Annotated in this window: 44 protein-coding genes and 2 pseudogenes (1 of these 46 only partly in view); 17 read left to right on the top strand and 29 right to left on the bottom strand. The window is 73.9% G+C overall.

Annotation, left to right across the window (positions count from 1 at the left end):
* Positions 1 to 693: the 3' portion of a flavin reductase family protein gene (locus ACZ6BG_RS23545; RefSeq protein WP_469005240.1), read on the top strand. It extends 48 nt beyond the left edge of the window; 693 of the gene's 741 nt are visible here — the last part of the coding sequence; its start codon lies beyond the left edge, outside the window; it ends in the stop codon at positions 691 to 693.
* 388 nt (positions 694 to 1,081) lie between these two features.
* On the opposite strand, the gene ACZ6BG_RS23540 is transcribed toward ACZ6BG_RS23545, so the two are convergent.
* On the bottom strand, positions 1,082 to 2,503 hold the full coding sequence (locus ACZ6BG_RS23540) for an MFS transporter (protein WP_469004547.1): 1,422 nt from the start codon (positions 2,501 to 2,503) through the stop codon (positions 1,082 to 1,084).
* Between the two features lie 60 nt (positions 2,504 to 2,563).
* On the opposite strand from ACZ6BG_RS23540, the gene ACZ6BG_RS23535 reads away from it, so the two are divergent.
* Both ACZ6BG_RS23535 and ACZ6BG_RS23530 read left to right on the top strand, forming a co-directional pair.
* The gene (locus ACZ6BG_RS23535; protein ID WP_469004545.1) at positions 2,564 to 3,622 is read left to right on the top strand and encodes a GlxA family transcriptional regulator; all 1,059 of its coding nucleotides are present in this window, start codon (positions 2,564 to 2,566) and stop codon (positions 3,620 to 3,622) included.
* 104 nt (positions 3,623 to 3,726) lie between these two features.
* The gene (locus ACZ6BG_RS23530) at positions 3,727 to 4,299 is read left to right on the top strand and encodes a GNAT family N-acetyltransferase (RefSeq protein WP_469004543.1); all 573 of its coding nucleotides are present in this window, start codon (positions 3,727 to 3,729) and stop codon (positions 4,297 to 4,299) included.
* Positions 4,300 to 4,693: 394 nt separating this feature from the next.
* Here ACZ6BG_RS23530 and ACZ6BG_RS23525 read toward each other — a convergent pair whose 3' ends face one another.
* The 4 genes and pseudogenes from ACZ6BG_RS23525 to ACZ6BG_RS23510 form a co-directional block, all read right to left on the bottom strand.
* Positions 4,694 to 6,007: an MFS transporter gene (locus tag ACZ6BG_RS23525; protein WP_469004541.1), complete on the bottom strand. Its 1,314-nt coding sequence runs from the start codon at positions 6,005 to 6,007 to the stop codon at positions 4,694 to 4,696.
* 152 nt (positions 6,008 to 6,159) lie between these two features.
* On the bottom strand, positions 6,160 to 7,209 hold the full coding sequence (locus ACZ6BG_RS23520; protein ID WP_469004538.1) for a Zn-dependent alcohol dehydrogenase: 1,050 nt from the start codon (positions 7,207 to 7,209) through the stop codon (positions 6,160 to 6,162).
* On the bottom strand, positions 7,206 to 8,441 hold the full coding sequence (locus tag ACZ6BG_RS23515) for an acyl-CoA dehydrogenase family protein (RefSeq protein WP_469004536.1): 1,236 nt from the start codon (positions 8,439 to 8,441) through the stop codon (positions 7,206 to 7,208). Before ACZ6BG_RS23515 ends, ACZ6BG_RS23520 begins: the two co-directional genes overlap by 4 nt.
* A gap of 140 nt (positions 8,442 to 8,581) precedes the next feature.
* Positions 8,582 to 9,490: pseudogene (locus tag ACZ6BG_RS23510) on the bottom strand (SDR family NAD(P)-dependent oxidoreductase); the annotation flags it as partial.
* Positions 9,491 to 9,627: 137 nt separating this feature from the next.
* Between ACZ6BG_RS23510 and ACZ6BG_RS23505 the strand changes: the two are divergent.
* A complete protein-coding gene (locus ACZ6BG_RS23505; protein WP_469005238.1) occupies positions 9,628 to 10,548 on the top strand; it encodes a cyclase family protein in 921 nt (306 codons plus the stop codon).
* A gap of 576 nt (positions 10,549 to 11,124) precedes the next feature.
* Here the strand turns inward: ACZ6BG_RS23505 and ACZ6BG_RS23500 are convergent.
* The 3 genes from ACZ6BG_RS23500 to ACZ6BG_RS23490 form a co-directional block, all read right to left on the bottom strand.
* Entirely contained in the window at positions 11,125 to 11,595 is a 471-nt protein-coding gene (locus ACZ6BG_RS23500; RefSeq protein WP_190116156.1) for an ATP-binding protein, read from the bottom strand.
* A gap of 478 nt (positions 11,596 to 12,073) precedes the next feature.
* A complete protein-coding gene (locus tag ACZ6BG_RS23495) occupies positions 12,074 to 12,943 on the bottom strand; it encodes an acyl-CoA dehydrogenase family protein (protein WP_469004533.1) in 870 nt (289 codons plus the stop codon).
* A gap of 7 nt (positions 12,944 to 12,950) precedes the next feature.
* The gene (locus ACZ6BG_RS23490; RefSeq protein WP_469004529.1) at positions 12,951 to 14,093 is read right to left on the bottom strand and encodes an acyl-CoA dehydrogenase family protein; all 1,143 of its coding nucleotides are present in this window, start codon (positions 14,091 to 14,093) and stop codon (positions 12,951 to 12,953) included.
* A 160-nt stretch (positions 14,094 to 14,253) separates the two neighbouring features.
* On the opposite strand from ACZ6BG_RS23490, the gene ACZ6BG_RS23485 reads away from it, so the two are divergent.
* Positions 14,254 to 15,807: a class I adenylate-forming enzyme family protein gene (locus ACZ6BG_RS23485; RefSeq protein WP_469004527.1), complete on the top strand. Its 1,554-nt coding sequence runs from the start codon at positions 14,254 to 14,256 to the stop codon at positions 15,805 to 15,807.
* Positions 15,808 to 15,858: 51 nt separating this feature from the next.
* Here ACZ6BG_RS23485 and ACZ6BG_RS23480 read toward each other — a convergent pair whose 3' ends face one another.
* Positions 15,859 to 16,356 (bottom strand): EF-hand domain-containing protein, encoded by a 498-nt coding sequence (locus ACZ6BG_RS23480; protein ID WP_468457222.1) that lies wholly within the window; start codon positions 16,354 to 16,356, stop codon positions 15,859 to 15,861.
* A 303-nt stretch (positions 16,357 to 16,659) separates the two neighbouring features.
* Positions 16,660 to 17,034 carry an STAS domain-containing protein gene (locus ACZ6BG_RS23475; protein WP_030361542.1) on the bottom strand — a complete coding sequence of 125 codons (375 nt, stop codon included), beginning with the start codon at positions 17,032 to 17,034 and terminating at the stop codon, positions 16,660 to 16,662.
* 356 nt (positions 17,035 to 17,390) lie between these two features.
* On the opposite strand from ACZ6BG_RS23475, the gene ACZ6BG_RS23470 reads away from it, so the two are divergent.
* Positions 17,391 to 17,984, top strand: a complete 594-nt coding sequence (locus ACZ6BG_RS23470; protein WP_469004523.1) for a sigma-70 family RNA polymerase sigma factor — start codon at positions 17,391 to 17,393, stop codon at positions 17,982 to 17,984.
* On the top strand, positions 17,981 to 19,555 hold the full coding sequence (locus ACZ6BG_RS23465; protein WP_469004521.1) for an MDMPI N domain containing protein: 1,575 nt from the start codon (positions 17,981 to 17,983) through the stop codon (positions 19,553 to 19,555). The genes ACZ6BG_RS23470 and ACZ6BG_RS23465 overlap by 4 nt, the downstream gene beginning before the upstream one ends.
* A 435-nt stretch (positions 19,556 to 19,990) precedes the next feature.
* Here the strand turns inward: ACZ6BG_RS23465 and purU are convergent, their stop codons facing one another.
* Positions 19,991 to 20,884 (bottom strand): formyltetrahydrofolate deformylase, encoded by an 894-nt coding sequence (gene purU / locus ACZ6BG_RS23460; RefSeq protein ID WP_468457227.1) that lies wholly within the window; start codon positions 20,882 to 20,884, stop codon positions 19,991 to 19,993.
* Between the two features lie 142 nt (positions 20,885 to 21,026).
* A complete protein-coding gene (locus tag ACZ6BG_RS23455) occupies positions 21,027 to 21,527 on the bottom strand; it encodes an SCO4402 family protein (RefSeq protein ID WP_468457229.1) in 501 nt (166 codons plus the stop codon).
* A gap of 118 nt (positions 21,528 to 21,645) precedes the next feature.
* On the opposite strand from ACZ6BG_RS23455, the gene ACZ6BG_RS23450 reads away from it, so the two are divergent.
* Positions 21,646 to 23,070, top strand: a complete 1,425-nt coding sequence (locus ACZ6BG_RS23450; RefSeq protein ID WP_469004519.1) for an ABC transporter substrate-binding protein — start codon at positions 21,646 to 21,648, stop codon at positions 23,068 to 23,070.
* A gap of 82 nt (positions 23,071 to 23,152) precedes the next feature.
* On the opposite strand, the gene ACZ6BG_RS23445 is transcribed toward ACZ6BG_RS23450, so the two are convergent.
* Both ACZ6BG_RS23445 and ACZ6BG_RS23440 read right to left on the bottom strand, forming a co-directional pair.
* Entirely contained in the window at positions 23,153 to 25,192 is a 2,040-nt protein-coding gene (locus ACZ6BG_RS23445) for a hypothetical protein (RefSeq protein WP_469004516.1), read from the bottom strand.
* A 245-nt stretch (positions 25,193 to 25,437) separates the two neighbouring features.
* Positions 25,438 to 26,826, bottom strand: a complete 1,389-nt coding sequence (locus ACZ6BG_RS23440) for a transcriptional regulator (protein ID WP_380846090.1) — start codon at positions 26,824 to 26,826, stop codon at positions 25,438 to 25,440.
* A gap of 400 nt (positions 26,827 to 27,226) precedes the next feature.
* Between ACZ6BG_RS23440 and ACZ6BG_RS23435 the strand changes: the two genes are divergently transcribed.
* The 4 genes from ACZ6BG_RS23435 to ACZ6BG_RS23420 all read left to right on the top strand — a co-directional run bounded on the left by ACZ6BG_RS23435 (position 27,227) and on the right by ACZ6BG_RS23420 (position 32,363).
* Positions 27,227 to 27,913 carry a bifunctional DNA primase/polymerase gene (locus ACZ6BG_RS23435; protein ID WP_468457235.1) on the top strand — a complete coding sequence of 229 codons (687 nt, stop codon included), beginning with the start codon at positions 27,227 to 27,229 and terminating at the stop codon, positions 27,911 to 27,913.
* Positions 27,914 to 28,112: 199 nt separating this feature from the next.
* Positions 28,113 to 28,904, top strand: coding sequence for an ABC transporter ATP-binding protein (locus ACZ6BG_RS23430; protein ID WP_469004513.1), 792 nt, complete (start codon positions 28,113 to 28,115; stop codon positions 28,902 to 28,904).
* Positions 28,901 to 30,517, top strand: coding sequence for a transporter (locus ACZ6BG_RS23425; RefSeq protein WP_469004510.1), 1,617 nt, complete (start codon positions 28,901 to 28,903; stop codon positions 30,515 to 30,517). The genes ACZ6BG_RS23430 and ACZ6BG_RS23425 overlap by 4 nt, the downstream gene beginning before the upstream one ends.
* 481 nt (positions 30,518 to 30,998) lie before the next feature.
* Positions 30,999 to 32,363 (top strand): PAS domain-containing protein, encoded by a 1,365-nt coding sequence (locus ACZ6BG_RS23420; protein ID WP_469004508.1) that lies wholly within the window; start codon positions 30,999 to 31,001, stop codon positions 32,361 to 32,363.
* 458 nt (positions 32,364 to 32,821) lie between these two features.
* Here the strand turns inward: ACZ6BG_RS23420 and ACZ6BG_RS23415 are convergent, their stop codons facing one another.
* Genes ACZ6BG_RS23415 through ACZ6BG_RS23400 form a run of 4 tightly spaced genes read right to left on the bottom strand, consistent with a single transcriptional unit; the run spans position 32,822 to position 36,412 of the window.
* Positions 32,822 to 34,036: an ABC transporter permease gene (locus tag ACZ6BG_RS23415; protein WP_469004505.1), complete on the bottom strand. Its 1,215-nt coding sequence runs from the start codon at positions 34,034 to 34,036 to the stop codon at positions 32,822 to 32,824.
* Positions 34,033 to 34,830 (bottom strand): ABC transporter ATP-binding protein, encoded by a 798-nt coding sequence (locus ACZ6BG_RS23410; RefSeq protein ID WP_469004503.1) that lies wholly within the window; start codon positions 34,828 to 34,830, stop codon positions 34,033 to 34,035. The genes ACZ6BG_RS23415 and ACZ6BG_RS23410 overlap by 4 nt, the downstream gene beginning before the upstream one ends.
* Entirely contained in the window at positions 34,827 to 35,894 is a 1,068-nt protein-coding gene (locus ACZ6BG_RS23405) for an efflux RND transporter periplasmic adaptor subunit (protein ID WP_469004500.1), read from the bottom strand. The genes ACZ6BG_RS23410 and ACZ6BG_RS23405 overlap by 4 nt, the downstream gene beginning before the upstream one ends.
* Positions 35,891 to 36,412, bottom strand: a complete 522-nt coding sequence (locus tag ACZ6BG_RS23400; RefSeq protein WP_469004497.1) for a hypothetical protein — start codon at positions 36,410 to 36,412, stop codon at positions 35,891 to 35,893. Before ACZ6BG_RS23400 ends, ACZ6BG_RS23405 begins: the two co-directional genes overlap by 4 nt.
* 126 nt (positions 36,413 to 36,538) lie before the next feature.
* On the opposite strand from ACZ6BG_RS23400, the pseudogene ACZ6BG_RS23395 reads away from it, so the two are divergent.
* Both ACZ6BG_RS23395 and ACZ6BG_RS23390 read left to right on the top strand, forming a co-directional pair.
* A pseudogene (locus ACZ6BG_RS23395) lies at positions 36,539 to 37,205 on the top strand (response regulator transcription factor).
* 128 nt (positions 37,206 to 37,333) lie between these two features.
* The gene (locus ACZ6BG_RS23390; RefSeq protein ID WP_469005235.1) at positions 37,334 to 38,650 is read left to right on the top strand and encodes an ATP-binding protein; all 1,317 of its coding nucleotides are present in this window, start codon (positions 37,334 to 37,336) and stop codon (positions 38,648 to 38,650) included.
* Here the strand turns inward: ACZ6BG_RS23390 and ACZ6BG_RS23385 are convergent.
* The gene (locus tag ACZ6BG_RS23385; RefSeq protein ID WP_469005233.1) at positions 38,638 to 39,435 is read right to left on the bottom strand and encodes an SIS domain-containing protein; all 798 of its coding nucleotides are present in this window, start codon (positions 39,433 to 39,435) and stop codon (positions 38,638 to 38,640) included. The two genes, ACZ6BG_RS23390 and ACZ6BG_RS23385, sit on opposite strands and share 13 nt — an antisense overlap.
* 191 nt (positions 39,436 to 39,626) lie before the next feature.
* On the opposite strand from ACZ6BG_RS23385, the gene ACZ6BG_RS23380 reads away from it, so the two are divergent.
* Both ACZ6BG_RS23380 and ACZ6BG_RS23375 read left to right on the top strand, forming a co-directional pair.
* Positions 39,627 to 40,319, top strand: a complete 693-nt coding sequence (locus tag ACZ6BG_RS23380; RefSeq protein ID WP_030361523.1) for a metal-dependent transcriptional regulator — start codon at positions 39,627 to 39,629, stop codon at positions 40,317 to 40,319.
* Between the two features lie 550 nt (positions 40,320 to 40,869).
* Positions 40,870 to 41,736 (top strand): alpha/beta fold hydrolase, encoded by an 867-nt coding sequence (locus tag ACZ6BG_RS23375; protein WP_468457536.1) that lies wholly within the window; start codon positions 40,870 to 40,872, stop codon positions 41,734 to 41,736.
* A gap of 75 nt (positions 41,737 to 41,811) precedes the next feature.
* On the opposite strand, the gene pdxH is transcribed toward ACZ6BG_RS23375, so the two are convergent.
* On the bottom strand, positions 41,812 to 42,459 hold the full coding sequence (gene pdxH, locus ACZ6BG_RS23370; protein ID WP_469005230.1) for a pyridoxamine 5'-phosphate oxidase: 648 nt from the start codon (positions 42,457 to 42,459) through the stop codon (positions 41,812 to 41,814).
* A gap of 364 nt (positions 42,460 to 42,823) precedes the next feature.
* Between pdxH and ACZ6BG_RS23365 the strand changes: the two genes are divergently transcribed.
* Positions 42,824 to 43,924, top strand: a complete 1,101-nt coding sequence (locus ACZ6BG_RS23365; protein ID WP_469004494.1) for a citrate synthase 2 — start codon at positions 42,824 to 42,826, stop codon at positions 43,922 to 43,924.
* A 152-nt stretch (positions 43,925 to 44,076) separates the two neighbouring features.
* Here ACZ6BG_RS23365 and ACZ6BG_RS23360 read toward each other — a convergent pair whose 3' ends face one another.
* The 9 genes from ACZ6BG_RS23360 to ACZ6BG_RS23320 all read right to left on the bottom strand — a co-directional run bounded on the left by ACZ6BG_RS23360 (position 44,077) and on the right by ACZ6BG_RS23320 (position 57,119).
* The gene (locus ACZ6BG_RS23360; RefSeq protein WP_469004492.1) at positions 44,077 to 44,685 is read right to left on the bottom strand and encodes a TetR/AcrR family transcriptional regulator; all 609 of its coding nucleotides are present in this window, start codon (positions 44,683 to 44,685) and stop codon (positions 44,077 to 44,079) included.
* Entirely contained in the window at positions 44,673 to 45,434 is a 762-nt protein-coding gene (locus ACZ6BG_RS23355) for an enoyl-CoA hydratase family protein (RefSeq protein WP_469004490.1), read from the bottom strand. Before ACZ6BG_RS23355 ends, ACZ6BG_RS23360 begins: the two co-directional genes overlap by 13 nt.
* 9 nt (positions 45,435 to 45,443) lie before the next feature.
* Positions 45,444 to 46,607 carry an acyl-CoA dehydrogenase family protein gene (locus ACZ6BG_RS23350; RefSeq protein ID WP_469004486.1) on the bottom strand — a complete coding sequence of 388 codons (1,164 nt, stop codon included), beginning with the start codon at positions 46,605 to 46,607 and terminating at the stop codon, positions 45,444 to 45,446.
* 91 nt (positions 46,608 to 46,698) lie between these two features.
* A complete protein-coding gene (locus tag ACZ6BG_RS23345; RefSeq protein WP_469004482.1) occupies positions 46,699 to 48,573 on the bottom strand; it encodes an acetyl/propionyl/methylcrotonyl-CoA carboxylase subunit alpha in 1,875 nt (624 codons plus the stop codon).
* Between the two features lie 21 nt (positions 48,574 to 48,594).
* Positions 48,595 to 50,196 (bottom strand): acyl-CoA carboxylase subunit beta, encoded by a 1,602-nt coding sequence (locus tag ACZ6BG_RS23340; RefSeq protein ID WP_469004479.1) that lies wholly within the window; start codon positions 50,194 to 50,196, stop codon positions 48,595 to 48,597.
* On the bottom strand, positions 50,193 to 51,920 hold the full coding sequence (locus ACZ6BG_RS23335) for an acyclic terpene utilization AtuA family protein (protein ID WP_469004475.1): 1,728 nt from the start codon (positions 51,918 to 51,920) through the stop codon (positions 50,193 to 50,195). Before ACZ6BG_RS23335 ends, ACZ6BG_RS23340 begins: the two co-directional genes overlap by 4 nt.
* Positions 51,917 to 52,723, bottom strand: a complete 807-nt coding sequence (locus ACZ6BG_RS23330) for a TIGR03084 family metal-binding protein (protein ID WP_469004472.1) — start codon at positions 52,721 to 52,723, stop codon at positions 51,917 to 51,919. The genes ACZ6BG_RS23335 and ACZ6BG_RS23330 overlap by 4 nt, the downstream gene beginning before the upstream one ends.
* Before the next feature lie 235 nt (positions 52,724 to 52,958).
* On the bottom strand, positions 52,959 to 53,894 hold the full coding sequence (locus ACZ6BG_RS23325) for an EamA family transporter (protein ID WP_469005228.1): 936 nt from the start codon (positions 53,892 to 53,894) through the stop codon (positions 52,959 to 52,961).
* Between the two features lie 339 nt (positions 53,895 to 54,233).
* Positions 54,234 to 57,119 carry an FAD-binding and (Fe-S)-binding domain-containing protein gene (locus tag ACZ6BG_RS23320; RefSeq protein WP_469004470.1) on the bottom strand — a complete coding sequence of 962 codons (2,886 nt, stop codon included), beginning with the start codon at positions 57,117 to 57,119 and terminating at the stop codon, positions 54,234 to 54,236.
* Positions 57,120 to 57,239: the final 120 nt, after the last annotated feature.

Raw genomic sequence — 57,239 nt, 5'->3', positions numbered from 1 at the left:
GTCGGGGCCCCGACCACCGCCGCCCAGCCGGTCGAGGCGCTGCCCCGGCCACATCTGCGGGCCGTCCGCGAGGACGAGCGCGCACCGGTCGACGCGGCCGAATTCCGGCGGGTGCTCGGGCACTTCGCGACCGGCGTGACCGTGGTGACCGCCCCGGCCGCACCCTCGGCCGCCCCGGCCGCACCCTCGACCCCCTCGGCTGCCCCAGCCACACCCTCGGCCACCCCGGCCGCCCCCTCGGCCACCCCGGCCCCCGCGGGCCCCGCCGGCTTCGCCTGTCAGTCCTTCGCCTCCCTCTCCCTCACCCCGCCCCTCGTCTCCTTCATGGTCGCCCGCACCTCCACCACCTGGCCCCGCATCGCCCGCGCGGGCGTCTTCTGCGTGAACGTCCTGGGCGCCGACCAGGGCGCCCTGTGCCGGGCCTTCGCGGTCAGCGGGGCGGACAAGTTCGCGGGGGTCGACTACGACGCCGCCCCCGTTACCGGGTCGCCCCGGCTCGCGGGCGCCCCGGCCTGGATCGACTGCGTCGTGCACGCCGTCCACACCGGCGGCGACCACCTCATCGTCGTCGGCCGTGTGGAGGCGCTCGGCACCGCCGAAGGTGCCGACGAGGGCGGCAGCGAGGGCGCCGCCGCGCCCCTCCTCTTCCACCGCGGCGCGTTCGGCGGCTTCACCCCGCACGCCGCGGAGTAGCCGCCCGCACGCCACGGACATGCCCCCGAACAGCCGCCCACACGCCGCAGACACGCCCCCGAACAGCCGCCCACACGCCGCAGACACGCCCCCGAACAGCCGCCCACACGCCGCAGACACGCCCCCGAACAGCCGCCCACACACCGCAGACACGCCCCCGAACAGCCGCCCACACACCGCAGACACGCCCCCGAACAGCCGCCCACACACCGCAGACACGCCCCCGAGCAGCCGCCCACACGCCGGGATGCGGTCGCCCTCGCGCCGCGAAGTCGGGCCGCCCCGACGCGAAGTGGGGCCGCCCCGCCGCGAAGTCAGGCCGCCCCGCCGCGAAGTCAGGCCACCCCGCCGCGAAGTCAGGCCGCCCCGCCGCAAAGTAGGCGCCCCCTCACACCACCAACTCCCCACCCCCCACCCCCCTCCGTCGAATCACCAACACCATCAGCGCCGCCGCCGCACACAGCGCCCCGGACGCGTACCAGACCACGTCGTAGCTCCCGAAGACGTCCCGCGCCACCCCTCCGAGGAACGCGACCACCGCCGCTCCGACCTGGTGCGACGCCAGGACCCAGCCGAAGACGATCGCACTGTCGTCGCCGTAGTGTTCGCGGCACAGCGCCAGCGTCGGCGGCACCGTGGCGACCCAGTCGAGGCCGTAGAAGATGATGAAGAAGACCATCGGCGGGTGCACGGTCGGTGCGAGCAGCATCGGCAGGAAGAGGAGCGAGATGCCGCGCAGGCCGTAGTAGACCGCGAGCAGGCGGCGGGACTCGAAGCGGTCCGTCAGCCAGCCGGAGGCGATCGTGCCGACCACGTCGAAGACGCCGATGACCGCGAGCAGCGACGCCGCCGCGGTGATCTGCATGCCGTGGTCGTGCGCGGACGGTACGAAGTGCGTGCGGATCAGGCCGTTCGTCGAGGCGCCGCAGATCGCGAACGAGCCCGCGAGCAGCCAGAACGGCCCCGTCCTCGCCGCGTCCGCGAGCACCCGCAGCGTCCGCCGCGCCGCGCCCCGCGTGGGCTCCGGCTTCGGCGTGAACTCCCCTCCGTACGGGGCGAGTCCGACGTCCGCCGGATGGTCGCGCAGCAGCAGCCACACGAACGGCACCACGACCAGCGCGGCCAGCGCGACCGTCACCGACGCCGGGCGCCACCCGTGCTCGTCCACGATCCACGCGCACAGCGGCAGGAACACCAGCTGGCCGGAGGCCCCCGCCGCCGTCAGGATGCCCGTGACCAGGCCGCGCCGCGCCACGAACCAGCGGTTGGTGACCGTCGCCGAGAAGGCGAGCGCCATCGATCCGGTGCCGAGGCCGACGAGCAGGCCCCAGTAGAGCATCAGCTGCCAGCTCGCCGTCATCCATACGCTGAGCAGCGCACCCGCCGCGACCAGGCTCAGCGCCGCCACCACGACCTTGCGGATGCCGAAGCGGTCCATGAGCGCGGCGGCGAACGGCGCGGTCAGGCCGTACAGCGCCATGTCGATCGAGACCGCGAAGCCGATCTCGCCGCGCGACCAGTCGAACTCGTCGTGCAGCGGGTCGATGAGCAGGCCCGGCAGGGAGTTGAAGGCGGCGCCGCCGATGATCGTCACGAAGGCGACGGCGGCGACGAACCAGGCCCGGTGGATGCGGAACTTCCGGGTCCGGCCGCCGCCGTCTCCCTCCCGCGGCGGCTGCGACTGCGGCTGCGACGGCCCCGCCTGCGACTGCGGCGAGTGCGCGTGCGAGTGCGGCTGCGGCTGCTTCGACAGCTCCGGCCCGGTGGTCCGCACCCGCGGATCGGTTGTCTCGTTCACGTCACACAGCATCCGCAGCAGCGGCCCTCACCATCGAGTGGCCCAAAGGACAGCATTCGCTAGGATCGGGCCATGAGCGAAGCCCGGGAGCGAACCGCGGAGCAGCGGGAGCGAACCGCGGAGCAGGCGGAGCAGCGCGCGCCGACGCGGCGCCACCGCGTCGTCGTCCTCGCCCTCGACGGCGTCATCCCCTTCGAGCTGGGCATTCCGCAGCGGATCTTCGGGCGGGCGCGGAACTCCGCGGGCGAGCGGCTGTACGACGTCGTGACCTGCTCCGCCCGGCCGCCGGGCCCCGTCCGCACGGACGCGGACTACGCGATCCTCGTCGAGCACGGCCCGGAGGCCCTTGCCGAGGCGGACACGCTCGTCGTCTCCGCCTCGTACGAACTGGGGCCCGTGTACGAGGAAGGCCGCCTCACCGGCGAACTGGCCGCCGCCCTCGCCCACCTGCGGCCCGGCGCCCGCCTCGTCTCCATCTGCACCGGCAGCTACGTCCTGGCCGCCGCGGGCTGGCTGGACGGGCGGCCCGCGACCACGCACTGGTCGTCGGCGGACCACTTCCAGCGGCTGTTCCCGCGGATCAAGGTCGACGCGGACGTGCTGTTCATCGACGACGGCGACGTGCTGACCTCGGCGGGGGTCGCCGCGGGCCTCGATCTGTGTCTGCATCTGGTACGCCGTGACCACGGCACCGCGGTCGCCAACGAGGTGGCCCGGCGCACCGTCGTACCGCCGCATCGCGACGGCGGGCAGGCCCAGTACATCCAACGACCCATCCCCGAGCCCCAGTTGGCGACGACCACCATGGCGCGGGCGTGGGCGCTCGGGCGGCTGCACGAGCCGATCCAGCTGCGGGACATGGCCGAGCAGGAGGCGATGTCCGTGCGCACCTTCACGCGGCGCTTCCGCGAGGAGGTCGGGGTCAGCCCCGGGCAGTGGCTGACGCGGCAGCGGGTGGAGCGGGCGCGGCACCTCCTCGAATCCAGCGACCTGTCGGTCGACCAGGTCGCGCGGGACGCGGGGTTCGGTACGGCGCAGTCGATGCGGCAGCACTTGCAGGCGGCGCTCGGCGTGACCCCGACGGCGTACCGTCGGACGTTCCGGGCGGAGGACACGCGCCAGGACCACTGACGGCGTGCCCGCCGACTACCTGCCGACAATGGGCGCACGGCCAGCACAGAGGCCGAAGCACGAGCACGACGCACGAAGCACGAACATCGGGGAGGGCGCCGACCATGTACGCGATATCCCTGGGAGCCGACGGTGCGGAGCTGCGCCCGTTGGAGCCCTGGCAGGCCGAGGAGTTCCTGGCCCACATCGACCGGGGGCGGGAGTTCATCGGGCAGCACAACGGCCTGCCGGACGTCGTCCACGACCTGGCCTCCGCTCGGGCCTACCTCCAGGCGTACGCCGACAAGGCCGCCACCGACACCGGCCGGATCTGCGGCATCCACCTGGACGGCGAGCTGGTCGGCGCGGTGATCCTGCGCACCATGGACGTGGCCCAGGGCACCGCCGAGGCGGGCTGCTGGCTGGAGCCCGCGGCGGCCGGCAGGGGCCTGGTGACCCGGGCCGCCCGCGCCCTCATCGACTGGGCCGTCGAGGACCGCGGCATCCACCGCGTCGACTGGTGGGTCTCCTCGGCCAACACCCCCAGCATCGCCGTCGCCCGCCGCCTCGGCATGACCCGCGACGGCATCCTCCGGGAGAGCTATCTGTACCGGGGGCAGCGGCACGACGAGGAGATCTGGTCGGTGCTCGCACCGGAATGGCGGGCGGCGAAGTCGGCGCCCAAGCGGATGAGTTGAGCCCCGGCCACGGGCAGGGGCGCCCGTGGTCCCCGCCACATGCGGGGTTGATCCCGTCTTGAGCCGCGGCTCGTCGGCGAGGATGTTGTGGTCCCCGCAGCCTGCGGGGGTGGCCCGATGACGCCCTTCGAGATGCTGGGCCGGATCGGGTGGTCCCCGCGATCGCGGGGCTGGTTCCGTCGTCAACAGGATCAACCTGTTCGGAATCGTGTGGTCCCCGCGCAGCGGGGGTGGTCCCCGGCTGCGCACCTCGACGCTCGAGCGGGACGAGCGGTCCCCGCACCTGCGGGGCGACGAGCCGGGGCCCACAAGCCCAGATGGCACGGCCGACCCAGCGCCCGCGCGGGGTGCCGCTCCCCGTCCCGGGCCGAACCCCGCACCCTCCCCGAAGCCTTCAGCGCCTCCGCCCCGACCCGGGGCCCTCCGCGTCCACCACACCGTCGGCCGCACCCACGGCACCGTCCGTCGCACCCACCGCACCGTCCACCGAACCCACCGAACGGTCCCCCGCACCACCCCCCGAACCCGCCGCGATCCCTCCACCGCCCACAGGCCCGGGCCGCACCTCCGCCAGCGTCCCCACCAGGGTCAGGACGACCGTCAGCGCGACCCCCGCCAGGATGGCCGTCGACGGGGTCGTGACGCTGAGGAGGCCCCCGGCCATGGACCCGCTGACGGCGTAACCCGCCCCCACCGCCGCGTACATCAGGGAATAGCCCGCCGCCAGCGCGCTCGGGGGCAGGACCTCGCGCAGGGTGAGGTTGCGGGTGAGCATCGAGCCCGCCTGGAGGAATCCGGCGCAGGCGAGGCCGACGGCCAGCCATGTGGCTGTCGGCAGGACGGCGACGGCGGCCAGGCAGCCGCTGACGCCGAGCATGCACACCAGGCTCTGCGTGCGCAGCCGTCCGGGCCACTTCCGCAGCCCGTACACGAACGAACCGGCCGCCGAGCTGACCGCGAGACCGGCGAGGAGCGGGCCCGACATGCCGACGGATATCTCGCGTTGCTCCAGGAGCGCGGGCAGCACCAGCTCGGCGAGGGCGAGCAGGGAAAGGCCCGCCGCGCCGGTCACGTACACCGGCCAGGCGCGGGCCATGATGCGGAGCATCGGCTCGCCGTCCCGGTCGGACTCGTCCGCCTTCCAGCCGACGGGCAGCAGCCAGAGCCCGGCCACGGAAAGCGCCATCAGGACGGCGGCCAGGAGCAGGGGCAGACCGGGTGCCACGCCGAGCGCGAGGCCCGTGACGGCCGCGGGCGCGACGGCCCATATGCCGAAGACCAGGACGGACTCGGCGGACATGGCCTGCGCCACGGCCCGCTCCGGGACCAGGCTGTTGAGCAGCGCGCGCAGCCCGCCGGGCGCCGCACCGGGCGCACCGCCCGCGACGAACGCGCAGGCCGCGAGCACCACGGCGGGCGCGTCCGGCAGCGCGCCAAGGACCGCGAACCCCACCGCGCCCACGCCGAGGCCGACGGCCAGCTGCGGCCGCGCCCGCTCGGCCCGCATCCGCATGCCTAGGAGCGCGGCCCCCGCGATCTCGCCGATCACGTACACCGCGGCCAGGATCGCGCCCAGCGCGTACCCGCCGTCCCGCTCGCGGACCAGGAACACCACGGCGAGGGGCGCCATGGCCACGGGCATCCGGGCGCCCACGGCCACGGCGGCCCAGGCGAGGGTCCCCCGCGACGCGATCTCGCGATAGCTCATGCGTACGAAGGTAGGACACCCCACTGACATCGCCCCACGGCTTTTCCCTCGGGGGCGGAGGGGGCCGGGACTCGGGCATGAGGTCCGGAACTTGGCTACGAGGTCCAGAACTCGGCTACGAGATCCGGACCTCGGCTACGACGACGGCGGGGTCAGAACACCAGCACCCCCCGAGCCACCCTCCCCACCTCCGCGTCCCGCCGCGCCACCGCGAACTCCTCCACCGGATACGTCCGCGTCACCAGCTCGTCCAGGAGCAGCCGCCCGGCCAGATACAGGTCGGCGTACAGCGCGAAGTCCCGCTGCGGGCGCGCGGAGCCGTAGCGGCAGCCGAGGATCGACTTGTCCAGGAACAGGGACGAGACGAGGAACGACGCCTCGGCCGTGGCGGGCGGTACGCCGAGCAGGACGGCCTGGCCGCGGCGGTCCAGGAGGTCGACGGCCTGGCGGATCAGCTCGACGCGGCCGACGCACTCGAAGGCGTGGTCGGCGCCGTTCGGCAGGATGTCCGGCACTCCCTCCGCGGACGGCAGGAAGTGCGTGGCGCCGAACTGCCGCGCCACCGCCTCCTTCTCGGGGTTGGCATCGACGGCGACGATGGTCGTGGCTCCGGCGATGCGCGCGCCCTGGAGGACGTTGAGGCCGATGCCGCCCGTGCCGATGACGACGACGGAGTCCCCGTACGCGACTCGCGCGCGGTTGAGCGCGGCGCCGACGCCGGTGACGACACCGCAGCCGATGAGGGCCGCCGAGGTCAGCGGGATCTCCTTGGGGATCCGCACGGCCTGCACGGCCTTGACGAGGGTGCGTTCGGCGAACGCCGAGTTCGCGGCGAACTGGTAAAGCGGCTTCCCCGCGCGCGAGAACGGCTGTTGGGGCATCCCGATGGCCTTGCGGCACATGGTGGGGCGGCCCCGGTGGCACTGCGCGCAGGCCCCGCAGTTGGCAATGGTGGACAGGGCCACGTGGTCGCCGGGCGCGACGTGCGCGACCCCTGGGCCGACCGCCTCGACGACACCCGCGCCCTCGTGCCCGAGGACCACGGGCGGCGGGAACGGAATGGTGCCGTCGATCACCGACAGGTCGCTGTGGCACAGCCCGGCCGCCGCGACGGCGACCAGGACCTCCCCGGGTCCCGGGTCGCGTATCTCCAGGTCGTCGACGACCTCGACCCGCACCCCGTCGAACACCACGCCCCTCATGGCGTACCCCTCACCGGCCCCTTGGCCTCTCTCGGCAGTCCGAGCACCCGCTCGGCGATGATGTTCCGCTGGATCTCGTCCGAGCCGCCGTAGATCGTGTCGGCGCGGGAGAACAGGAACAGGCGCTGGAGCGCGTCCAGTTCGTACGGGGCATCCGCGCTCCAGTCCGCGGGCCCGACGGCGGCGGCCGTCCCGCGTACGGTCATCGCCAGCTCGCCGAGCCGCTGGTGCCAGCCGCCCCACAGCAGCTTCGCGACGCTGGGCGCGCCCGCGACCCCACCGCCGTTCCCCAGCGTCCGCAGCGCGTTCCACCGCATCACCCGCAGCTCCGCCCACTGCCGCACGAGCCGGTCCCGCAGCACCGGATCCGCTGCCGTCCCGCCCCGCAGCGCCTCCTGTACGACCCGCCCCAACTCCTCGGTGAAGCCGATCTGCTGGGCCAGCGTGGACACCCCGCGTTCGAAGCCGAGCAGCCCCATGGCGACCCGCCAGCCGTTGCCCTCGCCGCCGACGACGTGGGCGGCACGCGCGTGCGCCCCGTCGAAGAAGACCTCGTTGAACTCGCTCGTGCCGGTCAGCTGCCGGATCGGGCGTACGTCGATACGGCCGGGCTGGTCCATGGGCAGGAGCAGGAAGGACAGGCCGTGGTGGCGGCGCGATCCGGGCTCGGTGCGGGCCAGGACGAAGCACCAGTCCGCCTCGTGCGCGAGGGACGTCCAGATCTTCTGTCCGGTGATCCGGTACGTCCCGTCGGCGTCCCGCACGGCCGTGGTGCGCAGGCCCGCCAGGTCGGATCCGGCGCCGGGCTCGCTGTACCCCTGGCACCACAGGGTCTCGCCGCGGGCGACGGCCGGCAGGAACTCGTCCTGCTGCTCCTTGCTGCCGTGCGCGAGAAGGGTGGGCGCGAGCAGGTTCTCGCCGATGTGGCCGCAGCGGCCCGGCGCGCGCACGCGCGCGTACTCCTCGGCCCAGACGACCTGCTGGGTCAGCGTGGCCCGCCGGACGCCGTACGCGGCCCCGTCGGCACCCTGGTCCGTGTCCCAGCCGATGCCGATCCACCCGCCCCGCCCCAGCTCCCGCTCCCACGCCCGCCGCACGTCCCCGCGCTCGTGCTCGCTGCCGGGCCCACCGCGCCCCGCGGCCCCCGCGAACTCCCCGGTCAACCGCTCCTGGAGCCACTCCCGCGCCTCCCGCCGGAACGCCTCGTCGGCGGCCCCGAACTCGAAGTCCACGGCGCGGCCTAGGCGTCGGGGCGGGAGGAGGGGGCGGGGGCGGCACCGGGTCCGACACCTGGGCCGGAGGCCGCGCTGGAGGCCGCACCAGCACCCGTTCCGGAGCCCCCGACGCCCGGCCTCCCTCCAGGCGCCGCCCCCGCGTTGGGCCGCTCCTTGGCCGCCGCGGCCCGAGCCATCTCCTCCAGCTTCGTGAGCAGCGGCATCGGGTCCGTGCCGACCGTCCCGGGCAGGAATTCCGCGATCCGCTCCGGCGTCCAGCCGCCCTCCGCGTACCCGGCGCGCAGCTCGCGCGGCTGCGCCCAGACGGCGATCTTGGGTCCCGCGATGGTGTACACCTGACCGGTGATGCGCTCCTGGCGCGCGCGGTCGCTGAGCAGATAGACGACGAGCGCGGCCACGTCCTCGGGGTCGCCGATCTCCGTCAGTTCCATGGGGACGTTCGCGGACATCCGGGTGCGTGCGACGGGGGCGACGGCGTTGGCGGTGATGCCGTACTTGTGCAGGCCGAGGGCCGCGCTGCGGACCAGGGAGATGATGCCGCCCTTGGCGGCGCTGTAGTTGGCCTGGGCGACGGAGCCCTGGTGGTTGCCGCTGGTGAAGCCGATGAGGGTGCCGGAGCCCTGTTTGCGCATGACGGCGGACGCGGCCCTGAAGGCGGTGAAGGTGCCCTTCAGGTGGGTGGCGATGACCGGGTCCCACTCCTCCTCCGCCATGTTGAACAGCATGCGTTCGCGCAGGATCCCGGCCACGCACACGACGCCGTCCACGCGCCCGAAGCGGGCGAGCGCCACGTCCACGATCCGCTGGCCGCCCGCCATCGTGGAGATGTCGTCCACGACGGCCACCGCCTCGCCGCCCGCCGCCTCGATCTCCTTGACGACGGCCGCGGCGACCTCGCTGGTGGGCTCGGCGCCCTCGACGGACACCCCGTAGTCGTTGACGACGACCTGCGCGCCCTCGGCCGCCGCGGCGAGCGCGACCGCCCTGCCGATGCCCCGTCCGGCGCCGGTGACGGCGACCACCTTGCCTGCCAAGAAGTTCCCCACACCGGCCCCTTCCCGCGGTTTCTGACGGACCGTTAGATTTTATGACCCGTCAGACACCGGAAGACAAGCCCCGGGGAGCACTCATGTCAGCGCCGTCCGACCCCGCGGCCGCCGCGGCCGCGCCATCCGCCCCGCCCATGCCGCCCGAGTTCCTCGACATCGCCAAGCGCGTCAACAACTGGGGCCGCTGGGGCGCCGACGACGAGATCGGCACCCTGAACCTGATCACCGACGAGGTGGTGCGCGCGGCCGCGGCCACGGTCCGCTCGGGCCGCCGGGTGCCGCTCGCGCTGCCGCTGCGCCGCGACGGCGTGCAGACCGGCTCGATCCCCGGCCGCGTCAATCCGCTGCACACGATGGTGCAGATCAACCAGCCGCTCTTCGGGCCCGGTTCGGTCGCGACGAGCGACGACGTCGTCACGATGGGCCTACAGGCGGCCACGCACTGGGACGCACTGCCGCACGCCTCGCACTCGGGCCTGATCTACAACGGCCGCCCCGCGGACACGATCACCGCGCACGGGGGCGCCCGCTTCAGCGGCATCGGCACGGCCGCGTACGTCGTCTCGCGCGGCGTCCTGCTCGACGTGGCCCGCGCCAAGGGCCTCGACCGGCTGCCCGCCGAGCACGCGGTGACCCCCGAAGACCTCGACGAGGCTGCGGAGTTCGGAGGTGTCGCCGTCGGCGCCGGGGACGTCGTCCTCGTACGGACGGGGCACGTCCAGGCGTATCTGGCGGGTGACCGGCGCGGATACGGTTATCCGTCGCCGGGCCTTTCGGTGCGGACGCCGGAGTGGTTCCACGCGCGGGACGTGGCGGCCGTCGCCAACGACACGCTCACCTTCGAGATCTTCCCGCCGGAGATCGAGAACCTGTGGCTGCCGGTGCACGCCCTGGATCTGGTCGAGATGGGCATGCCGCAGGGCCAGAACTGGAATCTCGAAGAGTTGTCCACAGCCTGTGGAGAAGAGCGCCGCCACAGCTTCCTGCTGTCGGCGACCCCGGAGCCCTTCACCGGCGCGACGGGCGCACCGGTGGCACCGGTCGCGGTCTTCTGAGTCGGCGGACCCCGGGCGGGTCCGCGGGCCCCGGGTCCGAGCATGGACCTCCGGGTCGGAGTTCGGGTGGCGGCGCGTCGGCGCCCGCCCCGAGCGCTGTACCGCGCGCCGCCATCCGGCTCCGGCGTACGAGCCCCCGCCCCCCTTCTGCCCTGAAGGAGCGCCACGCCGAATCACGACCCGCACCTCGCCAAGGACCGGGCCACAGGCGCCAGCGCCCCTCGGCGTCCCCTCGCGGCGAATCGCTGCCCACCAGCGTGATCAATTGGTCACAGTACGTCAACACCGAGTCGGGGATTTATGGGGTTTGCCGCTTTTACCCCCGCCCGCGCACGGCCGCGCATCGGGGCACGGGACGGCGCATACGACGGCACACCGGGCGGCGCGGGTGCGCGGGGCGGCGGGCGACCGCGGAGGGAGGCAGACGGGGAGCGGGGGCGGCCGGGGGTCACACGGATTCGCCCTGGGGTCACATGGTTTCGTGCGGGGGGTCGCACGGCTGCGGGCGGGTCCGGAGGTGACGTCGCGCCGGTGCGGCGAGGGCGGTGCGGGGTTTCGCGAGCCGCGGCGCGGGCGCTACACCGCTTCGTACGCGACGTCCTCGTGGGTGGTGCCGTCGAAGGTGACGGCGGGGGTACCCGCCTCGCACCGGTCGACCTCGCACCAGATGCTCTTGCCGGTGCCCTCGTGGCGCCAGCCCCAGCGGTCGGCGAGTCCGTCGACCAGCTCCAGGCCGCGGCCGTTGGTGTCGTCGCCCTCGGCGTGCCGGGGGCGGGGCGGGCGGGCGCTGCGGTCGGCGACCTCGACGCGGACGGTGCCGGGCTCGTCGGCGGGGACTCCGGGCAGCAGCATGCGCAGGACGGCCGGACAGCCCGTGTGCACAACGGCGTTGGTGACCAGCTCCGAGATCAGCAGGATCAGCGTCTCGGCCACCGGCTCGTCGGCAGCTATGCCCGACCCGGCGAGCCGTGACCGGGCCCATCTGCGGGCCCGGCCCACTTCCGCGGGATCGGGACCGACTTCCAGCTGAACTTGAAGCACCTGCACCGCTCACACCATCCGAACCGGCGGACACATCGCCTCGTGACTCCACAAGGTCACAGAACGTGAAACCCTTGAGAACCAGCATGGTTGACGTTCAGTCACCCCAACAAGCGCTTCGGGCATATTCCAGCGCGAAGGAGTACGCGTGCGGCATACTGTGCGACGCGCGCCGCAGGGTGTCGAACAGGCGGGCGCTCGGCCTCGTCCTGCGCGGCGAGAGGAGCGCGTTACCAGGCACGGAGTTGCCTCGGGGGCAACACCGGCACAGCTCGGCCTCAGGACCTCTCGCATCTGACACAAGGTACCGGAGCCGGGCGCCGACTCCGCGTCGCGACGAGTCACGCCTAGGACACAACCCGATATCGACGCTCGGTGCGACGCTCAGTAGCCTTACCGCCTTTTCCCGGCCGCACAAGTCGATCATGAAACCGGGCCCGCGCCGCCCCGTCGGCCGCCCGCGCCGGCCCGCTCGCAGTACCGCTCACAGCGCCGCCGCCAGCGCCTCCTCGGCCGCCGCCGCGCCACCGCCGAGCCCCGCCCGCACCCACGCCCGCTTCAGATGCAGATGGACGTCGGACTCCCAGGTGAACCCCATGCCACCGTGCGCTTGCAGACAGTCACGGGCGTTGCGCACGGCCGCGTCGTCGGCGAGCAGCCGGGCCCCGACGGCTTCGAGCGGGTCGCCGGTGACGGCGGCGGCGTACACGGCGACGCGGGCCAGCTCCGCGCGGACCAGCATGTCGGCGCACAGGTGCTGCACGGCCTGGAAGCGGCCGACGGGGCCGCCGAACTGTTCCCGCTCCCGGGCGTGTTGGACGGCCAGCTCGCCGGTGCGGGCGGCGGAGCCGAGCTGTTCGGCGGCCAGGAGCAGGACGGCGCGGGGGTCCTGGGCCTCACCGCCGGGCCCCCGTTCCCGCACCCGGTGCAGGGGCGTCAGCGGATCGACGGACCGTACGGCCACCGCCCCCGCCACGTCCCCCCGCACCACGTCGGCCTCGTCCAGCCACGGCACGAACGGACCTTCGGCGGCGGTGACGGCCGTCTTCCCCTCGGCGGCGCCCGCGACCTCCCCGGCCGCGAGGAACGTCGCCACGGCGGGCCCGGGCAGCAGCACCCGCCCCGCCTCCTCGAAGGCCAACACGGCCTCGGGCAGGCCGAGTCCGACGCCGCCTGCGTCCTCGGGCAGGCAGAGCGCGAAGAACCCCGCGTCGCCGAGGGACCGCCACAGCTTCCGGTCGAGGCGGGGCTCGTCGACGGCGGCCCGCAGCGCGTCCCGCCCGAACCGACCTTCGAGTACGTCCCGCAGGCCCCGCCGCAACGCCCGTTGATCTTCACTGAGTTGGAAGTCCACGCGCCGCTCACCGCCCCTTCGGCAGGCCGAGGATCCGCTCGGCGACGATGTTCCGCTGGATCTGCGAGGTCCCGGCGGCGATGGTGTACGAAAGCGAGGAGAGGCGTTCGCGCGTCCAGGGCTCGTCGAGGTCGAGGGCGCCGGGGCCGAGCACCTGGGCCGCCGTGTCGTACAGCTCCTGGCGGGCGTGCGAGTAGCGCAGCTTGAAGACGGAGCCGCCGATGCCGGGGACGCCGCCGGTGCGCTGGGCCTCGCTGACGTTCCACTGGGTGAGCCGCCACAGGGCTGCGAACTCAGCGCTGAGGCGCCCGAGCCCGCGCCGCAGCACCGGGTCGTCCCAGCGCCCGTCGGCGCGCGCCGCGCGGGCCAGTTCGCCGAGCAGCCGCCGGCAGGCCACGACCTCCCCCACGAAGGCCGTGCCCCGCTCGAACGACAGGGTCACCATGGTCACGCGCCACCCGTCGTTCTCGGCGCCCACCCGGTTGGCGACCGGCACCCGCACCTCGTCGAGGAACACCTCGGCGAACTCGGCGGTGCCCGCGAGGGTCCGCAGCGGGCGCACGGTGATCCCGGCCGCGTCCATGGGCAGCGCGAGCCAGGTGATGCCCCGGTGCTTGGGCGTCTCCGCGCTCACGGGGGTGGTCCGCACCAGGAGTTCGCACCAGTCGGCGACCTCCGCGTGCGAGGTCCAGATCTTCGAACCGCTCACTACGTAGTCGTCGCCGTCCCGCCACGCGCGCGTGCGCAGCGACGCGAGGTCGGATCCGGCGTCCGGTTCGCTGAAGCCCTGGCACCACACCTCGTCGCCGCGCAGCATCGGCGGCAGCCACCGCTCCCGCTGCTCGGGCGTGCCTTCGGAGGCAATGGTGGGTCCGGCGTGCAGCAGGCCGACGAAGTTGGCGCCCACGTAGGGGGCACCGGCCTTCTCGGTCTCCTCCAGGAAGATCAGCCGCCGGGTCGGGGACGCGTCCCAGTGCACCTCGCCGTATCCCGCGTCGTGGAGCGTCCGCTGCCACGCGGTGTCGTACGCCCGCCGTCCCGGCCAGTCGTCGGGCGACGGCTTCCCGGGCAGCTTCGGCAGCACCTCGGCGAGCCACCCCCGCAGCCCCGCCCGGAAGACTTCCTCTTCCTCCGTGTACGTCAGGTCCATCGAGGTCCCCTCGCCCGACCGTTTCTGACGGATCGTCAGCCAGCAGGCTAGCCCCGCACCTCTGGACCGACAAGGAGCGGGGCTCTACGCTCACCGCACTATCTGACAACCCGTCAGGGATTGCCGTCCCGGGCACCGACGCGACCACGAGGGGGCCGCCGTGCACGACGACACCGCCCATGCCCTGAGCGCCTGCGGAACGCTCTGGGAGCTGATCGAGCGCCGCGCCGCCCTCACCCCCAACGCCCCCGCCCTGATCCAGGCCGCCGCCGACCCCGCCGCCGACCGCGCCCTCACCTTCGGCGGGCTGCGGGACGCCTGCGAGCGGGTGGCGGCGGGGCTGTACGGGATGGGGGTGCGGCCGGGGACGGTCGTCGCCTGGCAGTTGCCGACGCGGATCGAGACCGCCGTCCTGTCCTTCGCGCTCGCCCGGATCGGCGCCGTCCAGTCACCCGTGATCCCGTTCTACCGGGACCGCGAGGTCGGCTTCGCGCTGCGGGAGTCGAAGGCCGCGTACTTCGCGGTGCCGGGGGTGTGGCGGGGCTACGACCACACCGGCCTCGCCCGGCGGCTCGGCGCGCGCGGCGTGTTCACCGCGTACGACGAACTGCCCGAGGGCGACCCGGGCGTGCTGCCCCCGCCGCCCGGCGACGGCCGCGCGGTCCGCTGGATCTACTGGACGTCGGGGACGACGTCCGACCCCAAGGGCGTCCTGCACACCGACCGCTCCCTGATCGCGGGCGGCTCCTGCCTGGCGCACGCGCTGCGCCTGACACCCGCCGACGTGGGCTCGATGGCCTTCCCCTTCGCGCACATCGCGGGCCCCGACTACACGGTGATGCTGCTCCTGTACGGCTTCCCCGCCGTCATGTTCGAGCACTTCGCGCTGCCGGACGCGCTGGCCGGCTACCGGCGGCACGGGGTGACGGTCGCGGGCGGCTCGACGGCGTTCTACTCGATGTTCCTGGCCCAGCAGCGCGAGCGGCCCGCCGAGCCCCTCATCCCCACGCTCCGGCTGCTCGCGGGCGGAGGCGCCCCCAAGCCCCCCGACATCTACCACGCCGTCGTACGCGAACTCGGCTGCCGACTGACGCACGGCTACGGCATGACCGAGGTCCCGATGATCACGATGGGCGACCCCGACGACACCGCCGAGAACCTGGCCACCACGGAAGGGCGCCCGCCCGCCGGGATGGAGATCCGCGTCACCGACGCCGACGGCAAGGAACTGCCGGTCGGCACCGACGGCGAGGTGCGGCTGCGCGGCGAGGCCGTCTGCGCGGGCTACTTGGACGCGGCCGCCACCCGGGCCGCCTTCGACGCGGACGGGTTCCTGATCACCGGGGACCTCGGGCACGTACGGGAGTCGGGGCATCTCGTGCTCACGGGCCGCGCCAAGGACATCATCATCCGCAAGGGCGAGAACATCTCCGCCAAGGAGATCGAGGACCTGCTGCACACCCACCCCGCGGTGGCCGACGTGGCCGTGATCGGCCTGCCGGACCCCGAGCGCGGCGAGCGGGTGTGCGCGGTCGTGGAACGGGCCCCCGGCGCCCCCGCGTTGACGCTCCCGGAGGCCACCGCGCACCTGCGCGGCCAGGGCCTGTCCGTGCACAAGCTGCCGGAGCGCCTGGAGGTGGTGACGGCGCTGCCCCGCAACGAGGCACTGAGGAAGGTCCTCAAGTACAAGCTGCGGGAGCGCTATTCGGCGTGAGCCACGCGCGCGCGTGCGCGTGGCTCACGCCAGAAGCGGTGACCGTACGTCCTACTCGGGGACCGTGAAGTACGAAGCGAAGGCGGTGACGACCTGGTCCTCGGTGACCGGGCCCAGGTCCGCGGCGGCCTGCGCGGCGACGCCCGGCTGCACGCCGAGGACCCGCAGCACCCGCTCGACCTCCGCGCCGGTGACCGACCCGTCGCCGTCGCCGTCCGCCAGGGCGATCAGCGCGTGCAGGAACGGCCGGGCGATCTCCGCGAACCGCGCGGGGTTGTCGCGCAGCCGCTTCACGGCGCCGCCCACGAACTCGTCCCGGGTGATCCGCTGGTCCCCGTCCCGGTCGGCGATGCCCGCCATGCCCTGCCAGAACGCCTCGGCCCCGATGTAGAGGGCCTGGCCCTTCTCGGACCGCGCCGTCACCCCGAACTCCGCGAGCAGCGCCTTGGCCGCCGTGCTGAAGTCCTCACGGGAGATGTAGCCGTTGCCGTCCTGGTCGAAGGTGGCGAAACGGGCCGCGATCCTGCGTTCGTACTCGGCACTGTCCATGGTCTTCGGGCCGCCTCACTTCTCATGCGGTTGGGGGGTTCGGCCGCCGCGACCGGAACCGGGCGGCCGTACTACAGGTATCTGTCCAGGAGCGTACGACGCCGTCGCCCGCCGGGAGGCGGAAAAGCGACGCCTGTGCCAAGACCGCTGGAATTCCGGGACACAGGTGTGTCACGGGCGCGATCCTGACGCGGCGCGCGCCGGTCGCGGCATCCGCTCGGGACGGTTGTATCAGCATTCCGATCTTGACCGGGACGTGGGGCTCCGGTCGCCCTCCGCTTGCCTCCGTCCCGGCCGCGCGGGCTACGCGGTCAGCGGCGCGGCGCTGTCGTCGACCGCCGACTCGGCGTCCGGATACACCTCGAAGAGACGGCGTACGCCGAGGGCGGCGAGGACGCGGTTCACGTGCGAGCCGTCGACGGCGCCCTGGGCGGGCAGGATCAGGCGCAGCCGGCCGCGGCAGGAGCGCATCAGACGGCGCGTGGTGATCAGTACGCCGACGCCGCTGGAGTCGCAGAAGAACACGTCGGACAGGTCGAGGACCAGGCTGCGGCGGCCCTCGGCCACGGCGTCGTGCACGCGCTGGCGCAGCACGGGTGACGCCAGGAGGTCCATCTCCCCCGACACCCGCAGCACGACCCAGTCGCCCTGCTCGCCCACGGCCACCTTCAGCGCCACGCGTCAGCCTCTCGTCCGTCGATCCGACTCTCGTCCGTCGATCCGGCCCTCGTCCGTCGAGCTGGAGGCCATGGTCGGCGTCGTGCTCTCGTCCACTGATCCGGAAGCCGCTCCTTCGGTTCCTCTTTCGCGGCTGCCCCACGGCTCTTCCATGAAACACCAGAGCCCCACGCGTCCCGGAAGCGGGCCGCCGACCGCGGCCGAGTTCAATATCATCCGCGGCCGCGCCGGGGCCCGCTTTGCCGCAAAGAACGGGAAAGCGCGGGGAAAGGGCGGTGCGCTGTCAGTGCCGCCGACTACATTCGATGCGACGGTGAGGGTGAGGACCGAGAACGGCTAGCGCACGAGGGGGCCGCATGCCGAAGGACGCGCCGCGTCGCTGGGACCGCCGCATGCAGCAGCGCCTGGCGCACGGAGAGGCAGCCGCGCTCGGCGAGTTGTACGACCACTTCGCGTCGCTGGTGCACGGCCTCGCGCACCGCGTCCTCGGCGACGTGGCGGCGGCCGACCGCATCACGCGCGAGGTCTTCACCCACGTCTGGGAGAACCCCGAGGCGTACGACCCCAAGCAGGGCCCGCTGCGCTCGTGGATCGCCATGCTCGCCCACCAGCAGGCCGTGCGCCGGCTGCGCCAGACCGAGTCCGCGGCGCTCGCCCGTGGCGGCGAGGGCACCACCGAGGACCTGGAGCTCACGGTCCGCCGCGCCTCCGCCGCCGCCCGCGCCGACTACATCGTCACCGCCATGCCCGCCCCGCTGCGCGCCGCCCTCGAATTGGCCTATTTCCAGCGCCGGGACTATCGCCAGACCGCCGCGGACCTCGGCGTCACCGAGGACGAGGCCCGCCGCAGGCTCCGCCTCGGCCTCCAGCTCCTCTCCACCGCGCACGACACCGCGCCAGCCGACGAGCCCACCGACACCGGGGCCCACGGCTACGGGAGAGCACTGTGACCAGGCCCGACCAGCCGGACCCGTACGAGGACGACGGCACGTCCCGCCCCGACGGCGAGCAGGCCCCCGGCGCGGCGGGACGCACCGGAGGCGGTGTGCCGCGCATACCCTCGCCGCGGGTCTCGGTGGAGGACGGCGGGGGCCCGCTGCCGGAGGGCTGGGGAACTCCGGAGCGGGGGGCCGGGGACGGTGCGCGGGAGTCGGGCGCAGACTGGGGGGCGGGGCCGGACGCGCGGCCCGGCGAGGACGCGGGACCGGAGAGCGGCGCGGGGGTGCCGGATCCGGGCCCCGGGGCGGGGGCGGAGGCCGACGCGGCGCGGGGCGCGGAGGTCGACGAAGGTACGAGTACTGGTACGGGTACCGGATCGGAAGCTGGGACGGGGGCGGGGGCCGCGTCGGACGGGGGTGTGGGTATGGGGGCGCGGGACGCCGACGGGTTCGACCATCAAGTGCTGAAGTCGCTGCTCGGGGCCTGGGCGCTCGCCGCCTGCTCCGCCCAGGAGTCGATGGCCGTCGAGGAGCATCTGGGCACCTGTGGGCCGTGCGCGGAGGAGGCGCTGCGGCTGCGCGAGGCCGTCGGCCTGCTGCACCCCGAGGAGAGCCTCGACCTCGACCCGGGCCTGCGTACGCGCGTCCTGGAGAGCTGCCTGGGGCGGCGCCCGCCGCGCATCCCGCTGCCCGAGTGGGCCGCTCCGTACGACGCCGAGACGGCACGGCTCGACGCGCTGCTCCAGGACATCGGGGACGCCGAGTGGCACGCGCCGGTGCGGCTGCGGTGGTTCGAGAACGACGGGCCCGTGAGCCGCAAGACGACGGTCGCCGGGGTGATCGCGCACCTCCTCGCCGTCGACGGCCTGGTCGGCACGGCGCTCGGCCTGCAGGACCCGCTCGGCGTGGAGGCCCCGCCGGTGCCGGACCCGACCCGGCGCACGGAGGCGTTCTGGCGCGCCTCGCACTTCCCGCCCACGCGCGCGGTACGCGGGCCCTGGCGGGACCAGACGCACGAGCTGATCCGGACCGTGTCCTTCGCGGGCGGCGGTTCCGGGCGGCTCGCCGTGGGGTACGGCACGGCGGAGGACGCGCCCGGCGAGGACGGTCAGCGGGTCGAACTGCCCTTGCGGGACTCGATGGTGGAGCGGGCCTTCGAGTGCTGGATCCACGCGGAGGACATCGCCGAGGCGGTGGACTATCCCTACGAGCCGCCCTCGCCCCGGCACCTCCACCACATGATCGACCTGGCGGCCCGGATGCTGCCGACCACCCTCGCCGAGCGGCGGCGCTCCGGCCGGGCCGCGCCCTCCCGCGAGTTGGTCGCGGCGGGGGCTCCGGGGCGCAGCCTGCGCCTGGAGGTCGAGGGGGTCGGCGGCGGCGAGTGGTTCATCCCGCTGGACTCCCCCGGGGCGAGCGGGTCCGCCGAGTCCGAGGTCGCGCACATCGCCCTGGACGGCGTGGAGTTCTGCCGCCTGGCGGCGGGGCACGTGGCCCCCGAGGAGGCCGCCGCCGGCCAGCTGGGGGACCGCGAGGCGATCCGGGACGTCCTGTTCGCGGCGGCGTCGCTGAGCCGCCTTTAGCCCGGCGCGCCCTGGGCGGCCCGTCCGCCTCAAGGCCGCGGCAAACGCGACCGTCGGCCGTGGGCTGCGCCCACCCTTCCCCAAGCTCTCGGCTTCGCTCAAGCAAGGGAGCCCTCTGTCGCCCTGCGGGACGATTGCCCACAGCGGCAGCGGCAGCGGCAGCGGCAGCGGCAGCGGCAGCGGCAGCACGACCGTCCGGGGGGCGAGGGCGTTCGCCCCCGGGTGACTGTCCGGTGCGGAGCAAACGGGTGGGCGGTTGGGGCAGGCCCCGCGCGCAGCGCGGGGAACCACCCACCGGCCCCGGCGACGCCGAACGACCGGACCCGGCACCGGAGGTGTGGCGCGGCGCGACCCGGAGGCCGACGCGGGGCCGGCCGGGGGCGCGGAGCCTCCGGCCGACCGGAAACGGGTGGGAGAGGCCCGCCCGGTCGAGGGCTAGGCGAAGACGACGGTGCGGTGGCCGTTGAGGAGGATGCGGTGCTCGGCGTGCCACTTCACGGCCCGCGCCAGCGCCTGGCACTCCACATCCCGGCCGACGGCCACGAGCTGGTCGGGAGTGACCCCGTGGCCCACCCGCTCGACCTCCTGCTCGATGATCGGCCCCTCGTCGAGCTCGGCGGTCACGTAGTGCGCGGTCGCACCGATCAGCTTCACACCGCGCGCATGCGCCTGGTGATAGGGCCGCGCACCCTTGAAGCTCGGCAGGAACGAGTGGTGGATGTTGATGATCCGCCCGCTGAGCTCCTTGCACAGGTCGTCGGAGAGGACCTGCATGTACCGGGCGAGCACGACCAGCTCGACCTCCTCGTCCCGCACCAGCTGCAGCAGCCGCGCCTCCGCCTCGGCCTTGGTGTCCCGCGTCACCGGAATGTGGTGGAAGGGAACGTCGTACGAGGCGGCGAGCTCGGCGAAGTCGGTGTGGTTGGAGACGACCGCCGCGATCTCGACGGGCAGCGCGCCGATGCGCGAGCGGAACAGCAGGTCGTTCAGGCAGTGCCCGAACTTCGACACGAGCAGGACGATCCGCATCTTCTGGTCGGCCCGGTGGAGCTGCCAGTCCATCTGGAAGGAGTCACCGATCGCCGCGAAGCTCGCGCGCAGCTTGTCGAGGGTGACGGGCGACTCGGCCGAGAAGTGCACCCGCATGAAGAAGAGTCCGGTGTCGTGGTCGCCGAACTGCTGGCTGTCCTCGATGTTGCAGCCGGTCATGAAGAGATAGCTCGACACGGCGTGCACGATGCCCTGTTTGTCGGGGCAGGAGAGGGTGAGGACGTACTGTTCGGCGCGGTCGGCGCGCTGGTCACTGGCGACGGCGGACTGCTCGTTCATCCGCCCAGGGTCCCATATCCGGGGGCACCCCACGGACCGCCGCCGAACCCCCGCGCCCGCCCCGGACCCGTACAAGAGCCGGTCGCCCCGGCCGCGTACGAGCGTACGAGACCGACCCAGCCCGGCCGCGTACGAGAACCCCTCAGCCCGACCGCGTGAGGATCCGCAGGACCTCGAGCGTCCGCGGCGCCCCGTCCGGGTCCTCCCCGTCCGCGGTCGCGAGCCGCACATGCGCGTCCCGGGCCGCCCGCACCGCGTCCGGCCAGCCGGGGTGGTCCAGATACACGGACACCGCCGCGTCCGGCCCCGCCTCGTGCATGATGCGCAGCACCCGCAGCACGGCTGCGTCGACGAGCGCCGCCTCCTGGGAGTCCCTGAAGATCGTCCCGACGTACTTCTCCGCGGACCAGTTGTCCAGCCACGTGTCCTCGACCAGGCGATACACGGCGTCGGTCACATCCCCGTACTCCTCGCGCCCGGCGAGCCAGCACTCACGCTGGAAGACCGGGTCGGAGAGCATGTGCAGCGCCGAGCGCACGTTGCTGCGCCACCGCCACCACGGCATGTCGTTCGTTGGCATGCCGCCTATGGTCGTCGACCGACGGCCGCGACGGGAAGACTTCTCCGTTCCTTGCACGGTCATCGATCGTACGTTCCCACATCCCCTACGCGGTTACGGCCCCACCAGTTCACTCTCTGGTCACCAACCGTTGAATACGCGTCACTCCGCGGTTGGTCCGTTGCCGGAATCGTGCGTGTCCATGGCCGCCTTGCGACGCGTCTTCCCTCCCCGCCCCGACCAGACCGCGCCCCGAGCGCGAAAAGCGCTGTTCGGCGCGGTGGTCGTGGCGGCGTGTGCGTCCCTGGCCGTCGGCTGTGGGGTCATCCCCGGTACCACGGGGGGTTCCGAGGATGACCCCGTCACGGTCATGACCTGGGCGCCGGAGCACACCCGGGCGACCAACAAGCCCGGCATGCCCGCGATGGCCAAGGCCTACGCCCGCTGGGTCAACGACAGCGGCGGCCTCGACGGCCGCAAGCTCGAAGTCATCACCTGCAACGAACGCAACAACCCGGTCGGCGCGGGCAACTGCGCCCGGCGGGCCGTGGAGGAGGACGTCGCCGCCGTCGTCGGCTCCTACAGCCCGCACGGCCGCGCGTTCTTCGGACCGCTGGAGGCGGCGGGCATTCCGTACATCGGGGGCTACGGCCTCACCGACGAGGAGTTCTCGAGCCCGCTGTCGTACCCCGTCAACGGCGGGCAGCCCGCGCTGCTCGCGGGCAACGGGCGCCAGCTCGCCGACGTCTGCGACCGCGTCTCGCTGGTGCGGCCGGACACCATAGCGGGCGACAACCTCTCCAAGCTCCTCGACTCCGGCCTCGCCCAGGGCAACCGGGCGGCGTCCGCCGACATCCGGGCGCCCGAGGACGGCACGGACTACACGGCGCAGGCCGAGCAGGCGCTGAACCGGGCGTCCGGCAGCACGGGCTCCGGGGCCGGGTCGGGCTCCGGCTCCGGTTCCCGGGCCGGCTCCGGTGGAAGCGGAGGCTCGGGCTCCGGAAGTGCCGGTGCCATCGGCACACGGAACGCCGCCGGGCCCCGCGCCGGCGGCAAGGCAGGCTGTGTCGCGGCCGCCCTCGGCGCCCGTACCGACACCTTCTTCGACTCGTTCCGGCGCACCGAGGACGCGTACCCGCCGGTGCGCACCGCCTCCGTGCTCGGCAGTGTCGACCAGTCGCTCGTCGACCGGACGGGCGGCGCGAACGGCCCGTACGAGGGGGCGTACGTCACCGGCTGGTACCCGGCCTCAAGTGACGCGCGCTGGTCGAAGATGCGCGAGGTCATCCGCGAGCACGCCTTCGGCGACAACCGGGTCGACGCGACGGACGCGGGCACCCAGACCACGTGGATCGCGTTCACCGTGCTGCGGCAGGCCGTCGAGTCCCTGAACGGCGACGCCGTCACCGCCCGCTCACTGCGCCGCACCCTCGACCGGGGCCTGCGCGTGGACACGGGCGGGCTCACGCCGATGCTGAGCTGGCGCTTCGAGGACATGCTGGCGGCGGGCGACTATCCGCGCCTGGTGAACGCGGACGTCACCTTCCAAGTGGTGCGGGACGGCCGCCTGATCCTCGCCCGCAAGCAGTTCGTGAACGTGGAGAAGACCCTGGAGTCGGCCCGCTGAACGCACGAACGGCCGGTGCTCCCGCATTGCTCGGGGGCACCGGCCGTTCACGTCCGCGTCCGCGCACTCACGGCTGGGTCCCTCACAACTGCGTCGGATTCCGCTTGGTGAGGCCGTGCTGCGTCGCGATGGCGTTCCACAGCGTCGCCGCCTGCTGCTTCGCGCGGGTCGCCTCGCCGCTCGCGCGGTTGCCCGCGGCCGAGTGGTTGGTCTGGCGGGCGTGGCCCTTGCGGCAGCCCTTCTTGCGGGCGACCTGGTCGGCCCACGCGGCGTAGTGGTTGTCGGCGGACGCGGACGCCTTCCACGCCTTGTTCAGCTCGGTGGTCAGGCGCTGGTTCGAGGGCAGCTTGTCCACGGTGAGGCCGGAGAGCCTGCCGACGAGGCCGTTGCGCTGCTTGGCGGCGCTCCGCAGGTCGGTGGCGGCCTGCCGCAGGTTGTCGCACCTGCCGACGTCGCGGACGGCGCCGATCACCGACTCGCGGCTGTTGTTGCTGTCCGCGAGGAGCTTGTCCAGGGCGACGGCCTGCTTCTTGGCGGGGTCGGCGCTCGGTGACGGCTTCTTGGACTCCTCGTCGCCGGCCGGGGCGGACGCGGCGAGCGGCTGGTTGTCGTCGTCCTTCTTGTCGTCGTCGCCCCCGCCGGAGAGCATCGCGCCCGCGCCGACGCCGAGCACGGCGATGGCGACGCCGACGGCCACGAGCAACGGTGTCTTGGAGCCGGTACGGCCCCGGCCCTTGCGTCCGGGCGCGGGCTCCGGCTCGGCCACGGGGCCCGGGGCGGGCGCGGCGGCGTCCGCCTGGAAGCGCGGCATCTGCTGGGTGGACGCGGGGCCCTCGTCGGGCTCCGGCTCCCGGCGGAAGAGGCTGTCGAACTCGGCGGGCGGCTGCCGGTCGCCCGGCGCGCCGGGGCGCACGCCGTACGAGGCGTTGGCGGCGGCAGGCGGGCCCGCGGGGGCGCCGCCGTCCGTGATCGGCGCGATGAACTGGGTGGGCGCGTTGTCGTCCGGGGCGGCGGGCATGACGTCCCCGGCCCGGCCGAGGAACTGGGTGGAGCCGTCGGCGGGCATCTCGGGCGGGAGCGCGCCGGGTGAGGCGGGGCCGCCGACGGGGGCGATGAACTGGGTGGCCTCGGCGTCGGGCCCGCTGGGCGCCGGTGCGGGCGCCGCATGCCGTCCACCCGCGTTCGCGGCGGGCGGCGTCGTCCCGTAACCGCCGTCGTGGGGCCCGGCGGCCTGTCCCGCCGACGGGAGCGGCATGCCACCCGGCACAGCGGGCGGAAGGGGCGCGGGGGCGTGCCCGCCGTACGAGGCACCGGGCAGCTCCTGCCCGTGCGCAGAACCGTGACCGGCGGGGGGAAGCGGGGGGCTCTGGTGGCCGCCCTGGCCCTGGAAGGCGGCTTGCGCCTGGCCCTGGGGGGCTTGGCCCGGAAGCGGGGGCCGGCCCTGGCCTTGTGGGGCCTGGCCCTGGGCCTGCGCCTGACCCTGGAACCGGGCGTCGCCCGGAAGCTGAGCCTGCCCCTGGAACTGGGCCTGCCCCGGGAGGGCGGCCTGGCCCGGGAACTGGTCGTACCCCTGCCCCTGACCGTGCCCCTGCCCATGGCCCTGGGGCGGCATCGGCCCGCTCTCGGCGGGTATCGGGCCCTGGCCGGGTATTCGGCCCGGCCCCTGCCCGGGCATCGGCCCCGGCCCCTGCGTCGGCATCGCGCCCGGCCCGTACCCCTGCCCCGCCCCCTCGGGCGGCAGCGGAGATCCGTACGACCCGCCGTACGCGGCGCCCCCGTACGCGGCGGGGTCCTGGTACGAAGCGGCGTCCGGCGGCCCCGCGGGCGGCAGGGGCGTGCCCTCCGGTGGCAGTGGCACCCCGGTCCCGGGTGGCGGCGGTGCGGTGGGCCCCTGGTGGGGGGCGCCCCAGGACTGGCCCGCGCCCGGTGCGGGGGCCGCGGTGTCGGGGCCCCAGGGGTCGCCCCAGGGGCTGCCGACGGGTGGGGCGGCGTGGTCGCCGGTGGTGCCCGGCATCAGCGGCTCGCTGCCGTCCGCGGGCAGCACGATGCCCTCGCGCGCGTGCCGCGCCGCGGGTTGCTGCGGTTCGGAGGAAGCAGCGCCTTGCCCGCTCTGCTGCGTCACCGGGACTCCTACGAATGGGGGACCTTCGGAACGTCGGCTCACGCTACCGGGTCCCCGTGGGGCTCGGCCACGCAGCTCAGAGCACGCCGGACGGCACCCCTGACGCAGGTGTCACTTGAGTAACAGAAGTCGTGCGGCAGACGCTGTTGAAGGGGGCGTGCGTCCCGGCGCGGGGTTCCTTGCGCCCCTTTCACGCCACACGCCCCCCAACAGGCCGTCAGCGACCGTACGCGCCGTGGCGACCGTCACGCCGCCTGCAGGTCGAGCCGCGCCCCGAACTCGCGTACCACCGGCTCCTCCCGGAACGGTTCGAGCCGCTGCTGGAAGTCGTCCAGGTACTCCGCGCCGCGGTTGGACCGCAGGGTGCCGAGGAGTTCGACCGCCTTCAGGCCGGTGTGGCAGGCCTGTTCGATCTCGCGGCGCTGCACCTGGGCCGTGGCGAGCAGCACCAGGCCGATGGCGCGGCGGCGCGCCCGGGTCGGCGGATGCCCGGCCAGGGACTCCTCCGCGCACCGGGCCGCGGCGTCGGCCTGACCCAAGTCGCGGTGGCAGTGCGCGAGTTCGTCGGCGAGATACGCCTGGTCGAAGTGGCGGATCCACACCGGGTCGTCGCCCGAGTCCTCCTCGCCCACGGCCCGTTCCATCGCCTCGACGGCGCGCCCCGCCACGATCTGCGTGGACCGGGCGTCGCCGAGCAGCGCGTGGCCCCGCGCCTCCGCGGCGTAGAACATCGACTCCGCGCGCGGCGAGACCCGCCCGCGCGCGCCCTCCTGCGCCGCCCGCGCCAACTGCGCGATCTCGCGCGGGTTGCCGAGCTGCGCGGCGAGGTGACTCATCGACGCCGCGAGTACGTATCCTCCGTACCCCCGGTCGCCCGCCGCCTGGGCCAGGCGCAGGGCCTGGATGTAGTAGCGCTGGGCGAGGCCGGGCTGGCCCGTGTCGACGGCCATGTATCCGGCCAGTTCCGTCAACCGCGCGACCGCGGCGAACAGTTCGCGGCCCACGGCCTCGCGGTAGGAGCCCGCGAGCAGCCCGGAGACGACGGAGTTGAGGTAGTGCACGACGACGGGGCGCACATGCCCGCTGCCGTACTGGTGGTCCAGTTGCGTCAGGGCCTCCGTCATCGCCTTCACGGCGGCCACGTCCGAGAGCCCGACGCGCGGCCCCGCGGTCCGGCCGACCTGCGCGTCCGGCGAGGAGATCAGCCAGTCCCTGCTCGGCTCCACGAGCGCGGACGCGGCGACGGACGAGCCGGACAGGAAGTCCCGCCTGCCCACGTCGCTGCGCCACAGCTCGCAGACCTGCTCGATCGCGCCGAGCACGGTGGGCGAGAACTGCAGGCCCACGCCGGAGGCGAGGTTCTTGCCGTTCGCCATGCCGATCTCGTCGATCGTGACCGTGCGCCCCAGCTTGCGGCCGAGCGCCTCGGCGATGATGCCCGGCGCGCGCCCGCGCGGCTGCTGGCCGCGCAGCCAGCGAGCCACCGACGTCTTGTCGTATCGAAGGTCGAGACCGTGCTCCGCGCCGCACATGTTCACGCGACGGGCCAGGCCGGCGTTGGAACAGCCGGCTTCCTGAATGAGCGCCTGCAGCCGTTCGTTCGGCTGCCGTGCGACGAGAGGCCTGGCGGCCATGGCGTACCCCCTGTGTGCACCGTGGACCATCTGGAACTTCGGATGTGGATGTCGAATGAGGAACGGTCCGGGCCGGTTTGCCCGCATCGCCCAGATGATCAATGCCCTGGAAACAACCGGAAGATGCACCACATACACCACAAATGAACAGCAACCTGCCGAAACTTGATGTTTCGCACCTCGATACGGCAGGGTGCGGCACACGTCAGCGAGCCGGGTGAACATGGCTGCCCGATGAACCTCGATGAACAAGGATGAACTCGGTCGAACTCCGACTGCCCCAGACGTGGCTACCCGCGCCCGGCCCCCCTTGCCCATGCGCGCCCCCACCCGTGCACCCATGCGCCCCGCCGCAGGATCGATGCTCCTCCCCCGCGCACGTGACACCCCGTAACCCGACATGACGCGCGCAGTTGAGAGGTTCGTGGAAGAGACCATCGGAGTCACGTCAGCCGCGCAGATCCCGAAGCAGCGCGGAGAGGCCCTGCAGGACACGGCCGTTCGGTACGCGGAGGAACGCCACTGGGATGTCTTCCCCGGCGCCTGGCTCGAGTCCGTCGAGGGCACCTGGCGCTGCTCGTGCGGCGAGGTCGCCTGCCCCGCGCCCGGCGCCCACCCCGTGCGCGACGACTGGCCCACGCAGGCCACGGGCAGTGCGACGGTCGCCCGGCGGATGTGGGCCAAGCAGCCGAACGCCTCGATCCTGCTGCCCACGGGCCGCACGTTCGACGCGATCGACGTGCCCGAGACCGCCGGTTTCCTCGCCCTCGCCCGCATGGAGCGGATGGAGCTGACGCTCGGCCCCGTGACGTGCACGCCCGACCGGCGCATGCAGTTCCTCGTCCTGCCCGGCGCCGCGGCGAAGGTCCCGGACCTGGTCCGCAAGCTCGGCTGGCCGCCCGCCGCCCTCGACCTCGTCACCCTCGGTGAAGGCGGCTACGTGGCCGCGCCCCCCACCCGCTTCGGCGCCTCCGGCGCCGTCCAGTGGGCCAACCGCCCCACCCCCGCCAACCGCTGGCTCCCCGACGCCGAGGAAGTCATCTCCCCCCTGTCCTACGCCTGCGGCAGGGAGGCCCGCAGGAAGTAGGTGCCCGGCCCGTCCCGGCAGCCGCCGCGGCCCGTCCTGTGGGCGCCCGCCTCCGCCTGCTTCTTCCCCTGTGGGCGGCTGGGCCGCCAGGGGCAGCACGGGCGGGCACGGCCCCGTCCGACGGCCACCGTCAGTCCAAGGCCCCCCGAGCCGACGTATCGTGCGCACACAGGACGACGGCGAGGAAAAAGGGGCAACGGTGGCCGACGCGACGGAAACGCCCGCGGCAGCGGTGCGCGTACACAACCTGTGGAAGGCCTTCGGCCAGCAACTCGCCGTGGCCGGCATCGACCTCACCCTCCCCGCGGGCAAGTTCATCGGCCTCGTCGGCCCGAACGGCGCGGGCAAGACCACCACCCTCTCCATGGTCACCGGCCTCCTCCGCCCCGACCAGGGCACGGTGGAGGTCGTCGGCCACGACGTCTGGCGGGACCCCGCCGAGGTCAAGGCCCGCATCGGCGTACTCCCCGAGGGCCTGCGCCTGTTCGAGCGCCTGTCCGGCCGTGAACTCCTCGCGTACACGGGAAGGCTGCGTGGCCTGCCCGGCGACGAGGTCGACAAACGGGCCACCCAGCTCCTGGACGTACTGGACCTCGCGGGCGCGCAGCACAAGCTGGTCGTCGACTACTCCACCGGCATGCGCAAGAAGATCGGCCTGGCGGCGGCCCTGCTGCACAACCCGGAAGTGCTGTTCCTCGACGAGCCGTTCGAGGGCGTCGACCCGGTCTCCGCGCAGACCATCCGCGGCGTCCTGGAGCGCTACACCACCTCCGGGGCGACGGTGGTCTTCTCCAGCCATGTGATGGAGCTGGTGGAGTCCCTGTGCGACTGGGTCGCCGTGATCGCGGCGGGCCGCATCCGCGCCCAGGGCCCCCTCGCCGAGGTCCGCGGCGACGCGGCGACGCTCCAGGAGGCGTTCCTCGAACTCGTCGGCGCGAACGGCCGCGACGCGGGCTCGGACCTCGACTGGCTGGGCGGCGGCGCCCGATGACGGCCACCGCCGCGGCCCCCAGCACCGGCCTGACCCCCGTCTTCGTACGCCTGAAGCTGTCCCTGCTGCGCAACGGCCTGCGCCAGTCCTCCGGCCGCCGCGCCGCGTACGTGGCGTCCGCCGTCGTCGCGCTCCTGTTCGCCGCGCTCCAGCTCCTCGGCCTGATCCTGCTGCGCGGCAACGAGCACGCCGCCACCGTGTCGGTCATCCTCGTCGCGGTCCTCGCGCTCGGCTGGGCCGTGATGCCGCTGTTCTTCCCCAGCGGCGACGAGACCCTGGACCCCACCCGTCTGGTGATGCTGCCGCTGCGCCCGCGGCCCCTCGTGCGCGCCCTCCTGGTCGCCTCGCTCGTCGGCATCGGGCCGCTGTTCACGCTCTGTCTGGCGCTCGGCGCGGTCGTCGCGGTGGCGGACGGCGGGGCGGCGGTCGCCGTGGGCGTCGTCGCCGTACCGCTGACGCTGCTCGTCTGCGTGGCGCTCGCGCGGGCCGTCGCCGCCGCCAACATCCGCCTGCTGACCAGCCGCAAGGGCCGCGACCTCGCCGTCCTGAGCGGACTCGTCATCGCCGTCGGCGCGCAGGTCGTCAACTTCGGTGCGCAGCGGCTCGGTTCGTCGGACGCGGGCCTCGGCGAGCTGGACCCGGCGGCGGACGTGCTCGGCTGGATCCCGCCGTCGTCGGCGCTCTCGGCGGTGCACGCCACCAGCGAGGCGCGGTACGCCACGGCGGCCGCCCAACTCGCCCTGTCCGGCGCCGCCCTCGTCCTGCTCCTGCACCTCTGGCAGCGCAGCCTCACCCGCCTGATGACCGCGCCCGACGGCTCCACGCTCGCCGCGGCGGAGCCGTCCCGCAAGCGCCGCGGCACCACCGGCGGCCTCTTCGCCCTGCTCCCCGCGGGCCGCACCGGCCCCGTCATGGAGCGCACCCTCCGCTATGTCTGGCGCGATCCCAAGACCAAGGCCGCCTGGGTGACGTCCCTGGCCATCGGCCTGATCGTGCCCCTCTTCAACGCCCTCCAGGGCACCGGCTCCCTCTACTTCGCGTGCTTCGCCGCCGGGATGCTCGGCATCCAGATGTACAACCAGTTCGGGCAGGACACGTCCGCGTTCTGGATGGTCGCGATGACGATCTCCTCGACCCGGGACGCGTACGAGGAGCTGCGGGCCCGCGCGCTCGCCCTGCTCGTGATCACGCTGCCGTACGCGACCCTCGTCACCGTCCTGACGGCGGTGCTCCTCGGCGAGTGGCGCGCCCTGCCGGAGGCGCTCGGCCTGTCCTTCGCGCTCCTCGGCGCCATGCTGACCACCGGCGCCTGGTCGTCGGCCCGCTTCCCCTACTCCATTCCGCAGCAGGGCCACAAGAACGTCGCCCCCGGCCAGGCGGGCCTCGCCTGGATCTCCATCTTCGGCGGGATGATCGCCGCCGCCGTGCTCTGCGCGCCCGTCCTTGCCTTCACCATCTGGCTGCACACCGCCGGCCACGGCTCCTGGAGCTGGGTCCTGCTGCCCCTCGGCGCGGCCTACGGGGCCGCCGTCACGGCGGCGGGCCTGCGGATCGCGGCGCCGCGGGTGGCGCGGCGGCTGCCGGAGATCCTGGCGGCGGTGAGCAAGGGGTGAGGTGAGGAGGGGGCTCCTGGGGGGGCGCGAGCGTGGCTCCCGAGGGCGCGGGCGTGGCTCCCAGCTCCCGGATCCCGGTTCCAGATCCCGTCCCGGACACGGAGCGACCCGCGAGCCGTGGTTCCCCTGCCGTGAGGCCGGGGAAGCCGGCCGGACGTACCGGCGGCTCGCGGGTCGGGTGACTGCTTGGAATTACGGCCGGCTGCGTGCCCGTATCGCACGCTGGTCCGGCACCGCACTCAGTGTGGTGGCGGGCCGCTAGCCCGCAGCCACCTCTTCCGTCCGGTATTCATACATCTGCCGAACCACCTCCTCTCCGAAGTGACACCCACCCTAGGAAGCCCGCCCGAGCCGTTCAACTGTTTTTCTGAGACCTTGGTACGGCAACGATTTGCCTCAACTTCCGGGAACTTACTGTGGGCTGCGTCACGTTCAAGTTGAATGATCTGACTACGAGGACACAGCCTGCAGGGGGGTCCGGGTGAGTGCTTCCCGACAGAGCGGAACCACCGACGAACTGGGCCCCGAGGAGCCCGAGCCCGGCGGCGCCGAACTGCTCGCGGCGCTGCTCGACGGGATGGACGCCGCGTTGTGCGCGTTCGACGCCGACGGGGTCGTGACGCACTGGAACCGCGAGGCGGAGCGGATCCTCGGCTGGTCGGCCGCGGAGGCGGTCGGGCGGCGCGGGTTCGCCGGCTGGGCGGTGCGCAGCGCCGACGCCGAGGACGTCGAGGGGCGGCTGCTTTCCGCCATGCACGCGCCGGGGCGGCAGGTCGACGAGTTCGCGCTCCTGACCAAGGACGGCGGGCGGGTGCTCGTGCGGACGCAGACCTCGTCCGTGCGCGGCGGCGACGGCAAGCCGAGCGGGGTGTACTGCGCCTTCAGCGAGGTGCACACCCAGATCGACCTGGAGCGGTCCATCGCCCTGAGCGAGGCGCTGTTCGACAACGCCTCGTGGGGCGTGGTGCTCGTCGACGCCGATCTGCGGCCCGCCGTGGTGAACGCGCACGCCGCGCGGGCCCTCGGCATGGGGCGCACGGCGCTCCTCGGGCGGCCGCTCGGCGAGGTCCTCTCCCAGGGCGTCGAGGAGTTGGAGAGCGCCCTCACGCACGTGCTCGCGGAGGGCTCGCCGCCCGCCCCGGCGGAGATGTGGCTGGCCGTCCGGGGGGACGGCGGCGAGCCGGAGCGGCGCTGCTGGCGCAGCGGGTTCCTGCGGCTCGGTTCGCCGCTCGCCGAGGAGCCCGTGCCGCTGGGCGTCGGCTGGCTGTTCCTCGACGTCACCGAGGCCAAGCAGACGGAGGCGGAGGCGGCCCAGCTGCGCTTCCGGTCGCAGCAGTTGCACCGGGCCGCGCGGGCCGCCGCCGAGTGCGAGGACCCCATGGAGGCGGCCACCGTCCAGCTCGACTTCGCCCTCGCCGGGTTCGCCGACCACGCCCTGGTCGACGTGGTCGAGAGCGAGGAGCCCCAGCTGCGGCTCGTCCGGGCCGCCGTCACCCCGGCCGGGGCGCCCGGGCCCTGTCAGCCCGCGGGCAAGGCGCGGTTGCCGCTGCGGTACTTGGAGGGGCACCCCGCGTCGCAGTGCGTCGAGCGTGTCGGGTCGGTGCGGGCCACCGCGGCCACCGCCGATCCCGGGCGGGCCCGGGAGTGGGCCCTAGCCCGGCAGTGGCCCGAGTCGTCCGTCCACGCGCTGTGCGCCGTGCTCCGCAGCCGGGGGCGGACCCTCGGGGTGGTCACCTTTCTTCGGGGGGCGGCCCGGGCCCAGTTCGAGCGGGCCGACGCCGCGTATGCGGAGAGTGTGGCCGCGAGGGTTGCGGCGGCGCTGGATCTGGCGGGGGTGCGGGGGTAGGTCCTCGCGGGGGCGCCCCAGTCCCGCCCCTTCTCCGAAACCGGGGGCTGCGCCCCCGGACCCCCGCTTGTCGGCGCTCCGCGCCTCGTCCTCAAGCGCCGGACGGGCTGGAAAGTTGCCGGGGCGGGTGGGCATGTGCGGCTGCGTTTCAGCCCGCCCCGCGAAGTTTCGGCCCGCCCGCGGAGTTTCAGCCCGCCCCGCAGAGTTTCAGCCCGTCCGGCGAAGTTTCAGCCCGTCCGCAGAGTTTCAGCCCGTCCGGCGAAGTTTCAGCCCGTCCCGCGGAGTTTCAGCCCGTCCGGCGAAGTTTCAGCCCGTCCGGCGTTTGAGGACGAGGCGCGGAGCGCCGATTCGGCGGGGCCCCGGCCCAGCCGGACGGGACACCCACCCCCGGGGTCCAGGGGCGGAGCCCATGGTTTCGGGAAAGGGGCGGGACTGGGGAGCTCCCAGCCGGGCCACGCCTACGCCGCGTGCAACGCCAGCGTCGGCGACAGCCGTGCCGCCCGTACCGCGGGGTACAAGCCCGCCACCGTGCCGATCGCCAAGGTCGCGCCGAAGCCTGCCGTCACCGACCACAGGGGGACCACCCAGGGCAGCTCCCCGGACGCCGCGTACGCGGCCGTCGCCACCGCGCCGAGCGCGACGCCCGCAAGCCCGCCGAGGCCGGACAGCATCAGGGACTCGGTGACGAACTGGATGCGGATCTGGCCGCGGGTGGCACCGAGGGAGCGGCGCAGGCCGATTTCGTAGCGGCGCTCGAGGACCGAGATGATCATGGTGTTGGCCACGCCGACGCCCCCCACGAGCAGGGCGATGCCGCCGAGGCCGAGGAGCAGCGTGGAGAACGCGCCCTCCGTGTCGGCCTTGGCCTGGAGCGCCGCCGACGGATCGGTGACCTGCACGTCGCGCGGGCTCTCGGGCGAGATCGACGCGGCGAGCAGCGCGCGCACGTCGTGCACGGCGTCGTCCGCCGAGCGCTCGTACAGCGACGTCGGGTGCCCGTCGAAGCCGAGCAGCGACTTCGCCGCGGCCCATCCGGTGAGCGCCGAGCGCTCGACGTCGGGCGCGAGCGGCAGCGGCGCGAGGATGCCGATGACCGTGAAGTACCGGTCGTCCACCCACACTTGCTGCCCCGGCGAGGTGATGCCGAGGCGCCGGGCGGCGACATGGCCGAGGACGATCGAGGGATAGCGGGCGTTGGCCGCGTTCAGCCAGGTGCCGCTCGCCGTGCGGCCGCGCAGGACCTTCAGGAGGTCCTCCGTGGCCGCCTTGACGGCGATGCCGCCGGTCTCGCCCTCGGGGATCTTCTCGCTGCGCCGCACCGTGCGGTCGATGTCGCCGGTGGCCCCGACGTCCTCGACGCCCTCGATCCGGGACACCCGCCCCACCGCGTCCTTCGGCAGCTTCGGCTCCTCGCCGGAGAACAGCGGTTCCCCGGGCGCGGCCACCAGCATGTTCGTACCCAGCTTGTCGAGTTTTTCGAGGAGTTGGGCCTTGCTGGAGGCCGAGACGCCCACCACCGCGACCATCGTGGCGATGCCGATCGCGATGCCGAGCGCGGACAGGACCACGCGCATCGGGCGGCTGCGCAGCCCGGACGCGCCGACGTGGGCGATGTCGCGGGGGCTCAGCCGGGCGGCGCGCAGCCGCCTTGGCTGCGTACGGTCAGCGGTCATCGCGCCACGGCTCCCTGTGCTGGTACGTCCTGGACCGCGCGGCCGCCGTCGTGCACCACCCGGCCGTCGCGGATCCGCACCTGTCGGGGCAGCCGGTCGGCGATCTGTCCGTCGTGCGTGATGACGGCGATCGTCGCGCCCTCGGAGTTGAGGCCGTGGAGGAGTTCGATGACCGCCTCGCCGGAGGCGGAGTCGAGCGCTCCGGTGGGTTCGTCGGCGAGCAGCAGGTCCGGCTCGCCGACGACCGCGCGGGCGATGGCGACGCGCTGCTTCTGGCCGCCGGACAGCTCGTGCGGCCGGTGCCGCATCCGGTCGGCGAGGCCGACGCGGTCCAGGGCCTCGGCGGCGCGGGCCCTGCGCACGGCGCGCGGCAGGCCGGAGTAGAGCAGGCCCTCGGCCACGTTGTCGCGGGCGCTGACGCCGGGGACGAGGTGGAAGGCCTGGAAGACGAAGCCGATGCGGCGGGCGCGCAGCGCGGACAGGCTGCGGTCCGACAGGGACGCCACGTCGTGCCCGGCGATCTCCACCGTCCCCGCCGTCGGCCGGTCCAGCGTGCCGACGATGTGCAGCAGCGTCGACTTGCCCGAGCCCGACGGGCCGACGATGGCGAGGAGTTCGCCCTCCTTGACGTCGAGGTCGACTCCGCGCAGGGCGGCGACACCGCCCGGGTACTCCTTGGTGACTCCGGTGAGGCGGACGACCGGCCGGGGACCGGGGCGGTCGCGGCCTCCCGGCGCCCCCTCCCCGTGCTCTGCGTACTTCTCGTACGTGCTCTCCGCACGCCGCGCGCTCATATCTTCGGCACCCCGACCTTCATCCCCGCCCGCAGCCCCCCGCCGCTCACCTCGACCCGGCCCGAGCCGAACATGCCGAGCTTCACGCGGACTTGGCGGGCCTTGCCCCCGGCGACGACCTGGACGCCGTAGCCGCCGCCGGGCAGGGCGAGGAGGGCGTTGACGGGGACGGAGAGGACGCCCTCGCGGGTCTCGCCGGTGAGGTTCACGGTGACCGGGGACTGGTCGAAGCCGCGGACGTCCGAGGGATCGTTGAAGGACACCGTCACCGGGATCTTCGGGGTCTTGTCGGACGGGTCGTCGCCGGGCTTCGCGGTCCGGCCGACGGCGGCGACGCGGCCGGACGCCGTCGAGCCGTCCGGAAGCGACACCTCGACCTTCGTGCCGACCTTCGCCAGCTTCCCGTCGGACACGTCGAGCTGGAACCGCACGACGCGCTCGGACGCGGTCGTCGTGAGCACCGGCCGGCCGGGCGCCACCTGGTCGCCGACCGCCGCGGCCACGGACTTCACGCGCACCGCGGACGGCGAGAAGGCGATGTCGCCGGGCTCGACCCGCCCGGTCTGCCGCCGCTCGTGCGCCTTCTGCCAGCGCTTCACGGCGGCCGCCGTCCCCGCCGTGTACTCGTCGTCGACGGCGAGCCCGGCCGCGTACCCGAGCGCCTGGAGGTTCAGTTCCAGCTGCCGTACGTCCTCGCCCTCGGAGCCCGGCTTGAGGGTGCGGTACATGGGCACGGTGCCGTACATCAGGCGGACGGGCACGCCGTTGACCTCGTACAGGCGGCCGTCGCGCCGGATGGTGTCGCCCGTGCCGGGGGTGCGGGTGAGGATGCCCGCGCCGCCCGCGTTGACCTTGCGTTCCTTGGCGTAGCCGAGGGTGCCGTCGACCTGGGTGCCGCTGCTGAGGTCGCCGCGCTCGACGGCCGCGGTGGCGGGCGGCATGTCCGCGCTCCGCGTCGACCCGCCACCGCCGCCGGAACCACCGATTCCGGTGACCGCGACCCCGGCGCCGGTGACCGCGAGCAGAGCGACGACTGTCGAGACGACTGCCGTGCGCCGCCTCATCCGACGATGCCCTTGCACGCCTTGGCGGCCTTCTCCATCTTCTTCATCTCGGCGCCCTTCGGAGCGGGCATCGCGCGCGCCATGCCGTCCTTGAACTCCGGGTCCGGCATGTTGAAGCCGTTCTTGCGCATGCACTGCGCGTACTTGACCATCTTGTCCTTGTCGGCCTGCGAGACGCCGCCGCCCGCCGAGCCCGGACCTTTGCCGGTGCACTCCTTGAGGGCCTTCTGCATCTTCTCCTTGCTGAGGTCCCCGCCGATCGTGATGCCGTTGCCGTCCTGGCCCGACTTCGGCTCGGGGACCTTCAGGCCGTGCTTGCGCAGGCACTCGCGCTCCTTGAAGGCCTTGTCTGCGGCGTTCTCCTTGCCGCCGGTGTCCTTCTTGCCGTCGCCCCCGTCGCCCCCGTCGCCCCCGCCGGAGCAGGCGGTCGCGAAGAGCGCGAGGGCGGCCGCGGCGGCGAGCGCGGCGGAGCGCGTGTGCGTACGGGTACGTGACGTGGTGCGCGTACGTGAGGTCATGGCTTCCCCTGGTGTCCGGTGGTGTCCGGTGGTGTCCCGGCCCAGGTTCGGGGGAAGCGGGGTTTCGTCTCTCTCACGGCAAACCTTTACACCGGCGAAAGGTGGCCCTCGGGTACACAGGGCGACATGCGCGTACTGCTGGTGGAGGACGAGGAATTCCTGGCCGAGATGATCGCCGTCGGGCTGCGCCGCGACGCGCTCGCGGTCGACGTGGCGGCGGACGGCCTGACCGCGCTGCGCAAGCTCCAGCTCGGCGAGTACGACGTCCTCGTCCTCGACCGGGACCTGCCCGGCGTGCACGGCGACGAGGTGTGCCGCCGTGTCGTGCGCCAGCGCCTGCTCACCCGTGTCCTGATGCTCACGGCGGCGGGCACGGTGCGCGACCGGGTCGCGGGCCTCGGGCTCGGCGCCGACGACTACCTGACCAAGCCGTTCGCGTACGACGAGCTGCTCGCCCGGGTCCTCGCCCTCGGGCGGCGCGCCCGTCCCGCGCTGCCGCCGGTCATCGAGCGGGCGGGCGTCGTCCTGGACACCGCGCGCCGCCAGGCCAGCCGCGACGGCCGCCACCTGTCGCTGTCCCGCAAGGAGTTCGCCGTCCTGGAGGCGCTGCTTCGCGCCGACGGCGCCGTGGTCAGCGGCGAGGACCTGATCGAACAGGTCTGGGAGGAGGACACCAGCTACCGCACCAACGCCGTCCGTCACCCTCTCCAAGCTCCGCGCGAAGCTCGGGGAGCCGGGGGTGGTGGAGACGGTGCCGGGGGCGGGATACCGGATCTCGGGAGTGGCGCTGTGAGGCCCGCCGCCCCGGGCGCGGGCGCGTCCGCCGTGCCCCGCCTGCCCGGCGGCCACCGCCTCCGCGTGTTCGGCACCCTCCGCGCGCGGGGCGCCCCCCGTCGGCCCGGCGCGCCCCGCGGCCTCGGCATGCGCGGCGAGCGGGTCCGGCTGACCGTGCTCTACGGCGTCCTGCTCGTCCTGGCCGGGGCGCTGCTCACGGGTGTCGTGTACGTCCTCGTGCGGCAGGGCCTGTACTCGTCGATCAGCACGGCGGTCACCACGGCCGTGCCCGGGACCCGGATGGACCGGGACTACTTCGGCCCGCCGTGGGCGATCCAGCCGACGGCGGGCGTGGCCGTGCCCGCGCGGCCCCTGCTCCCCGCCGACACGGTCCCGGCGCAGGCGGTGACGCGGGTCAGCGACGCCGCCGGGGAGGCCGCGCTCGGCCGGCTGCTCTCGGTGTCCGTGATCGTCCTGGCCGCGTACACCGTCCTGTCCATCGCCCTGGCCTGGTGGATGGCGGGGCGGGTGCTCAGGCCCGTCGCCGTGATCACCGAGAGCGCGCGCCGCCTGTCCGGCTCCAACCTGCACGAACGCATCGCCCTCGACGCTCCCCCGGGCGAGCTGAAGCAGCTAGCCGACACCTTCGACGCGATGCTCGACCGCATCGAGCGGCTGGTGGGCGCGCAGCAGCGGTTCGCGGCCAACGCGGCGCACGAACTGCGTACGCCCCTGGCCGTGCAGCGGGCCGCCGCCGAGATCGGGCTCGCCGGGGACCCGCCGCCCGAGCACGTCGCCCGCATCCGTACGAAGCTCATCTCCGTCGCCGACGACAGCGAGCACCTCATCGAGGGCCTGCTGCTGCTCGCCACGACGGAGCAGGGGGGCGGGGGCGCGGGGCACGGCGGGCACGGCGGGCACGAAACCGTCGCCCTCGACGTCACCGCGCACGGCGTGGCCCGGGCGCTCGCCGAGGAGGCCGCCCACCACGACGTCACGGTCACCGTGCGGGCCGAGCCGCTCACCGTCCACGGCGACGGCGTGCTCCTGGAACGCCTGGTGCACAACCTGGTCGCGAACGCCGTACGCCACAACGTCCCCGGCGGCCACGCCGAGGTGACCACGACCTCCGACACGATCACGGTCACCAACACCGGCCCCGCCGTCCCGCCCGACACGGTCACCCACCTCTTCGAGCCGTTCCACCGCCTGCGCCCCCGCACCCACGCGCGCGGCGAGGGCGCGGGCCTGGGCCTGTCGATAGTGACGGCGATAGCGAGGGCACACGGGGGCACGGCGGAGGCGGAGGCGAACGGGGCGGGGGGCGGCCTCCGGGTCAGCGTGCGGTTCCCGCAAGGCCCCGACGAGGGCGCGCCCCGAAGGGGCGCGGGGAACCGCGCGACCGGCCCCCACCACCCCGCGGACAAAACACACCCCACCCAGCGGAGCCCTCAGTGCCGGTAGAAAATCCGATCCCCGTACTCGGAGAAGACCCGCCCGTTCCAGTCATGGCCCCCGTCGACATTGGCGGACCGCAGCAAGGGCGGCTGAATCCCCCGCTCAGCCAGCGCGGCGGCCGCCGTGGCCATCACGGCCTGCATGAGCGCACTGGCGACCATCGTGGACGCGGGCCCGAAGGGCGCGTCCACGGAGTCGAGAGCAAGCTCCGCGTCCCCCACGGCGATCTTGGAATCGAGGACGAGATCGCAGTGGTCCTTGAGGAAGGTCCCCGAGACATGCCGGGACCTCGTCTCGGTGGCGTACGCCACGGAGGTCACGCCGATGACCTTCAGGCCGAGGGCGCGGCCGTTCATGGCCATCTCCACGGGCAGCGAGTTCCGCCCGGACAGCGAGATGATCACGAGTACGTCGCCGGACCGGGCCGGGCTGGAGTCGAGGACGGCGCCCGCGAGCCCGTCCACGCGCTCCAGGGCCGAGCCGAGCGTCGCGGGCATCACGTCGACGCCGACGACACCGGGCACGGAGAGCAGGTTCATCAGGGCGAGGCCGCCCGCGCGGTAGACGACGTCCTGGGCGGCGAGCGAGGAGTGGCCCGCGCCGAAGGCGAAGAGGCGCCCGTCCGCGGCGACGGCGTCGGCGATCAGCTCGCCCGCGGCGGTGATGCGGCCCGCCTCCTCGTCGCGTACGCGCTGCAGGAGGCCGATGGCGGCGTCCAGGTACCGCCCGGCGAGGTCGTGGTCGCCGGGCGCGCCCGCGCCGCCGGTCGCACCGGTCCCGCCGTCACGCATGCCGTCGCTCATCCGCGAAACCCCTTCGTCCCGCCGTCGTCCCGTCGTGTCGCGGATCACGGTGCGGTCTGGACCAGCGCCCTGTCAATACGGCCCTGGGCCTCCTCTTTTCCCGGCGCAACCCGGTTGTCAGTGGTATGCGTCAGAATTGAGGGCAGGGCCAGCGCACGAGCGAAATCTGAGGGGCACCCATGTCGGGGCTTATTGACACCACTGAGATGTATTTGCGCACCATCCTCGAACTGGAGGAGGAGGGTGTCGTCCCCATGCGCGCCAGGATCGCCGAGCGGCTCGACCAGAGCGGTCCGACGGTGAGCCAGACGGTGGCGCGCATGGAGCGCGACGGCCTGGTGGCCGTCGCCAGCGACCGGCACCTGGAGCTGACCGAGGAGGGCCGTCGTCTCGCCACGCGCGTGATGCGCAAGCACCGCCTCGCCGAATGTCTCCTGGTCGATGTGATCGGCCTGGAGTGGGAGCAGGTGCACGCCGAGGCCTGCCGCTGGGAGCACGTGATGAGCGAGGCGGTGGAGCGCCGCGTCCTGGAGCTGCTGCGCCACCCCACCGAGTCGCCGTACGGCAACCCGATCCCGGGCCTGGAGGAGCTGGGCGAGAAGGACGGCGCCGACCCGTTCCTGGACGAGGGCATGGTCTCCCTGATCGACCTCGACCCGGGCACGGACGGCAAGACGGTCGTGGTGCGCCGGATCGGCGAGCCGATCCAGACGGACGCCCAGCTGATGTACACGCTCCGGCGCGCGGGCGTGCAACCCGGCTCGGTCGTGAGCGTGACGGAGTCCGCCGGGGGGGTACTCGTGGGCAGCAGCGGCGAGGCCGCCGAGCTGGCGGCCGACGTGGCGTCGCACGTGTTCGTCGCCAAGCGCTGACCGCGCCCGGCTCCGGACCCCGGCGGGTCTCGTCACTGGCGTCAACTCCCGTTACCTCAGGTGCAGTTGAGGTGAGTCCGAGACCCGCCGGAGTCCAAGATTCAGTGTGCCGAATCGCAGCGCCGAGCCGGTTTGCGTGCGAGGCTGTCGCGTGAGGCATATGACCTGAGGGCTCTTGACCGCGTCGGCACCGGGGCGGTCGGAGAGGGGACAGACGATGTGCCCGGCAGGTGAACAGGGGCGCGCTGGGCGCGGTGCTTCGCGCTCCGCGCACACAGAGGGCCCCGGCGCCCTTGAGCGCCGGGGCCTGTCCTCCCCTGTGCTGACCCGGAGCCCCGAGCTCCCAGGGTCACCCCCCTCGGACCGGCTTCCCCTAGCGGCCCGCCCCCCGTTGAAGATCTCCCCTCGGCGGCGGCGGTCAATCCTTGAGCATGGTCACCCGAACGAGGGGTGTTGGCGGCAAGACGGCCGGTGCCGAATGAGAGTTCGATAGCGTGCCGGGGTGCGTGAGTGAACAACCCGAGCGGAGTCAAGGGGGGTGCCTGGGACCATGGTGCGGCGCATCGACGTGACCGGCGCGGGCGGCGTGAGCCTCGCCGCTTGGGAGTACGCCGACCCTCCCAAATCCAGGGAGGCCGACTCGCCCCCGGGCGGAGTGCTGTTACTGCACGGCCTGATGGGCCGGGCCTCGCACTGGGCGGGCACGGCACGCTGGCTCTCCGAGCGGCACCGCGCGGTGGCGCTCGACCAGCGGGGCCACGGCCAGAGCGACAAGCCGGCCGAAGGACCGTACGACCGCGAGGCGTACGTGGACGACGCCGAGGCCGCCCTCGAGCAGCTCGGCCTCGCGCCCGCCGTGCTCATCGGGCACTCCATGGGCGCGCTCACCGCCTGGCAGCTCGCCGCGCGCCGCCCGGACCTGGTCCGGGGCCTGATCATCTGCGACATGCGCGCGTCGGCCCTCGGGGCCGCCTCCCAGCGGGAGTGGGAGGACTGGTTCAAGTCGTGGCCGGTGCCGTTCGCGACGCTCGGGGACGTGCGGAAGTGGTTCGGCGAGGACGATCCGTGGGTGGAGCGGCCGAACCCCTCGCGCGGGGCGTTCTTCTCCGAGGTCATGGCCGAGGGCGAGGACGGCTGGCGGCCCGTCTTCGACCCCGCGCAGATGCTGAAGTCCCGGGAGACCTGGGTGTACGACGCGCACTGGGAGGAGCTGGTGCAGGTCCAGTGCCCCGCGCTCGTCGTGCGCGGGCTCGACGGCGAGCTGGGCCGGGCCGAGTCCCAGGAGATGGTCCGCGTCCTGCCCCGCGGGGCGTACGCGGAAGTGCCCGACGCGGGCCACCTCGTCCACTACGACCAGCCGGAAGGCTGGCGCCAGGCGATCGAGCCGTTCCTGGACGGAGTCCTTGCGGGGTCCTAGCCCCGCCGGAGCCCGGCCCACCGCCGGCCCCACCGGAGCCCGGCACCGCCCGCCCCGCTAGGCCGCGCCGCCCGGTCAGGGGCTGAGGCGTTGCAGGGTCCAGGGCGTCTCCGGCGTGGCACGGCCGTAGACGAGGCGGTCGTGCAGCCGGTTCGTGCGGCCCTGCCAGAACTCGACCGTCAGCGGGGTGACGCGGTAGCCGCCCCAGTTCGGCGGGGCCGGGACCTGCTCGCCCTCGGGATAGCGCGCCGCCAACTCCGCGTACGCGGCATCGAGTTCGTCCCGGGACGCGAGCACGGACGACTGCGCGCTGGCCCAGGCGCCGAGCTGCGAGCCGTGCGGCCGCCCCCGGAAGTACCGCACGGTCTCGTCCCGCCCGATCCGCTCCGCCGTACCGGCGACGATCACCTGCCGGGCCATCGGATGCCAGGGGAAGAGCAGCGAGACATGCGGGTTGGCGTCGATGTCCCGGGCCTTGCGGGACTCGTAGTTGGTGTAGAAGACGAAACCCCGCGCGTCATAGCCCTTGAGGAGCACCGTGCGGGAGCTGGGCCGCCCCTGCGCGTCGGCGGTCGACACGACCATGGCGTTCGGCTCCCTGATCACCCCGTCCTCGGCGGCGGCCTCGGCGGCCGCGGCCGCGAACCAGTGCCCGAACTGTTCGACGGGATCGGCGGGGAAGTCGGCCTCGGCGATGCCGTCGGCGCGGTACTGCGCCCGCATGGCGGCCACGTCGGAAAGGGCGCCGCCGAGGCCGGAAGCGGCAGGCCCGGCCGCGTCGGGGGCGGTGGCACGGAAGTCGGTCACGCGGTCATCTTGCCGTATACGAACACCTCGCCCCACAGCGGCAGTCGGCGGGCGCACGGACCCACCTGGAGGTGATGTGTGGCACTGGGTGCCGCGGTCTAGTGCCAAGGGTGGCACCAAGGGTTATCGTTCCGAAGCCGTGTCGGTTGGGTGACCTCCGGCCGCGCGGGGCATCACCGGGTTACCCCGACCCCAGAGCCAAGGCCTCGGGTCGCACACATGCCAGTCGTACACACATCGCCGTACACACCGTGTCGCCCACATCATGAGGAGCCGCCTGATGTCCGACTTCGTACCCGGACTTGAGGGAGTCGTCGCGTTCGAGACGGAGATCGCCGAACCGGACAAGGAAGGCGGTGCCCTGCGCTATCGGGGCGTCGACATCGAGGACCTGGTCGGCAACGTCTCCTTCGGCAACGTCTGGGGCCTGCTCGTCGACGGCGCCTTCGACCCCGGGCTGCCCCCGGCCGAGCCGTTCCCGATCCCCGTGCACTCCGGTGACATCCGCGTCGACGTCCAGTCCGCGCTCGCCATGCTCGCCCCCGTCTGGGGCCTGCGCCCGCTCCTGGACATCGACGCGGCCCAGGCCCGCGACGACCTGGCCCGCGCCGCCGTCATGGCCCTCTCCTACGTAGCCCAGTCCGCGCGCGGCCAGGGCCTGCCGATGGTTCCGCAGCGCGAGATCGACAAGGCCGAGACCGTAGTGGAGCGCTTCATGCGGCGCTGGCGCGGTGAGCCCGACCCGCGTCACGTCCAGGCCGTCGACGCCTACTGGACGTCCGCCGCCGAGCACGGCATGAACGCCTCCACGTTCACCGCCCGCGTCATCGCCTCCACCGGCGCCGACGTGGCCGCCGCCCTGTCCGGCGCGGTCGGCGCCATGTCGGGGCCGCTGCACGGCGGGGCGCCCTCCCGCGTCCTCGGCATGATCGAGGAGATCGAGCGCACCGGCGACGCCGTCGCCTACGTCAAGCGCGCCCTCGACAAGGGCGAACGCCTGATGGGCTTCGGGCACCGCGTCTACCGCGCCGAGGACCCGCGCGCCCGCGTCCTGCGCCGCACCGCCCGTGAGCTGGGCGCACCCCGCTTCGAGGTCGCCGAGGCGCTGGAGAAGGCGGCCCTCGACGAGCTGCACGCCCGGCGCCCGGACCGCGTCCTCGCCACGAACGTGGAGTTCTGGGCGGCCATCGTCCTCGACTTCGCCGAGGTTCCCGCGCACATGTTCACCTCGATGTTCACCTGCGCCCGCACCGCGGGCTGGTCGGCGCACATCCTGGAGCAGAAGCGGACCGGGCGCCTGGTGCGGCCGTCCGCGCGCTACGTCGGGCCGGCCGCGCGGGGGCCGCAGGAGATCGGCGGGTACGACAACCTCAAGGGCTGAGGGGTGGGTGGGGTGGGGGCCCTGCCGGGGGCTCCCCAATCCCACCCCCTCCCGAAACTGGGGCTCCGCCCCAGACCCCGCTCCTCAAACGCCGGAGGGGCTGAAATACAGCAGGAGCCCCGGTTTCGGGAAGGGGCGGGGTCGGGGAAGGCTCAGCGCAGCGCCTCGTCCACCAGGCGCCCCCACTCCACCACGACCCGCTTGCGCCGACCCCCGTCGTCCGTGAGGAGGTTCGCGAGGCCGAGGCCGCGCGCCATGTCGAGGAGCCCCTGGACGGTCTCCCGCACGCCGGGCACGCTCTCGTCGGCGCCGAGCAGCTCCACCGCGATGCGATGCGTCTCCCGGCCGACACGAGCCTCCAACTCGGCGACCCTCGGGCCCAGTTGGACCTCGTTGGAGGCGGCGACCCACAGCTGCAGGGCGGCCCGGAACAGCGGCCCGGTGTACAGGTCGACGAGGGCCGCGACGACAGCGGTCCGATCGGCCCCGGCCGCCGCGCCCTCGGGGAACAGCCCGCGCAGCGCGGCCGACCGTTCCTCGGCGACGTACTCGACGGCTGCCGTGAACAGTTCCTCGCGGGTGCGGAAGTGGTGCTGGGCGGCGCCCCGCGACACCCCGGCCCGCTCCGCGACCACGGACACCGTCGAGCCCGCCCAGCCGTGCTCGGCCAGACAGGCCACGGCCGCCTCCAGGAGCCGCTGCCGGGTGACCCGGCTGCGGTCCTGCTTGGGCGCGCGGTCGTCCTCGGTCACAGCGCCCATGAACGCTCCCGTCGTTCGAGGAACGCCTCCATCCCCTCCTTGGCCTCGGCGGAGCCGAAGCGGTGGGCGGAGAGGGCGACGAGGGCGTCCGCTTCCTTGTCGAATGCGTCAAGAACCCTAGCCGTGGCGAGTTTCTTCGCGTCGGCCAGCGCCCCCGGAGCGGCCTTGCGCAGCCCTTCGAGCACCGGGTCGAGGACCACGCCGACGCCGTCGTCGGCGCCGGCGTAGGCCGTGACCAGGCCGATCCGCGCGGCCTCCGCCCCGCCGAAGCGCTCACCGGTGAGGTAGTAGCGGCTCGCCGCCCGGGGGTCCAGGCGCGGCAGGAGTGTCAGGGAGATCACCGCCGGTACGACCCCGATGTGCACCTCGGTCAGCGCGAACGACACGTCCGGGCCGCCCGCCACCACGATGTCGCAGGCCCCGAGCAGCCCGAGCCCGCCCGCCCGGACATGCCCGCGCACCCGCGCGACGACGGGCTTGGGCAGTTCCACGATCTGCCGGAGCAGCGCCACGAACGCCGCCGGGTCCGGCGGTTCGCGCAGGTCGGCGCCCGCGCAGAACGTGGTGCCGGTGTGGCAGAGCACCACCGCGCGCACGCTGTCGTCCGCGCCCGCCTCGGTGAGCGCGTCCGCCAGTGCGCGCACGAGGGCCGCCGAGAGCGCGTTGCGGTTGGCGGGTGAGTCCAGGGTGAGGGTGACGATGCCCCGGTCGGGAGCCGAGACCAGGACGGGACCTGTCCGGTTTTCCATCAGAACTCCCTAGTAGGACTTGGGCAGGCCGAGGCTCTGGTGGGACACGAAGTTCAGGATCATCTCCCGGCTCACCGGCGCGATCCGCGCCACCCGGGACGCCACGATCAGCGAGGCGAGCCCGAACTCCTTCGTCAGGCCGTTGCCGCCGAGGGTGTGCACGGCCTGGTCGACGGCCTTCACGCAGGCGTCGGCCGCCGCGAACTTCGCCATGTTCGCGGCCTCGCCCGCGCCCAGGTCGTCCCCGTCGTCGTAGAGCCGGGCCGCCTTCTGCATCATCAGGCGGGCCAGTTCTATCTCGATGTGGGACTGGGCCAGCGGGTGCGCGATGGCCTGGTGGGCGCCGATGGGGGACTTCCAGACGCTGCGTTCCTTGGCGTACGCGACGGCCTGCGCGAGGGCGAAGCGGGCCATGCCGAGGGAGAACGCGGCCGTCATGATCCGCTCGGGGTTGAGCCCGGCGAAGAGCTGGAGCAGCCCGGCGTCCTCGTCGCCGACGAGCGCGTCGGCGGGCAGCCGCACCTCGTCGAGGACCAGCTCGAACTGCTTCTCCGGGGCCTGGAGTTCCATGTCGATGCGGTGGCGGGCGAAGCCCGGCGCGTCGCGCGGGACGATGAACAGGCAGGGCTTCAGCTTGCCGGTGCGGGCGTCCTCGGTGCGGCCCACGACGAGGGTCGCGTCGGCGATGTCGACGCCGGAGATGAAGACCTTGCGGCCGGTCAGGATCCAGTCGTCGCCGTCCCTGCGGGCGGTGGTGGTGATGCGGTGCGAGTTGGAGCCCGCGTCGGGCTCGGTGATGCCGAACGCCATCGTGCGGCTGCCGTCGGCGAGCCCCGGCAGCCACGTCTGCTTCTGCGCCTCGGTGCCGAAGCGGGCGATCACGGTGCCGCAGATCGCCGGGGACACCACCATCATCAGCAGCGGGCTGCCCGCCGCCCCCAACTCCTCAAGGACGATGGAGAGTTCGGCGATTCCGCCGCCCCCGCCGCCGTACTCCTCGGGCAGGTTCACCCCCAGGTAGCCGAGCTTGGCGGCGTCCGCCCACAGCTCGTCGGGGTGGCCCTCGTCCCGCACGACACGGGTCATGTAGGTGCGGCCGTAGCGCTTGCCGAGCGCCGCGACGGCCGCGCGCAGCGCCTGGTGTTCCTCGGTTTCGAGCACGGGAGCGTTCACGGTTCTTCCTCCTGTACGTCTTCCTTGACCACAGTGAGCTGTACGTCTTCCTGAACCGCCGCGGCCGTACGCCCCGCGGGGCCGCCGTCGGCTACGCGTCCTCCTGGACCACCGCGAGCAGCGCGCCCACCTCGACCTGCCGCCCCGGCACGGCGTGCAGCGCGGCGAGGACGCCCGCGGCCGGGGCCACCACGCGGTGCTCCATCTTCATCGCCTCCAGCCACACCACCGGCTGCCCCGCCTCGACCCGCGCGCCCTCCGCCAGGCCCTCCGCGACCCGCAGGACCGTCCCCGGCATCGGCGCGAGCAGCGAGCCCGGCTCCTGCCGCACGGTGGGCTCGGGCAGCGACGGCAGCACGTCGAGGGCCACGTTCCCGACGTACACGCGCCCTTCGCCGTACGACGCCACGGCGAACTCCCTCCGCACGCCGTCCGCTTCGAGGACCACGGCGTCGGGCGCGGCCCGCACGACCCGCACGCCGTCGGCGACCGGGCCGCCTCGCGTGTGCGTGTACCGGACCTCGTGCTCGACGCCGTCCGCCACGGTCCGGTACCGCTTGACCTGGGGCTGGGAGCGGAGGTTGCGCCAGCCGCCGAAGCGGGAGCGGCCGCAGGCGTCGGCGAGTGCGGCGGCCAGCGGGGCGTGCCGGACGTCCGGGCCCGTGCCGGGGCCGGTCAGCGTGGGCAGGTGCCGGTCGTAGAACGAGGTGTCCATGCGGGCCGCCGCGAACTCCGGGTGGCGCAGGGAGCGCACGAGGAGGTCCCGGTTGGTGACCGGGCCGTGGACCACGGTCCGCTCCAGGGCGCCCGCCAGCTTGCGCAGGGCCTCGGCGCGGGTCGGCGCGTGGGCGACGACCTTCGCCAGCATCGCGTCGTAGTGCACGCCGACGGTGTCGCCGTCCGCGTAGCCGGAGTCGAGGCGCACCCCGTCGGGCACGGCGACGCGGTGCAGGGTGCCGGTCTGCGGGGCCCATCCGGCCGCCGGGTCCTCCGCGTACAGGCGGGCCTCGACGGCGTGGCCGTGCGCGGGCGGCGGCTGCGGGCCCGGCAGCGGCTCGCCCTCGGCGACGCGGATCTGCAGCGCCACGAGGTCGAGGCCGAACACGGCTTCCGTCACGGGGTGTTCGACCTGGAGGCGGGTGTTCATCTCCAGGAAGTGCGCGGTGCCGTCGGGGGCGAGCAGGAACTCGACGGTGCCCGCGCCCCGGTAGTCGGTGGCGCGGGCGGCCCGGACCGCCACGTCGTGCAGGTCGCGCACCTGCTCGTCGGAGAGCCCGGGTGCCGGGGACTCCTCGACGACCTTCTGGTGGCGGCGCTGGAGCGTGCAGTCGCGCGTCCCGAGCGCCCACACCGTCCCGTGCGCGTCGGCCATGACCTGCACCTCGACGTGCCGCCCGCCCTCGACGTACGGCTCGACGAACACCTCGCCGTCCCCGAAGGCGCTCGCCGCCTCGGCCCGTGCGGCCTCCAACTCCCCCTTCAGGGCGTCCAGTTCCCGTACGACCCGCATGCCGCGCCCGCCACCTCCGGCGGCCGCCTTCACGAGCACCGGCAGGTCGGCCTCCGTGACCGTGTCCACGGCCGGTGCCGCGAGGCCCATCAGCTCCTTGGCGCGCGTCTTGGACGCCATCGCCTCGATGGCCTCCGGCGGCGGCCCGATCCACACCAGTCCCGCGTCGGTGACGGCCCGCGCGAAGGAGGCGTTCTCGGACAGGAAGCCGTAGCCGGGGTGGATCGCGTCGGCGCCCGCCGCCTGCGCGGCCTTCACGATCAGCTCGCCGCGCAGATACGTCTCCGCGGGCGCCGCCCCGGGAAGGCGTACCGCCTCATCGGCCTCGCGTACGTGCAGTGCGTCCGCGTCGGCGTCGGAGTGGACGGCGACCGTGGCGATGCCGAGATCACGGCACGTACGGAAGACGCGACAGGCGATCTCGCCCCGGTTGGCGACCAACAGCTTCGAAATCATGGGTGGTTCCGTCACCTCTCCTCACATCCTGAAGACGCCGAAGCCGCCGCGCGCGCCCTCGACCGGGGCCGTGTGCAGCGCGGACAGACAGATGCCGAGGACGGTGCGGGTGTCGCGCGGGTCGATCACGCCGTCGTCGTACAGACGCCCCGACAGGAACATCGGCAGCGACTCGGACTCGATCTGCTGCTCCACCATCGCGCGCAGGGCCGCGTCGGCTTCGTCGTCGTACGGCTTGCCCTTCGCCGCCGCCGACTGCCGCGCCACGATCGACAGGACGCCCGCGAGCTGCTGGGGGCCCATGACGGCGGACTTGGCGCTGGGCCAGGCGAACAGGAAGCGGGGGTCGTAGGCGCGCCCGCACATGCCGTAGTGCCCGGCGCCGTAGGAGGCGCCCATGAGGACGGACAGGTGCGGGACCTTCGAGTTCGACACCGCGTTGATCATCATGGCGCCGTGCTTGATGATGCCGCCCTGCTCGTACTCCTTGCCGACCATGTAGCCGGTGGTGTTGTGCAGGAAGAGCAGCGGGATGTCGCGCTGGTTGGCGAGCTGGATGAACTGGGCGGCCTTCTGCGACTCCGCCGAGAACAGCACGCCCTGCGCGTTGGCGAGGACGCCGACCGGGTAGCCGTGCAGGCTCGCCCAGCCCGTCACCAGGCTCGTCCCGTACAGGGGCTTGAACTCGTCGAAGTCGGAGCCGTCGACGACGCGGGCGATGACCTCGCGCGGGTCGAAGGGGGTGCGCAGGTCGCCGGGGACGATGCCGAGGAGTTCGTCGGCGTCGTACTTGGGCGGCTCGGCGGGGGCGGCCGGGTCGGCGTGCGCCTTGCGCCAGTTGAGGCGGGCGACGACGCGGCGGGTCTGGCGGAGCGCGTCGCGCTCGTCCTCGGCGAGGTAGTCGGCGAGGCCGGAGGTGCGGGCGTGCATCTCGGCGCCGCCGAGCGACTCGTCGTCGCTCTCCTCGCCGGTGGCCATCTTCACGAGCGGCGGCCCGCCGAGGAACACCTTCGCGCGCTCCTTGACCATGATCACGTGGTCGCACAGGCCGGGGACGTAGGCGCCGCCCGCCGTGGAGTTGCCGAAGACCACGGCGACGGTCGGGATTCCGGCCGCCGACGACTGCGTGAGGTGCTTGAACAGGGCGCCGCCCGGAATGAAGATCTCCTTCTGGGACGGCAGGTCGGCACCCCCGGACTCCACCAGGTGGATGGACGGCAGCCGGTTGGCGTGGCCGATCTCGTGCGCGCGGAACGCCTTCTTCAGGGTCCAGGGGTTGCTGGCGCCGCCGCGTACCGTCGGGTCGTTGGCGGTGATCAGGCACTCCACGCCCTCGACGACACCGATGCCGGTCACCATGGAGGCCCCGACCGGGTACTCGCTGCCCCACGCTGCGAGCGGCGACAGCTCCAGGAACGGCGTGTCCGGGTCGAGCAGCAGCTCGATGCGCTCCCGCGCGAGGAGCTTGCCCCGGTCGCGGTGGCGCCGGACGTACTTCTCGCCGCCCCCGTCGAGCGCCTTGGCCTGCTCGGCGTCGAGGTCGGCCAGCTTGGCGAGCATGGCGGCGCGGTGGTCGGCGTACTCGGGGCTCGCGGGGTCGAGCGCGGACGCGAGCACGGTCACAGCAGTACCTCCGGTATGTCGAGGTGGCGGGCGCGCAGCCACTCGCCGAGGCCCTTGGCCTGCGGGTCGAAGCGGGCCTGTGAGGCGACTCCGGCGCCGAGGATGCCCTCGACGTGGAAGTTGAGCGCGCGGAGGTTGGGGAGCAGGTGGCGGGTGACCTTCAGCTCGCGGCTCTCCGGGATGAGGCTCTGGAACCGGTCGGCGGTCAGGTGGTGGGCGAGCCACCGCCAGGCGTCGTCGGTGCGCACCCAGACGCCGACGTTGGCGTCCCCGCCCTTGTCCCCGCTCCGGGCACCGGCGACGGTCCCCAGGGGCAGGCGCCGGGTCCTGTCGTACGCCAACGGCTCGGGCAGCTCCGGCGGTTCGACGTCGGCCAGCTCGCGCGTCCCGCACGCCGTGGCCGGGGGGATGTCCACGCGCAGCCCGTCCGGCGTCACCGCCACCTGCCGTACGGAGGCGGCGTCGACGCGCACCGCCTCGAACACGCCGTACGGAGTGCCCTTGCCGGGCGGTGCGGTGACGTGGAAGCCGGGGTAGCTGCCGAGGGCCAGCTCGATCGCGGCGCCGCTGAGGGCGCGGCCCACCACGTCCGCGTCCCGGTCGCGCACGACGAGCCGCAGCAGGGCGCTGGCGGTCTCCTCCGTGTCCGCGTCGGCGCGGTCGGTGCGGGCGAGTTCCCAACGGACGGACGCGGGCCGTGACTTGGCCCGGGCGAAGGCGTCCTCGATCTGGGCGCGTACGAGATCCGCCTTCGCGTCGATGTCGAGGCCGGTGAGGACGAAGACGACTTCGTTGCGGTGCCCGCCGACGCGGGTGAGCCCGGCCTTGAGGGTGGGCGGCGGCGCCTCGCCGCGCACGCCGTCGACGCGGACCCGGTCGGGCCCTTCCTGGGTGAGGCGGACGGTGTCGAGGCGGGCGGTGACGTCGGGCCCGGCGTAGCGGGCGCCGGACGTCTCGTACAGGAGCTGCGCGGTGACCGTGCCGACGTCGACGACTCCGCCCGTCCCGTCGTGCTTGGTGATGACGCAGGAGCCGTCGGCGTGCACCTCGGCGAGCGGGAAGCCGGGGCGGGCGAGCGCCGCCGGGTCGAACTCGTGGAAGAAGGCGTAGTTGCCGCCGGTGGCCTGGGTGCCGCACTCCAGGATGTGCCCGGCGACGACGGCGCCCGCGAGCCGGTCGTGGTCACCGGGGCCCCAGCCGAAGTGGGCGGCGGCGGGCCCGGTGACGAGGGCGGCGTCGGTGACGCGGCCGGTGACGACGACGTCGGCGCCCGCGCGCAGCGCCTCCGTGATGCCGAAGCCGCCGAGGTAGGCGTGGGCGGTGAGGGCGTCGCGGAAGCGGAGGCCGAGGTCGTCGCCCTCCACGTGGGCGACGCGCACGTCCAGGCCGAGGCGTTCGGCCAACTCCCGCAGCTGCTCGGCGAGTCCGGCCGGGTTGAGGCCGCCCGCGTTGGTGACGACCCGCACGCCCCGGTCGATGGCCTCCCCCAGGCACTCCTCCATCTGCTTCAGGAAGGTCTTCGCGTACCCCCGGTCCGGGTCCTTGAGGCGGTCCCTGCCGAGGATGAGCATGGTCAGCTCGGCGAGGTAGTCGCCGGTGAGGACGTCCAGGGGGCCGCCGGTGAGCATGTCCCTCACGGCGGTGTGGCGGTCGCCGTAGAAGCCGGAGGCGTTGCCGATCCGCAGGGGGCCGCTCCCGCCCCTCCCCTCCGCCTCGGCGCTCACGCCCCGCCCTCCTCGGCGCCCTTCGCGCTCGCCCGCCCTTCCCCCGGCGGCCCCGCGAACGCCTGCGCGATGTCGAGCCACTGCTCCGCGTCGGGCCCCTCCGCCCGCACCGCCAGATCGTCGCGATGCGCCCGACGCGTGGCGAGCAGGCAGAAGTCGAGGGCGGGCCCGGTGACCCGCTGGGCCGCTTCGACCGGCCCGTACGCCCACAAGTCGCCGCTCGGCGCGACGAGTTCGACGCGGAACTCCTCGGCGGGCGGGGTGAGTCCGCGTACCGCGTACGCGTAGTCGCGGGCCCGGACGCCGATGCGGGCGACGTGCCGGAGGCGGTCGGTGGGGGCGCGCCGGACACCGAGGGTGTCGGCGACGTCCTGGCCGTGGGCCCAGGTCTCCATGATCCGCGCGGTCGCGACGGAGGCGGCGGACATGGGCGGCCCGTACCAGGGGAAGCGGGCCCCGGCGGGCGCGGCCCGCAGCGCGCCCCGCAACGCGTCCCGTCCGGCCCGCCAACGGGCCAGCAGCTCTCCCGGCGCCACCGCGGCCCCCTCCCGGGCACCGTCGTCGACGAACGTGTCCGGCGACTTCAGCGCGACGGCCGCGTGCGCGGCGAACGCGTCGGCGTCGGTCACCGCGAGCAGCGCGGCCTGGTCGGTCCAGGCGAGGTGGGCGATCTGGTGGGCGATGGTCCAGCCGACCGCGGGCGTGTCGAGCGCCCAGCTCGCTGCCCCCAAGTCCCCGACCAGCTGGTCGAGTTCGTCGCTCTCGGCACGCAGATCGTCGAGCACGGCACTGACGTCGGACACGGTGCGCTCCCCTCCGGGCAGGGCGGTGTGCCAGGGAGCATGGCAGCGCCGCGATAAACAAGCAAGCGTGCTTGGTTATTTTCCGGCCAGGGCCACGCCCGTGGCGAGTCCGGGCCCGGAACAGGTGAGCGCCGCGACCGACCTCAAGCTCCGGTCCGCGCGCTTCCCCGACGGAGCCTGACGGCAGCAGGCAGGCCCTACCGCTCGGAGGGCGCCGACGGGCCCGCCTCCCCCGTCACTCCCGCCCCTCGGCCGGAGGCACCTTCGCCTTCCCCCGGCCCACCTGCGTCCGCACCGCGCCCATGCTGGCCGCGATGACAAGGGTGATCGCGAGGGACTCGACGAGGGTGAGGGACTGGTCGAGGATCAGGAAGCCCGCGATGGCGGCGATGGCCGGTTCCAGGCTCATCATCACGGCGAACGTGGACGCGGGCAGGCGGCGCAGGGCGAGGAGTTCGAGGGTGTAGGGCAGGACGGAGGACATGACGGCGACCGCGGCCGCGAGGCCCAGGGTGCTGGGGACCGTCAGTTTCGAGCCGGACTCGATGATGCCGAGGGGCAGGACGAGGACCGCGGCCACGGCCATGGCGAGGGCGAGGCCGTCCGCCTGCGGGAAGCGGCGGCCCGTCCGGGCGCTGAACACGATGTACGCGGCCCACATCGCCCCCGCCGCGAGCGCGAACGCCACGCCGACCGGGTCGAGTTCACCGAAGCCGCCGCCGCCGAGCAGGAAGACACCGCACAGGGCGAGCCCCGCCCAGACCACGTTGACCAGGCGGCGCGAGGCGATCACGGACAGGGCGAGCGGGCCGAGGACTTCGAGGGTGACCGCAGGGCCCAGCGGGATGCGGTCCACGGCCTGGTAGAAGAGGCCGTTCATCGCGGCCAGCGTCGCGCCGAAGGCGAGGACGGTGCCCCAGTCGGCCCGCGAGTGCCCGCGCAGGCGGGGGCGGCAGACGACGAGCAGGACGAGGGCGGCGAAGATCAGGCGCAGGGTGACCACGCCGAGCGCTCCGGCGCGCGGCATCAGGCTGACGGCGATGGCCCCGCCGAACTGGACGGAGACACAGCCCGCGAGGACGAGGCCGACGGGACCGAGGGCCGCGCGACGGCCTCCGCCGGTGTCGGCGGACACCCCTCCGTCGGCACCGAGGGCCGCCGCCCCCGCCACCTCGGGCTGCCCGACCGTGACCGGCGCCTCGGCGGCAGCCAGACCCTCGGGCGCCGCCGCCCCGTCCGTACGCGAGATGTTCACGCCAAGCCTTTCCCGCCGTCGCCGCCACGACGACCACCCGTACAGTGCAACCTCATGGACTTCACCGTCCAAGGTAATGGACTGCGTCAGGATTGTGAAACCCTTTCGCAGCTTACGAAGGGCACAACCGGGGGCACCCCCGCGAAAGTCCCGGGGCCGGGACCGGGGCCGGGACCGGGGCCGGACCCCGGGGCTGAGACCGGGGCTGGGACCAGGGCCGGCCCCCGGGGCCGGGGCCGGACCCCAGCCCCACACTCACCCCTCGTCCAGCGCCTCCGCGAGCACCTCCGCCAGGTGCCGCCCCCGCACCCCCGCCAGTTGGTCGAGCTGCGTGCGGCAGGAGAAGCCGTCCGCCAGGACCTCCGCGCCGGGCGGGGCCTGCCGGACGGCGGGCAGCAGCTGCTCCTCCGCGCAGGCCGTCGACACGTCGTAGTGCCCCTTCTCGAAGCCGAAGTTGCCCGCGAGGCCGCAGCAGCCGCCGGACAGCTCTCCGTCGAGGCCCGCGGCGGCGCGCAGCCGGCGTTCGGCCGCGTCGCCGAGTACGGCGTGCTGGTGGCAGTGGGTCTGGCCGACGGCGGGCCGGTCCAGGCGCGGCGGCCGCCAGTCGGGGGCGTACTCCTCAAGGGCCTGCGCGAACGTGCGCACCGAAGCGGCCAGCTCCCGCGCCCCCGCCTCGTCCGGCGCGGCCAGCTCGACCAGGTCCGTCTTCAGGGCCGCCGCGCAGCTCGGTTCGAGGACGACGAGGGGCGTGCCCGCGGCCAGGAGCGGACGCATCAGCTCCAGGGTGCGGCGCTGCACGGCGCGGGCCTGGTCGAGCTGGCCCGTCGAGACGTAGGTGAGCCCGCAGCACACGCCGTCCGGGGGCAGCACGACGGTCAGCCCCGCGGCTTCGAGCACGCGGACGGCGGCGCGGGCGACGGAGGGCGACAGGTGGTCGGTGAAGGTGTCGGGCCACAGCACGACGGTGCCGCCGGGGGCGACGGGGCTGCCGGAACCGGCGGGGGCGCCCGCACGTCCCGCGGACACACCGCCACCCGCACGCCCCACGGACGCACCCCCGCGCGCCCTCCTCCGCCACCACTGCCGGAACGTCCGCGGCGCCACCCTCGGCAGCGCCCGCCGCGGTTCGATCCCGCCGAGGCGCTTGGCGAGGGCGGCCAGCGGGCCGATGGCGGCGAGGAGGTTGGCGACGCGGGCCGTGCGGGTCGCGGCGACGAGGCGGAGCCAGCGCGGCAGGCGGCCCATGGCGTAGTGCGCGGCGGGCCTGCGCCGCCCCGCGTAGTGGTGGTGCAGGAACTCGGCCTTGTACGTGGCCATGTCGACGCCGACCGGGCAGTCGGAGCGGCAGCCCTTGCAGGACAGGCACAGGTCGAGGGCGTCGCGCACCTCCGTGGAGCGCCAGCCGTCCGTGACGACCTCACCGGCGAGCATCTCGTGCAGGAGCCGGGCGCGGCCGCGCGTGGAGTGCTCCTCCTCGCCGGTGGCGCGGAAGGACGGGCACATCACGCCGCCGCCCGAAGCGGCCGTCGTCGTACGGCACTTGGCGACGCCGACGCACCGGCGGACGGCGGCGGAGAAGTCACCGCCGTCGTGCGGGTAGCCGAAGGCGACGTCGACGGGCTCGCGGGGCAGGGGCGTGAAGCGGAGGTTGGTGTCGAGGGGGGCGGGGCGGACGAGCATGTCGGGGTTGAGGAGACCGGCGGGGTCCCAGAGGTCCTTGGCGCGCTCGAAGAGGCGGACGAGTCCGGGGCCGTACATCTTCGGCAGGAGTTCGGCGCGGGCCTGCCCGTCGCCGTGTTCGCCGGAGAGGGAGCCGCCGTGGACGACGACGAGGTCGGCGAGGTCCTCGGAGAAGCGGCGGAAGCGGGCGATGCCGGGGCCGGTGAGCAGGTCGAAGTCGATCCGCACATGGATGCACCCGTCGCCGAAGTGCCCGTACGGGGTGCCGCGCAGGCCGTGCTCGCCGAGGAGGGCGCGGAAGTCGCGCAGGTAGGGCCCGAGGCGGGCGGGCGGCACCGCGCAGTCCTCCCAGCCGGGCCAGGCCTCACTGCCGTCCGGCATCCGCGTGGCCGTGCCGGAGGCGTCCTCGCGGACCCGCCACAGGGCGCGCTGACGCGCGGGGTCGGTGACGACGACGGCGTCCAGGCAGTCCGCGCCCCGCACGACGGCGTCGGCGCCCGCCCTGGCCTCGCCCGGCGTGCCGCCGCCCGTCTCCACGAACAGCCAGGCACCGCCCTTGGGCAGTCCGCGCGGGTCGCGTACGAGGTCGGCGGCCATGCCCTCGACGGTGAGGGGCCGGTACGGGAGCAGGCCGGGGGCGGCCTCGGCGGCGGCGCTCTCGTCGGCGTAGCCGAGGACGGCGAGGGCGCGGGCGCGCGGCGCTTCGACGAGGCGGACGGTGGCCTCCGTCAGCACGCCGAGGGTGCCTTCGCTGCCGCAGAAGAAGCGGGGCAGGTCGGGGCCGTGCTCCGGCAGGAGGGCGTCGAGGGCGTAGCCGGAGATGCGGCGGGGCAGGTCGGGGAAGCCGGTACGCAGCAGGGCGAGGTCGCCCTCGACCAGGGCGCGGAGGCCCTCGGGGGCGCCGTCCCAGGTCCCCCGCTCCAGGCGGCGGGGCGCGCCCGTGGGGTCGGCGGCCGTGACGACCGTCAGCCCCCGGACGTTGTCCGCGGTCGTGCCCCAGGCCACGGAGTGGGAGCCGCAGGAGTTGTTGCCGATCATCCCGCCGAGGGTGCAGCGGCTGTGGGTGGAGGGGTCCGGCCCGAAGGTGAGGCCGTGTGGGGCGGCGGCGCTCCGCAGGGTGTCCAGCACGAGGCCTGGCTGCACGCGGGCCGTGCGGGCGTCCGGGTCGAGCTCCAGCACGTCCGCCATGTACCGCGTGAAGTCTAGGACGACCCCCGCCCCCGTGGCCTGCCCCGCGATGGACGTCCCACCGCCACGCGCCACCACCGGCACATCGTGCTCCCGGCAGACGGCCAGCGCGGCGGCCACGTCCCCCGCGTCCCGCGGGGCGACGACACCCAACGGCACGCGACGGTAATTGGACGCGTCCATGGTGTTCAACGCCCGCCCCGTAACAGAGAAGTCCACGTCCCCCCGGACGTCACGCCGCAGTACCTGCTCCAAGTCGTTTCCGATACCCATGCCCCACAGGTTGCCCACGCGTACGCGCCGAGTCACCGCCAACACCAACGCTGCTGTCGGGCGGGGCTGTGCCACCCCCGGGTGACTGTGCGGCGCGGAGCAACGGGCGGGTGGGAGAGC

Source organism: Streptomyces sp. NPDC041205 (genome assembly GCF_055591765.1).
Note: the sequence above shows the minus strand (reverse complement) of the source record. Positions and strands in the feature narration are given on the sequence as shown.

Bases quoted from the DNA above. Each gene is read 5' to 3' on its own strand.
- purU (WP_468457227.1), bottom strand. From the start codon at position 20,884: ATGAACGAGCAGTCCGCCGTCGCCAGTGACCAGCGCGCCGACCGCGCC.
- ACZ6BG_RS23525 (WP_469004541.1), bottom strand. From the start codon at position 6,007: ATGAGCTATCGCGAGATCGCGTCGCGGGGGACCCTCGCCTGGGCCGCC.
- ACZ6BG_RS23410 (WP_469004503.1), bottom strand. From the start codon at position 34,830: ATGAGCGCGCGGCGTGCGGAGAGCACGTACGAGAAGTACGCAGAGCAC.
- ACZ6BG_RS23435 (WP_468457235.1), top strand. From the start codon at position 27,227: ATGACGCGCGCAGTTGAGAGGTTCGTGGAAGAGACCATCGGAGTCACG.
- ACZ6BG_RS23385 (WP_469005233.1), bottom strand. From the start codon at position 39,435: ATGCGTGACGGCGGGACCGGTGCGACCGGCGGCGCGGGCGCGCCCGGC.
- ACZ6BG_RS23520 (WP_469004538.1), bottom strand. From the start codon at position 7,209: ATGAGGGGCGTGGTGTTCGACGGGGTGCGGGTCGAGGTCGTCGACGAC.
- ACZ6BG_RS23320 (WP_469004470.1), bottom strand. From the start codon at position 57,119: ATGGGTATCGGAAACGACTTGGAGCAGGTACTGCGGCGTGACGTCCGG.
- ACZ6BG_RS23380 (WP_030361523.1), top strand. From the start codon at position 39,627: ATGTCGGGGCTTATTGACACCACTGAGATGTATTTGCGCACCATCCTC.
- ACZ6BG_RS23425 (WP_469004510.1), top strand. From the start codon at position 28,901: ATGACGGCCACCGCCGCGGCCCCCAGCACCGGCCTGACCCCCGTCTTC.
- ACZ6BG_RS23480 (WP_468457222.1), bottom strand. From the start codon at position 16,356: ATGGACAGTGCCGAGTACGAACGCAGGATCGCGGCCCGTTTCGCCACC.
- ACZ6BG_RS23415 (WP_469004505.1), bottom strand. From the start codon at position 34,036: ATGACCGCTGACCGTACGCAGCCAAGGCGGCTGCGCGCCGCCCGGCTG.
- ACZ6BG_RS23455 (WP_468457229.1), bottom strand. From the start codon at position 21,527: ATGACCGTGCAAGGAACGGAGAAGTCTTCCCGTCGCGGCCGTCGGTCG.
- pdxH (WP_469005230.1), bottom strand. From the start codon at position 42,459: ATGCGGGCGCAGTACCGCGCCGACGGCATCGCCGAGGCCGACTTCCCC.
- ACZ6BG_RS23345 (WP_469004482.1), bottom strand. From the start codon at position 48,573: ATGATTTCGAAGCTGTTGGTCGCCAACCGGGGCGAGATCGCCTGTCGC.
- ACZ6BG_RS23405 (WP_469004500.1), bottom strand. From the start codon at position 35,894: ATGAGGCGGCGCACGGCAGTCGTCTCGACAGTCGTCGCTCTGCTCGCG.
- ACZ6BG_RS23530 (WP_469004543.1), top strand. From the start codon at position 3,727: ATGTACGCGATATCCCTGGGAGCCGACGGTGCGGAGCTGCGCCCGTTG.
- ACZ6BG_RS23400 (WP_469004497.1), bottom strand. From the start codon at position 36,412: ATGACCTCACGTACGCGCACCACGTCACGTACCCGTACGCACACGCGC.
- ACZ6BG_RS23535 (WP_469004545.1), top strand. From the start codon at position 2,564: ATGAGCGAAGCCCGGGAGCGAACCGCGGAGCAGCGGGAGCGAACCGCG.
- ACZ6BG_RS23375 (WP_468457536.1), top strand. From the start codon at position 40,870: ATGGTGCGGCGCATCGACGTGACCGGCGCGGGCGGCGTGAGCCTCGCC.
- ACZ6BG_RS23390 (WP_469005235.1), top strand. From the start codon at position 37,334: ATGCGCGGCGAGCGGGTCCGGCTGACCGTGCTCTACGGCGTCCTGCTC.
- ACZ6BG_RS23540 (WP_469004547.1), bottom strand. From the start codon at position 2,503: ATGCTGTGTGACGTGAACGAGACAACCGATCCGCGGGTGCGGACCACC.
- ACZ6BG_RS23450 (WP_469004519.1), top strand. From the start codon at position 21,646: ATGGCCGCCTTGCGACGCGTCTTCCCTCCCCGCCCCGACCAGACCGCG.
- ACZ6BG_RS23365 (WP_469004494.1), top strand. From the start codon at position 42,824: ATGTCCGACTTCGTACCCGGACTTGAGGGAGTCGTCGCGTTCGAGACG.
- ACZ6BG_RS23470 (WP_469004523.1), top strand. From the start codon at position 17,391: ATGCCGAAGGACGCGCCGCGTCGCTGGGACCGCCGCATGCAGCAGCGC.
- ACZ6BG_RS23440 (WP_380846090.1), bottom strand. From the start codon at position 26,826: ATGGCCGCCAGGCCTCTCGTCGCACGGCAGCCGAACGAACGGCTGCAG.
- ACZ6BG_RS23505 (WP_469005238.1), top strand. From the start codon at position 9,628: ATGCCGCCCGAGTTCCTCGACATCGCCAAGCGCGTCAACAACTGGGGC.
- ACZ6BG_RS23360 (WP_469004492.1), bottom strand. From the start codon at position 44,685: ATGGGCGCTGTGACCGAGGACGACCGCGCGCCCAAGCAGGACCGCAGC.
- ACZ6BG_RS23490 (WP_469004529.1), bottom strand. From the start codon at position 14,093: ATGGACCTGACGTACACGGAGGAAGAGGAAGTCTTCCGGGCGGGGCTG.
- ACZ6BG_RS23355 (WP_469004490.1), bottom strand. From the start codon at position 45,434: ATGGAAAACCGGACAGGTCCCGTCCTGGTCTCGGCTCCCGACCGGGGC.